A 51,976-nucleotide genomic window follows, 5' to 3' on the forward strand; every position below is an offset into this window, starting at 1 on the left:
TGGGGTTAGCGATAGCAAACTGGTTAGATACAACAACAAACTGGCCGCCAGTCGGCGTGACATTCACGAACCAGCCTGCCTGCTTCCAAGCGTCACCGATACCAAGACGGGCGAAGGCCGAAATCTTTACCGAACTGCCGCCGCTGCCTGCCTGTGCCGTCATGCGCCATGCCGCATTTGCCACTGTGCCGTCTACAGAAGCGTTCACTTCGGTGAGCGCGTTCGAAATGGCAGTTACATCGCCTTCGACGCCATCAACACGGGCCTGCATCAGATCAATGACGCTTGCGCCGTCGTCGGTGAACAGTTGTGCATTGATTTCGGTCAGTTGCTGACCAATTGCGCTGTTCGGCCCGGTGGCGACAAAGATATCCTGCTTCCACTGTGCCTTTGCAGAGCCAAACGTGCTTGTCAGTTGCTGGTTAAGGCGAAGAACGTTTGCAAATCCCTTGAGCGCGTCGTCGGCTGTGCCGGTGGCATTTTCCTGCGCCTGCCGAATAATCTCGCGCCGGTCGTCAGTCATCCAGTTGATAAGGCCGCGAAGGTCGCTGTCGAGCCGTTCATAATCGACCGGGCTTTCGTCGCCGCGAGCGTCCAGCGTAGTGAATGGAGTTGCTGCCGACCATGCCACAGCGCGCCCATTATCGACGCGCAACCGGGTGCGCACAAACCAGTCTGTGAGCGAGGTCAGGCCTTCAGATAGAACAACATTGGTCACGTCTGATGTTACAAACCGCGTAAACACCTGTGACGGATCATTGGCGGGCCAATATTCGATGTTAACGCCGATGACCGAAATATCTTCGATAGTGTTCCAGAGCAACCGGGCTGCCGGGATTTCTCCCTGTCCATCCGCAACCACCTTAAACGGAATGACCCTGAAGTTCTGCACCTCGGCCAGATATTGCGGCGGCGGAACAACGATAATGACAGGAGGGTCAGTTTCGTAAGCCGTCGGGTCAAAAACGCCGTTGCTGATCTGTTGCAACGCGATCGAGATGTCGCGAGCGCCATCCGTATTGATCCCGCCAAGCTGCCGCGTAAGCACCTGATATGTCCGGTCGCCATATTTCGCACTGTTCCAGCGAACCCACCGGCCTTCCTTGATCGTATCCAGGAATTTCGGATGAACGACGATTTCCGCCGATGCCTGATAACGAGCGCCACGAATGGCGATATCGGCCAGCCTGTCCACCTGCCGCACATCGGTGACGGCAGCGTAAGGAATGGCGCTGGCAAGCGTTTCCCGATCTTCTGCCAGCGCCCCTTCATCGATACGGGTTGCCGCGTCCTTGGTCTCGTAGAAATCTTCCGGCGAAACATAAGAGGCCGCGACAGTGTTGATGAGTTCGGTACGCTTGCGTTTGGCACTGAACCGCAACGGTGCACCGCGCTTGATATCGTCGTCTGTGATGGTTGCAACGATGGCCTGCGGAGCACCAGCAATCGGAAACTCGCCGTCAACACGCTCCACCCACGAGCCACACATGGCTTCAAGGATCGGCGTCAGGTTTGCGTCGTGGTTCGCGCCGGGGCCGTCCTTGGCAATCGCATGGGCGCGATATCGCCTCGAGCCGTCCGGCATGGTTTCGTCGCAGATGTTCGCCGCCTGGGTATATTCCGCCAACGGCAGACGGCTTGCACGTACAGCCTTGCCGACCATGCGCTGAGTTCCGTTGAAGAAACCGCGCTCCAGATTGTAGATCTGCACGACCGGATTATCGGAATATTCCCACGTGCTCTGATCGTCCCAGCGATGCGTGCCTGATCCGCCCATTGTGCTGTCTTTGCGCCAGTCGTAGAGCGGCGCACCGACGACTTCGAACAACAGCTTTGCCGGAGAGGTAAGGCCATCGCCGTTCTTGCGAAGCTCGGAAAACACGACGGCATAAGCAACACCTGCACCGCGATGGTTCGCGGTCCAGCGACCGGCAGGGCGGGCATTGTTGATCAGCGTCGGCTCTGCCTGCTGATCCATCGTTCCGTAGAAGAACTTGACGCGGACGTTATCGTGATCGTCGCCACTGGTTCCTTCGTTCGGCACAAGCCAGTAGCCGTTGGCGTCCTGCTGGGTCAGGTTGCGCCATTGGCCATTATAGCGAACACGCGGAACAGCCGTAATGCGGAAGCTCGACAGAACGAACACGTCCTGTATCAGACGCCCACCCGACCCGTAGCTGTTGCGGTAAATGTGATGGCCTTCAGTCGCGCAGGTACCGAGAATGACCGAGCGCGGGATATTTGCACCATACTGGGTTTCCAGTTCCGATGCGCGGCTCTGGGTCTTCGGAGGGAAAAGCGCATTGACCGCATATTTGAGTGCAATGCCGAATGCGGTCTGCGCGATACCGGCGAGGATCGGGCTTGCAGCAGCCCATGCGGCCACGCTCGATACAAGACCGCCAATCGCGGTGAAGATAGGCGCTAAAAATGGCATGCGACAGCCTCAATCGGGCGCAACAAAAAAGGCCCGCTGCTGGCGGACCTTCAAAGGCGCAAATTGTAGTGGTGGGTTAGATGGCTACTTCATCGGACGTTTGAGGCGGAGATACTCACGCTCGCAGTCACTCGGACTTGAGAAAACCAGCAGTTTTGCGTCCTCGCCGTCGCCAATCACGATCAACCTGCTTGATTTTATGATTGTCATGATCACTCCCCTACCTTGTAGGCCTGCACTATATCCGTCACAGGAAAGAACGTGAGGCCATGCGGCTGTTTGACCGCGAAGCCAGAGCCACAGATGAACCCGGCCACGTAATCGTCATTGATGCGGATAACGCCCACATCGCCACGGCGGGCAGAAAGCCGATTGACCGGTTCAAGCTGCAGGTAGGTTTCAAATACGTCCCTGACGTTCTCGCAGCCATTGGCTCGCATCTTGCGAGCAGCCCCGGCTTCGGTCTTGTACTTACCCCGAAATTCCGCAAGCGGGTCTTCGCCGGTTACGGCCTTGATGGCATCGGCGGCCGTCATGAGGCAGTCCGAAACGCCCCATTCCGGCTCGATCGAGACATGAGCCGTCGCGAGGTCTTCCAACGCCCGATCCCAACCGGGAACCCTAACCGAACTTGATTTTGAAGAACTCATTCTTGATCCTCGCGGCATATTCGAAAAGCATGTCACCGGGCGACACAAGCTGCTGGTCCTCATGCGAGGCGTAGCGGTAGCCCTCGCGGAAGTTGTCGACCGCGCCCGTTTCGATGTGGCCTTCTAACCAGACCTCATCGCTTTCTTCGCGGTGGTCGATGTAGTCGACATAGCCGTACCAGGTCGGCTCGGCATGAAGGAAAGCGTTGTTGTCGGGGTCGAAATAAAAGTCGTAGAACGTAACAGGTCGATTTTTATAATCTTCTTGCTCGATCAATCCGAGCTTATCCGGCGTCAGGCCGAAATCGGCGGCAGCGGGCAGGCGCATGGTGACTGGTTGGGCCGCCGTGCCGAGCGCATACATTGGCTCATCGATATCGATGATGGTGTTGCCGTGATAGGTCAGGCCACCATAATCGACACTGCCCTTGCCCGAGAAAAAGCCATAGGTGCCGGTGCCGAACTCGAACTTTACGGCAGATGCTATCTTGCCCCTGCCTTCGTTGAGCAGTTGCTGTAGACGTGCGGGAAAGGCCATGAGTTACCGTCAAACCAATGAAAGGGTGGATTCAACCGCGCCCAACTGATATCTGGCCGGGCATGATTAGAAGCGTTTGCATGTTGATTGTCGGTTTTGGCGCCTTGATCCAAGGAGTCCTTCGCCTTGGAAATCCTGCCCAGGCAGTAGAAAAAACGGGCTGGTTATATCAGCAGTTCGGAGACCAAGGCGTAGCTATCGGCATGATCGCCATGGGTGCCGTCGCATTGATCATAGGGGCCATTATGTTCAACAACACCTGGATTCGTGCTATTCGCGCTCGGCGACAGCGGTGATCTGCCTATCTCGGCACCTCAATGAGCTGAAAAGACGCATCGGGAAACTTGCCTTCACCAATTTCCCATGTCCGCGGCATGAGCCGCATATTCATAACAGGGTCTTTGAATCGCACCGTCGCGCCGACAGTGATGTAGGACGGCAGAAAGGGCTCAACTTTCACCTGCACGCTCGTGCTGGCCGCTGTGGCGTCGGCAACGATGCGGGCGATAAAGTTGAAGTCGCCAATCGTGAAGCCCACCAAGTCGCCGTTCGTCAGCTTCAGCCCCACTGCGACCCCGTTTAATGTAAGTGTATTGCCGTTGATCGCGCCCAGTGAAGCCGTACCGGCAATCGCCGGATTGTTCGCGTCGCCCCAGTAGGCTTGAGGAATGCAAACATGCTTGGGGGTATAGTGCACCGTCACCTGACCGCCGCGGCACCGATCGATGAAGGCCTCGAGCCTCTGGCGGTGCGCGTTCGTCATCGCTTTTATTTTCGCCGTCCACGTCCAGAACGGATCGCCGTTCTCAATCGCGGATATAGCCCTATCCCCGTACTGAGACATGGAAACCGGGCGGTTCAGGACCGGGAAAGTAGGCTGATATCGAAGGCCAGTCGGAAGTAGTTCAGCCATTACTTTGCCAACCCTCTTAAGTTTACCTGCCGCAGATCACGCGCTGTTCGAACGGCTCCCGACTTATCATAGGAAGCCAGTCCCTGTTTGACGTTGCGCTGTGAGATGCGTTCAACCTCGGCCTGCCAGTTTCCGTCGCGATCCACAAAGACCCGAACGTCGGCAATCCCGGCTTGTGCCTGCTGCGACGCAGCAGATGAGCGCAGGATCGGCATGGATGGCGCGCGCAAAGGTGAGCCGCCGTCCTTAAGCCCGATGACACGACCGCTGTTGATGGCTTCCAGCAAAGCACGGTTGCGCTTTGTGGCTGCCGCATTCACGACGAATTCCTCGTCGCTCAGCATCGCCGGGATTTTATCACCACGCGGCCCGCCAGGACCACGAACGATACCGCCGCCTGCGCGCTTTACCGGGCCGCCGTTCTTACGGAATATGCCACCCAAGGCGCCGAATAGGTTGAAACCGCCCTTGTCGGTATCGAAGATGTTCGCAAGGCCGATATCGATTAGTTTTTGTGCAATGCGGCCAAGAGCGTTCGCGAAAATCTCAGCTGACTTTGCACCGTTTAAGAAATCATCAGCAATCCCACCGACGAGGTCTTTTTGGAAAGCCGCCATATCCTCGGCGGTCTCCTTGATACGGTTTTGCGCTTCGGCAAGTTTGTTTGCCTCGGCACTTGCTAGCGCCCACTGGTCTGCGGTCTGGGCAATCTGCGCCCGCAGTTCTGGCGTTAACGCCACGCCCGCCTTTTGAGCAGCGTTGAGCAATTCCTGCTCTGTGCGCGCCTTCTCCATGGCGTAGCCATAGTCGTTGATCAGCGGGTTGATCTGGCGCTGTGCTTCGGTCTCTGCGACAAGGGCGGCTGTGCGGTCGGTGACGCGCTGCATGTTATCGTCGAACCGCTCGGCGGGAGTTTTCTTCGTTCGACCCTTCTTCTTATCGTCTGGTGTAGTGGCGATACCGCCGCCGTAGCCCGATGGGGTTGAGGCGAGGATTTTTTCGGCGCGCTTCTTTTGAGCTTCCAAATCACCTACGGCGCGGCTCAAAATACCAGCTTGGGCTTGGGCTTGGTTTGCTGCGTACTCAAGTGGCTGGAACTCAAAGCCCGTCATCTTTTTGAAAGAGTTTGCTCTACCTAATGCTGTGTAGAAGTCCGCATTGGCTTGTGCTTCAGCGGCCTTAGCCGCTTCGAGCTGAAGACTTATTTGCTTCACTAGTTCGGTTTGATATTGACGAGAAGCCGAAGCTGCGGCTTGCAGCGCGTCCTCATTGCCCTTCACTGCTGTCGAAAACGACTTCGCTGCGGTGTCACCGGAAGACATATTATTATAGAGCAGGTAAACCGCACCGGCGGCAGCGCCTGCTAAAAGTCCAATCGGACCAAGCGACGCAGAGAACGCCATTGCCACACCGGTTCCGGTGCGCAATGCGGTTAAGAATGCACCAAGAGCAACCACAGCGTTGCCAAGACCGACGACCACACCAGCAATTGCCCTGCCGGTGAACGCCGTAATAAGCACGGTGGCGAATGCGGCAACTACGTCAGCTACTTCCTTGAAATTGTCGGCAACGAATTGGAGAGCCTTGACGAGTTGCGCACTTGCTCCTGCCGACTTGTCAGCATTCCCGATATAGGCGGTGAATTCATTGTTCAGCTGCGTGAATGCGTCAGCAATCGTTGCGTTCGTCGCTTTGAACTGCGCCTCGATTGGCTTCTGCGCGTTCAGAATGGCCTTGAACACGCGGTCTGATGTGAGTTTACCCTCCTCACCTAGCTTTTTAAGCCCCGCGATTGAAACATTGAACTCATCAGCAATTGCCTTCGCGATGACCGGTGCGTTTTCACGGATGGAGCGCAGTTCGTCGCCTTGGAGAACGCCAGAACCAAGGGCCTGCCCCAGCTGTAGAATGCCTGCTGCCTGTTCCTGAGCTGATGCTCCTCCGGCCTTGAAAGCCTTGGAGACAAGGCTTGTTGCCAACGCGATTTCTTCTTCCGACTTGGCAACGCCAGACGCTGAACGGATCAAGCGGGCATAAAGGTCGGTGTATGCCTCTAGACTTGTACGCGCTTCATTAGCGCCGTCCTTTAGCTCATTCAGCGAGCGAGCACCGACCCCAGCGGCAGTCGCAGATGAACGAATGAGGTTCCCGGCCTGCGTCCAAGCGTCCGCATACTGCATCAACTCGCGCGTGCCCAATGCGGCAGTAATGCCAGTTAGGGGAGCGGCGAGGTCTCGCATCGTGCCTTTGCCAATGTTTCCAAGTGCCGCATTGATGCGCTGTACGCTGACATCTGCGGACTTCTCCATCTGGCGCATCTGACGCGTAAACTGTCCGCGCTGCCGATTGATGGCGTTTTCCAATCGCTTGAAATCGGCTGAAAATTGAACGACAAGAGATTCAAGGTTAGTGGCCATGGTGGGGCACCTATGAAAATAGAACAGAGATTTAATGGATTGGGATGGTTAGGAATCGCATTCCTATTCGCCGGCCCTCTGGTGTCCGCGTATGGCTACTGGGATTTGCTAGCGACGGTCGCGAAGAACGTGCAATTTGGCGGTTATTACAGTCAAAGTATGCTGATGCCGTACATACTGCTGATTGCGGGCGGAATCGCATCACTGGCGTCGCTGCCGCTGATTATCATAGGACGCGACTTTGAAGGATTTGCCACGGGAGCCGACGGCGCTAGATCAGGATCTCGTGCGAAGGAACCGACGTTCTAGGGGGAGAAGCATGATTTGGTTTGTAATCGGCGTAGCGTGCATCATCACCTTTGTGTTCATCGCATCCAAAAGAGCAGCCGGAATTGGCCGCTCAGACAATATTAAATCGAAATTTGTTATTGCAGGGGATGGAGATTACGATTTCGACATCGTCGGTGAATCCAATTATCAGGACGCGCTCGAACGTATAGCTGGGCGGAGCGATGAATCCGCAGAATATTATTGTACCGCCCAACTAGTTCCAGAACCAAAAAATCCCCACGACAAACGCGCCATCAGAGTAGACATTGACAGTCGGACGGTAGGGTATATCGCGCGCAACGAGACTTCAGACTTCCATTCCGTTCTAGGAGGAAGGTCTGCTAATGTTGATGCGCTAATCGTTGGCGGATGGGAAAGAGGGAAACGCGGACGTGGTCATTTCGGCGTTAAGCTAGATATCGCAGTCCCCGTTCGCCTAGAATGAGCGCCTAAGCGCTCACCCTGTCATCTCTCCATCTTCGCCAATGCGTGACCGTCTGATACGTCGCGCCGGTCACTTGTGCTATCTGGCGGTTTGAAAGATTGGTTTCATCGATGAGTTGCAGGATTTTGTCGCGAAATTTAATTCGCTTGCCGCGATACTGCGGCCCCAGTGCAACTTGTTTGACCGGCTCGTGCTCAATCTGAACTGCCGCTGCGTTCTGTATAGCTGGCTTTTCAGCTCCGATCACCATGCCAATGACGGCAACCGAGTTGCGTGCGGTTCCACCGAATGGTGATTTAAAGCGCTGCCCCAATGCGGTGCGGGCACCAAACGGTTTGAAGTTGATAACTTCCGGCTCGACATCTTGGATGCGAACGCGGCCATCGTGCTCAATAACAACTGCCCGGCCCGCTCCATCGTACTTATTGATGTCAACCCAGACAGGTTCGCCATCAATAATCATAGCGCAGACGTTCTGCGGCTTTGGAGCAATCGTGTCGGCAACCGATTCGAGTCGGTCGATATTGCGCTTGAGCTTGATCGCGTCGTCAATCTTTGTCGATGTGCGACGATCGTGCTCGCGGACGTGGACTGGTTTCTTGGCGACGTACGACCCCGTTTTGCGGATGGCAGGGAGGACTTCGTGGGCCAGCCATCGCTTGAACCGTTCCGCTGCCTCCACCCGACTCGTGAACACTAGGCGGTAGATGCCTGGCTCGTTCACACCCGTTGCATTCTGGCGGTTTTTGCCAAGGGGGTCACTAACGATGACCCCCTTCTTTTCATCTGAATTCAGGCGCGTTAGCGCCTGCTTATGATTGCTCAAGCCAAGGGCGGCGCAAACGTCTTTGCCGACGAACCAAGGCTCGTTGTTCTCCACAACAACGCGCACATGATGATGCTCAAAATTGAATGGCGTGATATAGCTGTTTCTAGCTTGTTCCATAGGGATTCATCCTTTGGTCTGGTTAGGCTTGGTGAACGTGTTCCCGCACATCACCAAGCCGATAAGCATTTAAAGCATATGCCCTATATGGTGGCTAGTCAAGACTGCCCATATGCTCTATGTTGCCTATATGGCCAAAGACACTCAATACCCTGTTCGCAAGCTCGCCTACTTCAGCGAAGATATGGCTGAAGCCATCGCAGATTTTCGTTTTAAAAACCGTATCACTTCTGAGAACGAAGCCATCCGACGTCTCATCCATACCGGCCTTGAAGCGCGGCCAATTTTGCTGGATATCCAGAAGATGCTCGTTAAGCTGCGCCCGCTTGGTGGCGAAAGCGAACTCGACGAGCATATTGAAGCTATTCAGCGGGCATTGAATCCCGACAAAGGCTAGACAACCCTGCCGCGAATCTGCCTTGATGTCACCCGTTAACAACGGGAGCTTGGAATGAGTGACTTTGAAATCCGCTATAATGCTGGTGAACTTGCGCATTTTGCATTGCATCAACAAATCATGAAGGAATTGGCACTCCTAAAGGGTGAGCAGGCCGAAAGCTGGCTAGAGAAATTTACCAGGTCAGCCAATCAAAATGCTGCAAATGTTCGACTTCAAGACGGGTCACAACAGAATGCAGCCATCACAGAAACTGCACAATCTATCATTTCTGCATTGTCGCAGGCCGTCGCCCATCAGTTAAAATAGCTACGTGGAGTTTAAGAATTCCGTCTTCAAAACGAAGCGGCGGGTTCATCCCCGCCTTTTCTTTTTTATGCATCATTTTTCCTCGTTCACCCATATTTCGCCAGCAACCCTACCCCTCGCTCACCCACTCCCAAAGCTCGTCTTTTTCCTTCTGGCTCAAACCGCCATCGTCGGTCGAGTTAGCTTTGACGTAGCCGTCAACGGCAGCCATGAACTGCCACATGGACATTCGTCTTACTTCTTGCGGCGTGAATCCGAGCGCCGCCCCGTTGCCGTAGACCGCGGCAAATCTGACTTTTCCGTTGGGGAGACTGTCAAGTTGCTCTCCGTCTGATTTGCCGCCGCTTGCTCCCCCACCGGCTCTTCCGGTACGCCTTGAATGCCAGCCTGCAGGATGATGGTGGCGAAGACGATATTCTCGGCAGGCGGGCGCTTTTCGATGTAGGTTCGCACGAGTTTCGTGGCGGCAGTCGGTTCCAAGCCTCCACCAATCAGACCCTGCCGGATAACATGAGCAATATCGCCGACGCGGCACTGTTTGGTGAATAACCGCTCCAGAATGACCCAGGGGCCGGCGTCGCAAGCCTCCTGCAAGGCTTCCAATTCACCCCAACCTAGGCGAAAGGTATAAGTACCATCCGCCCAGTCGAGTTCAACTTTCGCGTCCCTGCTCATTACGGGGCCGTCGGAGCAGAGGTGCGGACCATCTCGCCGTCGGATTGCAGCGACACATTGAGTGTAGCCCGCTCGCCGTTGTTGGCGCCGATTTCGAGGCTCTCAGCGTGCATTTTGCCAGTATAGGTGTAGGTCGTGGCAGGAAACTCGATTTCAACCTGTACCGGGATGGAGTCGATGCTCTCACCTGCATCCAGCCAATCCTCAACGGATTCTGAAGCTAGCACGCCTTCGCCGCTAATGCTCATGGAGAGCGACGCCGCGTCACGTCCAATCCAGTCGACCTTGTCAGGATTTTCACAATCCGGGATCGAGACTTCATTGAGGTTCTTGGTTAGCGTAATCGATCGCTGGGTAAAGCCACATGGTGCGGTATAAACGATCGGTGTTGCGTTATTGCCGATCTTGACACGGACCTTGCCGCCTTTGATCGTCGTAGCTTGAGCCATTGCGGCCTCCATACGAAAAAGGCCGCCCTTCGGCAGCCCAATAAAATTGGTTTTCGGGGTGGTCGGCGTGGAGGCCCTAGGGCTGCTCGATGATCGCCGTGTAACGGATCGACGCATGATTGATCGCGCCGTCCTGTATGTAGTCAGTTCGCCAGTAGTCGAACGTCACGAGGGCATTAGATGCCAAAGCAGGCTCCCACCCTCGTGTTGCGAGACGCACTGCGTTTGCGATGTCGCGCATCTGCTTTTTGGCTGGCTCAATCGACCAGACATCCAGTTGGAAAATGATATCGTCAGCGAAAATGCAGTCGGCGTTTGCCTGTTGAGCGCTCGACGCGCCGATGCTGACATACGGAAAGATAGAGGGTGAGACTTGCCCTTGGTCATTCGTCGGCGGGTTATCGTAGCTGCGCTGACCAATCAGCGAGACAAGCGCGGGAAAGCTGCGCAATCGCTGAATAATTGCGCCCTGAAGTTCTAAAACCGGGTCCATTAGCGGTCCGCCGCGATCTGTTTGGCTGCCTTGGTGATTGCGCGCGACACTCGGGCCCGTGCACTTCGCCGCTTAGCTCGCCATGAGACGTAAAAGAAGGGTTGCGCCTTTGACCCAGGGTTGAATGTTCCGGGGAACATGCCGCCGTTCACGTGTGGCGCACTGCCGAATTCGACCAGATGTGCGTAACGCACCTTGGAATTGCCGGCGTAAATCGTGATTGTCAGCTTGCCGTCATTCGACTTAACGCTGCCAATGCGCTGACTGTACTTGGGCGCTTGGCCCCACGTCCAACCGATGCTTTCCATCAGTTCGCCATCATCGACGGGAACAAGGTTTTGCATCATGTTGACGATGTCCTGCGCGCCTTGCTCCATAGCGGCTTTGACAAGTGTTTCAGCAACTTCCGGGAATTTCTTGAGCTTTATCTGCAGGCGATCCAGACCTTTTATCTTAACCGCCATCAGGTTTCCTCGCCTTCAACAACGAGCATTTCCAAATAGGCATTGCGCTCGTCCGGATTGACGATAGTCTTGATGCCAAACACGCGGTTAGGCTTGTCCCCGTTCTTACCCGCTCGAGCATCGTAAGCCCGCCACGATGCCGTAATCATGCGGGCCTGCTCGCTGCTGCGAATGGTCAAATTGTACGGCTGCATGGACTGCATTCTCGCCGCCATGATGCTTTCTGCATTGCTGCCGTAACGCGGTTCCAGCCTTCCCGGCATAGTGAACTGGTCAACCCACGCACCGCGTGTTCCGCCAAAGCCGTCGTCCACTTCCTGCCTGACCTGAAACGTCAAACGGCAATTCAGGCTGCCGGCACCTGCGCGCTTCGCCATGCTTCAGCCTCGTCTTTTGTAGGAGTTGGAAGCCGCTCGGCTTTGCCGGCAGCAACGGCGCGGTTAGCGCAAGGCGTGGTCACTAATCCGACATATCCTGCCGGATAGCGGATCGTCACCGCGGGCTTGGGGATGAAATCATATGTCGCGATAAATCGGAGCCAAGGCATTATTCTTCCACCGCCAACGTGCGCCAAACCCGATATGGAGCGAGTAACGCCCGAACGTGACGTGGCAGAACGGCGTTGCCTTCGGCCTGCATGTCAGGTTCGCGGTTCTCGTACAGATCAGCCGCAACCAACAAGATCGCTGCCGTGATGGGCGACGTAACAATAATGCCGTCCGGCAGGGTTGGCGTCGCACCGGTAGCAACGATCTCACGGTCGACATATTCGATGACGATCGTTTCCGCTGCGGTCAGATAGACTTCCAGCTCGGCATCCTCGTCGTCATGAAACACGCGAAGGTGTTTCTTCAGTAACTCCAGGTCAACCAGTGCCATCGCCACCACCCTCCGGCGGCGTTTCAGTCTCCGGTTCTGGCTCTGGAGCCGGATTTGGATCGACGATTCCCGCCCCGATGTAGCTCGCCACCCGGCGCTTGCGTGTCTTCGTGTCGGCCATCGCCAACCTCCGTAAACTTCTCGACATAACCAAGCGCCAGAAGCGGTCCGGCTTGCCAGTTTGGCAGATCGGCGACCATGCCCTCGTCCAATCGGCCATAATTGCCGACCAACGTTTTAAGCGCTTTGATTTTCATGATTTCCTCGTGAAAGGGGCGCCGAAGCGCCCCATCAACGATTAAGGAGTTACAGGCGGATTGACGTCGCCAGTCACGAATGCCTCTGGACGGTAAACCGCCAGCGCAAGGCGCTCTTCGATACGGATCGTGAACATGTTGTTCTCGAAGTCCTTATCGTTCTCGCTGGACAGAAGCACTTCGACGCCCATTCGGTCGAAGATCTGCGCACCGAGATTGAACGCACCGGTCAGGAACTTGCCCGCAGAAATTGCCTGGGTCTGAACGACCGGCAGATTCCACAGCGAAGGGCCGATCGGGGACTGGGCATTACCGACGATGTAGTTGCCGCCAAGATCTTTGGTCAGCTCGATCTTGGTCCAGTCCGTCGGATGCAGAACGAAGCCGCTCGCCGGGTACTCGGCCAAAATGACCTGCAGGATTGCCAGTCGGAGGCGGTCGATTGCCGTTTCGTTCTCCGGAGTGAACGCCGGAGCGAAGGCAGATGCCTGCGGGAGAATGCCGTGCAGGTTCTGACCAGTACCGTCACCGTTAAGAAGCTGGCCTTCTTCAACGAACTTGAGCCCGTACGTGCCGCGAGCGTTGATATAGCTTGCAAGGCCCGGAGCATCATCGAGGATCTGACGGCTTGCCTTGAAGATATGGGCCAGCGTGCGAACAGGCGTGGTTTCCATATCGAAGGTCAGGTCAGACTTGGGCTTCTGCGTGCCTTCAGCGACCGGCGCAGCGCTGTTCGTAAAGCCCGTTTCCTTGACGAACTCGACACTTGCGGCCGAGGTCTGGCCCGGCGCAATAAGATCGCGGATCGTCAGCTGGCGATTAGGCGGGGCAATGATGCCTGGCACGCGCTGTCCAGGGACAAGCGAGGTTCCAGCCGAACGACCGGCACCGACAGTGGTATTGCCGGAGGTAATGTCAGCGCGCTCCATGCCAACACGGATCGAACCGCGCCAGGCGCCGGACACGTCGGTCGACTTGAACTTTTCGGACGCCACGACGATATCGCCGACGTCCTGCGGCCCCTGCGCAACGTCTTCACGTTCACGAGCGGCGCGCTTTTCCAGTTCGCTAATGCGGGTCGTGGTATCGCCGAGCTCAGACAGCGCCTTGTCGACCTTGCCGGTCAGCTCGGTGGAAACAGTTCCGTGCTGCTGGAGCTGCGCGGTGAAATCGGTCGCGAGATTGCCGACCTTTTCCTTGATAGAAGCCAAAGACTGGCCAAGCTCGCCGATCTTCTCGGCAAGAGAAACTTCGGACATATGTCCTCCTGATACTAAATGGTGAAAGTGCGTGTTTCGGCCAAAAGCCGTTCGAGGGCCGCCGAAACAGCGGCGTTTTCCGCATCAGCATCAGGTTCCCCCTGATGTTCCTTGAAGTAGAGCGATGCGGCTCGCTCCGCTTCCGAGTTCGACAAGCCGATCAGTCCCCTGATCCCGTTTTCGAACTCGCGTTTGGTGATTTCTTCGCCAGATGCCATTTTGTGGGCCAACAGTTGTGCGGCTTCTGCCTTTGCGGCGTTGGCCGCCTTTACGCGGCGGACATATTCCGGCTCGGTGTTCGCGCCCAGTCGGGCCAAGGTCTCGTCAAGTGTGGCAATACGATCAGCCATACCCCGGTCGATCAGCGCTTCAGAGTAGAACACCCTGCCCTGACCAAATCCGTCTTCTACTTTGGATTTCGTGACGCCACGCCCATCGGCAACACTCTGCAAAAACCGGCCATAGGAGCGGTTTACGCTGTCCTGAATGTAGGCCATCGTGTCCTTTCCGAGCGGTTCGGTTTCGTTGCCTTCGACCTTGTGCTTACCCGCCGAAATGTAGGTTCGCTTGACGCCAGCCTTTTCCAACGCGGCAGAAATATCGTCGTGCGCCGTATAGACACCGATCGACCCTGCACGCCCGGACGGCGTGACAACGATTTCGTCAGCCGACGACGCGATCCAGTAGGCAGCGCTCGCAGCGAGCGAGTTGACCTGCGCTATGATCGGCTTTTCACCGCCGCGCAGTTTTCGGATTTCCGTTGCGAGTTCGTCCGTGCCCGGTACCGAGCCGCCAGGACTATCAATATCAAGAACAACGGCCTTCAAATCCTCGTTGGACAGTGCCTTATGCAGTTGGCGCTTGATGCCGGCATAAGACGTGCCACCGCTCATCGCGGAAAACAGGTCCATTCGGTCGGCCAGTACGCCATAAACCGGGATCACTGCGACTTTGCCGTCAATTTCAGCGATTTCCTTCGCACGAGCATCAGAAACAGCCGCTGCAAATTCAGGCGTGACGAGCTTGTCGCCCGCCACACGTGCCGCAAGAACATCAGCCAGTACGGCCAGTTTTTCGCGCTGAATCGCCCACGGTTCGGCCTCGAAGGCCGTCAAAATGTGTTCGAATTTCATGATTTTCCCTTATCCAGCGCTTGGCTGCACATCATTCAACGGCGACCCGCCGTTATGCCCGACCATGGACAGAGGCTGCATGGTGCCGTTGACAATCAATTCGTCGCCGCCACCCATTTTTGGCTTGTTCTCGTAAGCTCTGGCCTCGTTCGGTGTGTAAATGCCGTTCTGGACCATCTTCTGCAGGAATTCTGCTCTCGCCTGACTATCGCCACGCAGCAGGCCTTCCATATTGAACTTCACGACAGTCGTTTTGCGGGTCTTTGCATCAAGCAAGTCGCGGTAGATCGCGGATTCAATGCTTTTCAGCAGTGGCGCCAGGCAGGTCTTGGTGAACTGCAGGATCAATTGTTCGATCCCACTGCCCCACGTCGTCGTGCCATTCGCGGCATGGCCAATCATGACCGGTGGAACGCCGAAGATGCGGCAAATCTGCTCGACGCTGTACTGGCGCGTCTCAAGCATCTGCGCGTCTTTGGGGTTGATGGTGATCTGCGACGGGGTGAGACCCGCCTCCAGCACCGCAATCCCTCCTGCCTTGTCGGCACCGGCAAATGCCTGCAACGATTCCGCAATCTGCTTGCGCTGATCGGGCTTCAGAACCTGATCCGATGACAAGACGACTGAAGCCATCATGCCGTTCTTGAACATACGGCCCGACGTTTTCTCGCCGGCCATTGCATTGCCGATCACATTGCGCTGCGCGGCAATAGGCGAAAGGCCACGATCACAGCCGGGCATGACCAATCCGCGGACATGAAGCATGTCTTCTTCGCGGATTTTGCGGACGCCGCCCTTCTTGCCGTTCTTGTACTGTTCGGTGACTTCGTAGTAGCGGTTGTTCCGGTCATCCCGCTTCACATCAACGCAAAGCGGATTGAACGGGTTTAACGCTACCAGGTGACCGCCATTTTTCTTCTTTTCGGCGAAGAAATTGCCATCAAGACACAGGCAAAGGGCAGCCATACCCCAGAAATCTGACGCACTATCGTCCAAGTTCGGCAAGTCGTGCAGCAGTTCGTACAGCGGATTCTCATAATCAACGTCAACGCCATCGCCCTTGTAGACATTGCAGGGCAGCGTTTTTACGGCATTCGAAATCAGGTTCACGCACGCCCAGACAGCATCAAGCTGCATGGCGTGCTCATAAGTGACCGTCTCGCCGCTTGTCGTCGACATTCCAAAGAATGCGCGCCATGGGCCGGAAAGAAGCCCGAAAGGCTTCCCGACCCAAGTCAAAAGGCCCATGGGCACTCCTACCAGGTTATAGTGATCATGTTGTTGACGAAGTCGTCGATGTCGGCTGGCTCGATCGGTGTATCCATCGCCACGCCAACCGCCATTGCCAGAGCGACAGCAGCGTCGATGCGCACTGATGCCTTCGTCTTGACGAACCATCGGTTATCTTGCGGGTCATGATCGAAGGTGGCGCCCATCAGGGCGGTCATGAGCACCGGATTGCGCCGCATGCGAATGCGACCGTCGATAATCATGTCCTCAAGCGCCAAAACCGAACCCGGCATCCACAAGCCTTGCGGCGGCGGTAAGCCAGCAGCTTTCGCCGCTTCTACCTTTGCTGGCTCGGGACGTGCCCGAACCTTGCCGCCCTGCGGGTGTGCGACATGTTCAATGTCCAACCCGAGCGCTTCGACTTCCTCGCGGAACTTGTCGTAGGCATATCGGTCGTAGGCGATAGCCTTGATATCGAAGGCGTGATCGATTTGCTGCACCCGCGAAGCCACGAAGTCATATCGAATTCGCTTGCCTGGCGGGGCATTCAACCAGCCCTGCTTTACCCAGAGCGCATATGGCGCCTTGTCAGCCTGTTCTCGCGCTTCCAGCGTATCAGCAGGTGTCCAAGCTTCCACCCACGCATCAAACGTCGGCAGATTGACGGTAGACCCATCCTCGCGCTCCATTTCCTTGAATCCAGTAGGCACGACGCATGCAAGCACAGTCATATCCTTGCTGCCCGACAGGTCGACGCCCATGAAAACCGGTTTGTCAAAGTGTTCGACTTCAGGATCGAAGTCATCCATTACGCTTTCGACGGTCTCGCGTGGCATCCATGCCTTGTCGGCATCGGTCCAGCAGCAGAAGTGCAGCCGAAGAATGCCGTTCAGCTTGCCCGGCATCTGCTTTGCCTGCGCGACAACACCGGCCAGATATTCCTGCGTCAGGATAACGCCGAGAAGCGGGTTAGCCTTCTTCCAGCAGGTTTCGTCCTTGAGCGGATCGTCGCCCTTGTCCAGCGCGCAGACATAGGAAAATGTCGTGTCGTCAATCACCTCACCGACGTAGGTAAAATCCTCGTCCGGCGTTTGCGTACCCGCAGCTACCTTGACGGCATGCTCGTGCTCTTCCCAGCAAATGCTGTTTCGGTCGCTGCCCGAGTTCGTAATCATCAGCAGCAGAGGCTGACGGCGAAACTTGAAGCCGCGCTCAAGCATTTCCATCGTCGAGCGGTCGGGATGTTCGTGCACCTCGTCGCAAAGCGCAAAATGCGGTCGCGGGCCTGAGCCAGACTTGCCGGAATCCTTTGAGATCGGGCGAAAGAACGATTGCGACTTGTGATGCGCGATATTGAACTCGCGCCCCATGCCGCCGCTGAACTTCAACCGCTCGACCAGCGCCGGGGCTGCGCGAACCATCTTCACTGCGTCCTGAAACAGGATGCCGGCCTGTTCTTTCTTAGCGGCCGCCGCATAGATCTGCGCCCCAGCCTCCTTGTCCGCGATCAGACCGTACAGACCGACACCGCCGGCAAATGGCGACTTACCGTTGCCTTTGCCCTCTTCAATGTAGGCGCGACGAAAGCGGCGCGAACCGTCGGCACGTTTCCAGCCGAACAGCGACCCCAGCTTGAAAGCCTGCGAGGCATGCAGCTTGAATGGCTTGCCTTCAAACTGACCTTCAGAAAGCTTGAGACGCCCTTCAAAGAACCGAAACACGCGGTCGGCTGCGTCGTCATCCCAATACAGGCCGCGCTCGTGACCGTGTTCGAGATCGTCGAAATGGCGGCGGCAGGCATTACGAACGTGAGGGCCGGCAACTTCTCTGCCATCAATGACGGCTTGCGCATAAGCGCTCACACGCTCAAGCGCAGGCATATCAGTCAAGCAAATCATCCTTTTCCTCGCCCTCGTCAGGTGTCGCCACCTTGGAGGCATCGGCAGGCGTAGCGCCCATCTGGCCAAGCATCTGTCGAAGCAAATTCATCGCCTGCACGCCTACCTCCTGCCCGGCCATGATGCGTCCCTGAATAGTCGAGGCCATTCCGACCAGTGTTCGATGCGATTCATTCAGCCACGGCAGCTCTTTGGCGAAAAGCTTCCAGGCTGACTTCGCTTTGATCTCAGCGCTGTCCTTCAACCAAACGGGAGGAGCCCCAAGAGGGCCGTTTGCGGCCGGTTCGGCGCGGTTTTTGTACCGACCGGCATTGATTTTGTCGCGACCCTCGACCTTCGCTTTGCCGAGGGGATTTCTCGGCTTTGCCATGGAATGAAATCCTTATGGGGTCATGTTTTGAATTGCAGATGCGTGCGCTGTCGGTCCCCGCCGGTCCGGGGCTGCCGCGCCTTGGGACTTTTTGATGCCCCCGGGGTCGATCAACCGACCGGCCATCCATCGGGACCAAACCGAACGACGTCTTGGCCGAGCTCTTCGCGCTGTTTGATGCGGTCATGGCATGGTGCGCAGAGGCTTTGGAGGTTGTCTGGGTCAAAGAACAGCGCCTCATCGCCTTTATGTGGCCTGACATGGTCACACACCGTTGCTGGCGTGACGCCCTCCTGCTGCAAGCAATAGGCGCACAAAGGATGCGCGGTCAGTTGTCGCTCACGTAAGCGTTGCCACCGGGATGTCTTGTAGAGCTTGCGGTAAGCACTGGCTTCTGTGCTGCGCTGATCACGTCTGGCCATGCTTACCTTCGAACTGGTGCCCTAGCGAGGGATCGAACCCCGGACCATCCGCTTACAAGGCGGCTGCTCTCCCATCTGAGCTACACGGGCGATTGGTTGCGGGCATCGGGATCGAACCGATCATATCCGGCTTATGAGACCGGCGAGCACACCAGCGCTCTCGCCCGCTGAAATTGAATGGAACAATTAATCGATGACGCCCGTTCTCTCCTCGTAATCGAAAAGGAGAATGAAATGGCACAGACCACCGAAGGCATGCTTTCCGAACAAATCGACGCACTGCGCAAGGAAATCAGCAGCCTATCGTCCCGATTGTCAGATCATCTCGGGAATCTATCCGGCGCAACCGACGACGCCCTCGCGTCCACGAAGGACGCGGTGAATGTGCTCGCCGAAGGGGCACGTGAACATGGCCAGCGTGCTGTGCAATACGCACGACAAAATCCCGGAACCGCATCGGCGTGGGCATCCGTCGGTCTGGTGGCCTTGGTTGCATTCATGCTCATGAAGGGCCGCGGCAGTCGTTACCGGTAGATTCCGTTGAGCCAGCCAGTTGAAACAGACTATCGCGGGCCTGGCCGCCAGTCGGTATCGATCCTTCCTTCCTCAGCTTTATGGAAATACTGGGAGCAGACCAACCAACCTTTAATTGGTCTCAACAACAGAACACATGCAATCACGATGATCGGCAGGGTCGTGATTGCATGAACCCAGATCGGTGGATCAAAAACTGATTGCAACCAGATACCGAATAGCAGCGCAGGCACCGCGGCGATCGACATCGAAAAGAATGCGGGGCCGTCAGCGGGATCGGCGAACGAATAGTCCAGACCGCAAACCTCGCACTGCTTGGCTAGTGTTAGATAGCCCTTGAACAGGTGTCCTTGTTGGCACCTCGGGCATAGTCCTCGGACACCGGTACGAAACGGACTGTTCGTTGCGGAATACGTCATGTCTGGCTCCTCCAACTATCAATTAGGAGGACCCAACAATCAATCAAGCCAATCGTGCCGGCGGGGAGCAGCACCTGAAACGCCGGCTACTCAACCCGCCGAACCAGCAGCCGGAGGAGAAACGGCGCTGGATTGAATGCAGCAAACGAACGGCCCTGCAGTGGCCTTTTCAGCATCCGGGTGTCCATGGTTATCCCGACCACGATGTGACGGTCGCCGTCCCTGCGCATAATGCAGGCGGGTCGCGTTCATCCGTATAATGATGCTGCGATTGCTGTTGAAATGGCAAGGAACGGCCACGAACGAACCGCAACCTTCTCAGCTCTGCTGCCTTGCCGATAGTTACGCCCGGTTCAGCGGTTGCACCCAACTGCAACATGACCGAGCGTCCGTCGCCTCGCGCACGGAACAGTGCGGGGCAACCGCACAGCGGTTGAACCCCTTCACTATACTCCGCACGAGATCGCGGAATTTAAACACTAAGCAGCATATTTTTTGATTGCGGCTGCCAAGTTATTGTTTGCGGCCAGTAACGCACGCCTTCCTCCGCCGTTGTAAGTGGCGTATTTTGGACTCTGGCCAGCAGCCACGCCAACATCGGTAAATGTCTTGGCCTCCATCGCAGCATCCAGAACGTCGCGATCACTATCCTTCAATTCTTGAAGCGCTTCAAACCAAAGGTCGCGATCGATCATTGCCGAGAGCGTGTCTTCCCAAGCCTCATCTCCACCACCCGCACACGTTGTCTTGCGCATGCCGAGAAAACTGTCAGCCACTTTAGGCGAGCCACACGGTAACCCTTTTGGATATCGTGTGAACGTAACCTTCTCCATGTCGGTATTTGCGTAGGCCTCCGCGAGGACGCGTGCAGATTCTTCAGTGCTGTAATCCGTACCATTTCGGCGCTTGCCGGATGGAATATATCGATGCGGCAGTGTTCCAAGCATATCTTCAAAATAGTGATTGCTCGCCTTGGTATCCTTCGGGTCTGATCCGCCGCCCGACGCTCGGTCGGGTTTATCTTTCATGCCGAGCATTGCGCCAGCTGGCATTCGTATGTCTGCCTGAATAACTTCGCCGTCAATGCCAAGTACATAGCCGACTTCTGTCTGGTTGCCATCGCTGAACCGCAGATTGCCTATGCGGACGATCTGTCCATTCCCGTTCTTCCCGATATCGCCGGTCGCAACGTTTTGCATGATGGCTTGCACGGACGGCGTTTGCCGCCAGTCCCGCTCATAACGCATGTCGACAACTTCCTCCGGGTCATTGTCATTCGCGCCAGGCGCAACAGACCAATTGGTCTGCAATGGTTCTCGCTGACCTTCTGGCCGGTTGCGATACGTCATAAGTGCCTTTAGCTGCTCTGCGAGCGATCCATGTCTCGAGTTCTTCATGCTGCTTTCCCCTTCTCTTGTGCAAGCCACCCCAGAACCGCCGTAACGGCCTGCTCAGCGGCTTCTGTCGTTGTGGTGGCCCGAATGACCAGAACCGTGTAGCCCAGCCGCTGTAGGGCAGCGTGGCGGTCTTTCTGGGCCGGCGACAGTCTTCCCTGCCCGACCTTGTTCTCGATCATCAGCAACCGGCCGTATTCGCCATAGATGCGAAGGTCTGGCTCGCCGCTAGTCATCCCCGTCGCAATTGCCTGAGCCTGTGCTCTTGGCCCACGCTTGCTAGCGTTCATGTCTCCCGCCAGCAGGAACTGGCGCTGGTACTGTGGCAGGCGGCGCAGGCTGGCTACTTGTGCCGCCTGTAATTCCCATTCGAGCGGCAAGGCGGGCTTGGTCGTCACCTTGCCAGGCTTGGTGGTGATCTTGACGCGGGCGCCGTTGATGCGGACGGTTTGTGTTTTGGTGGCGGTCATGGTCGTAGATGAAGGCGCGCGCGTGCGGTTGCGTGGCATGTGAGCTCCTCGTGTTTATTGCGGTGTGCCGTTGGTAGCGGCAAGATGAGTGTGGAATGCCTCGATAAATGTCGTGTTAATGGCCGACGCAGCGCGGCAAATATTTTGGGCCATCCTTGAATCAGGTTGTATTCTGGAATTGGTAAAAATCAGGAAAAGTGCGCACTTCTCAAAACTCGAGAACTGCGCGCCGCGCGCTTTGTGCGTAAGTTTCTATATAAGAACACTTACGCACCAAAAGCAGCGTGCATTTGCGAACTTCTTTTAGGTCTTTTCGAGAAGTGCGCACAAAGAAGTACGCAGTATCAGAAGTTGTATTCCTATTGTGACAGCCGGTTGTATTGAGAGCGAAATACGATACGGTTCGGCCCACATTCGGGGGCAATTACAAATGTGAGGCAGGCCATCGACTCGGCGAGATTTTATCCATTTTGTGATCAAACAAAAAACCGCCCGGCCAAGACCGAGCGGTTCAAGCGACTGGAGATATTCTCGTTATTAGAACTTGTAGTTCAGCCCAACCCGCACAGTGTGAAAATTCACCTTGCTTTCCAGATTGTAGTTGAACAGATCCGCATCCGTATAGTTGATTAGGGTACGTTTACCGAGGTCGGTGTAAAGATACTCAGACTTCAGCGTCCAGTTGTTGTTGATCGCGTATTCAGCACCGGCACCGATCGTCCAACCTGCCTTGGTCTTCGAAGTGGATTCACCAACGCTGTCCACACCGTTTGACAGGCTGTAGCCCGACTTGACCTTGCCGTAAGCCAGACCACCCGTACCGTAAACGAGCAAGCGCTCGGTAGCAGCATAGCCCAGACGAGCACGCACGGTACCGAACCATTCAATCTTGGTTTCGGCGTTCGCGCTAAGTCCGTCGGCATGGGCGGAGACATCACCCTTTACAGTTGAGCCTTGGAAGTCAGCTTCTGCGCCTACAACAAACCGGTTGTCGAATTGCCAGTTGTAGCCAACCTGCACACCGCCAACAAATCCGCTTGCGTTGAAGTTGACCGAACCAGAGACAAGCGTTTCATCAAACAGTTCGTCATAAACAGAGAACGGATGCTTGAATTTGCCGCCGGCATAACCAGCATTGATACCAATATAGCCACCAGTCCACGAAAATGTGTCCACTGCGACCGGTGCCGGCTCTGCTACGATTGCGTCGGCAGCTTTCGCCCCCGAAACAAAGGAAACAGCAATGGTGGATGCAAGAAGAATGGATTTCAAACGCATATTACCCCCTTAGATGGACGAGAAAGATCAAAACTTTCAAGGAGATCTAAATACCCATTTCCCCAACAATGTCTGTAGCCAAAGTGCAACACGCACAGGGAATATCAACCAATGGTTTAGTTAATATCTCAACAGGATAGGGCGATCATGGATCAGAAACCCCGCTCGATGGCGGGGCGTATTGAACACCGTGCGAGCGCGCCGTAAGTTTTTCGCGTGCTTAGCCAAACCAGAAGGAAAGACTTGGCAAGCTGATCAGCTGGGGCTGAAAATCCAGCAGACGGGTTTCTCCCGCCCTCCCGGCACTAACATCAGCTTTCTCTAATAAGTAATGCGTTCCCCTTCTCATTAACCATCGCCTCCAATTCCAGATGCATGATTTATAATTTACGGTATTTCTTACATTATTATCACTTTAAAGTAACGGAGGGCATAATGTTTAAATATATCGCCATAGCGTTAACAGCCATGTTCTTCTCGGGCTCTGCTTTAGCATCCTCTGAGTGCGAGAATGCGCAAGATCAGGCCACAATGAACAAGTGCGCCAACGACGACTTCGCGAAAGCAGATAAGCAGCTTAACGCGCATTACAGAGAGATCGAGAAGCGCCTTGCTGACGACGACGACGCCAAGAAGCTTCTGATCACCTCACAGCGCGCCTGGGTCAAATTCCGCGACGCTGAGTGCAATTTCTCTGCATCGGGGACCGCTGGCGGTAGCGTACATCCGATGACAGTAGCTATATGTCGTGAAAAGCTGACAACGGAAAGAAACAAGCAATTCTCTGAATATCTGAACTGCGAAGAAGGTGATCTTTCTTGCCCGGTTCCCTCCGGGGGGTAAAAGTGGCTCAAATCTGATGCTATTGTCCATTGAAAACACGATAACAAGAAAAGCGGAGCCTAAGCCCCGCTTTCCTTTACCTTGCGCTGCGTTACCGGCGCTGATCTGCGTACCTAAACCGCCCTCACAAACGATGTCGTTTTCCGCTGCACCGGATCGCGCTCCTCGACTTTTGCGAGAAACCCTTCCTTGAACAGCGCCTTGGTAATAAGGCCCGCACGCTTCTTCTGCACCTCGTCGTCGACATCCAGCCCCAGCGCATAAGCGACCGCGTGACCAACCCAGTCTTTGGCCTGCGGCGCCTGCTTATACATGCCGCCGTTCACGGCACCACGGATTGCGTCTTTCTGCTCGTCCGATAGCCCTTCGGCAACTTCCTCGCTGGACGGCCAATGCCATTCGGTCACGACGGGCGCATGGTCCTGCGGCTGGGTCAGGCCGCGCCCGTTACCCAACGCCACGCTTTCGATGTGCCGCCAGTCCAACCGGTGTGAGAGCGGCGTAAGGTTCGACTTGCCGTATGTGATCGAGAAGTAGCCGAACCGATCCATGCCGGGAATGCCTGCCTCGTTAGCTTGCGCTTCTGACATGCGGTTAAGCACGCGCACCGAACGCGCTGCGCCGATCAGAGCCACAGCACCACGAGCATCTTCGACGGTAGCCTCGCGATCGCTGACCTTGCGTAGGTGGTGCACGATGTCGATGGAGCAGTTCGTGTAATCCGCGATCTGCGCCCAGAGCTTCGCGACCTTGTCGATTGCGCCGTTGTCGTTTTCATTGACCTGGTGCGTCGACACAAATGGATCGACGATCATCACGTCAATGCCATTGGCAAGGATGGTTTCGGCAACAGCCTCGACGATCGGCTCTTGGATTTTGACTCCCTTCTTGTCGTCGATAGCAACGACCAGTTCCTGCTCTCGGCCGCTGTCGAGGAACAGGTGTCCATCAATATCTTCAGGCTTGAGATTGAAGTGGATGCACGCCGCCATGATGCGCCGCTCCAACTCGTCGCGCGGATCTTCGACGTTAAACAGCCAGACCTTAAGGCGGCGCGGGGGCTTAACACCGTTCAACGCTTTGCCTGACGCCATGGCCAGCGCTTCCACGATACTGTTGGCAGTCTTGCCAAGCCCGCCGGGCGCAACAGTAACCGAGACGTACTTGCGGATGAAATGCCGACCGAAAGCGAACTCGCGGCGCGGCAGCGTCGACGGGTCTTTCCACTGGAACGGCGTAGCTGCGAGGATGGGTTGTTCGGTGACCTCTTCTTCGATGGGCGGTAACTTCTCTGGATCAATCTGGACGGTCGTCACCAGTTCTTCTGGGTTGACCTCTCCGCCCTCCACCTTCGCCCGCGCATTGTCGAGCATGCGTGTAATGTCCACGAGCTTGGTATTGTCGTTGACGGCTTCTGGTGCCTGACGCGGATGCATCTTGCCAGCCTTCAGCCCATTGTCGATCGTTTTGCAGCAACGGGGGAAGTCCCTGCCCCAGCCGCGCGCCACGTCTTGTAGCAAGGCCCGCGCTTCGGATTCCGCCAAGGCCCCAGCGCCAACGAAGGTCCCCAGTCGGAACGCTGCGTCGTTCAGGCGGTTGTTGCGGTTACCCATCGGTTCCATGGCGAGGTCGTCGAGCTCAGACTGTACCGCGCGCTCGACGTACCGGTCGTTGATCGTGCCCGAGACCGACGGTGCCTGGTACATGGTCGTGCTGTCGTATGACCGTGGCAGGACAAGCTCCAGCAGCCAGTCCGGCGCATCGACGGGATCCATATCGACCAGCCAGCGGTAAGGCTGGCCAACAGCAGGCACGCTGCCAGCCGCTATGACATAGCCGCCGTCGCCACGAACATCGATGCCAGCGCCCAGAGCACCACGATTGCGAACGCCAGCCTTGTGCCTGAAGAAGTAATGACGGCCTCCGCTCGTAGTTTCAGCGGTGAGCGTGGCCGGCAATGCACCGTGCTCAGCCTCCAAGGCGGTGAGCGTATCCGGCCCGCCGTGCTTCGGATCAATATCCAGCACCCACGCGCCGATAGGCGCTCCTGTCGGCACGCCGACCATTGCACCTGGATTGCGGCGCCAGAGTTCACGCACAATTCGCTCATTCAGCGTCGCGCCACGGAACCCGTTTGAGGTCAGCGGAGTTTTGGTAGCGAGGATTTCGATAAGACCATCCTCGTCTACGAACTCCTCATCGGCGGCACGGCACGGAAATACAGGCCAGTTACGCGCTGTGTAGGACAGCGCGACGTCGAGCATGGGGTCGGTATTGAGTTCCTGCGAAATTTGCATAAAGTCTCCCTGAGAAATAGGGGGGATGTATGTTTCTTGACGGATCGCTTCAGCCATTGTCGCATAAGGCTGAGCTTTCACTGGCTTTTTTGAGAAGCAAGCTTATCCAGCACTTCAGCGATATTGATGGTGCATTGGTTGAGCAGCGGATTTTGGTGCATGACAAACCAATCCCACCGCTACCAAGAAGCCAGAAAGCTATTTACTCATTCCACTTACGGGATAGCTTGATTACATTGAAAGTGGGCCAAGCAAGTCAAAGGAACCAGTCGCGTTATAGCTATCACCATTATCACTTAATCCCATCTGTACCTAGTACTCTCGCTAGGAGTATTTGCGCTGCGTCACCACTCGACGGCGCGCCAATCACCCCTGAGAATGTTAAAGATTGGATCTGGACTAACACTGTACGCATTGACTTTTTACTTCCTGACACAACACCCCAAAGAGTAATGAATATCCTCGAAGCGGCACTCATCGGGGAATGGGCACCGCTTTATGAGGGTAAGAAAGGTTCGTAACCGTCACGCCACGCAACTGCTATTTGCATAGTTGTCGTTGGCGGGCACTATCTCGGTTTCTAGGTACGCTTCGATGAACGCTTGCGCTGCGGGCGCAACGATTGCATTGCCGTAACCGCGCAGTCGTCCCACTCGGGCGGCAGCCCCATGAGCCAGCGGGAATGTGATGGGTTCAACAGGCCGCCACTTTCCATCCCGGCAAAAGAGCCAGTCAGCATCTCGCCAGAAGCCGCTAGTCGGGCTGGACCGTCCGACAATGCTGCTGCGTGGTTCAGCGTGATGTTCGGAGTTGTGAAATCCGGAGATGGATGGCGCAGAGCATCCGTCGTCGTTGTTGTCGGCCACCCCGCCAAATTCGCTTGCCTCGGCAACTGGTCGAACCGATCCTTGCCCGTGTCCGAACGTGGACGAATGTCCGCCCCGCTGTCCTTCCAGTCCCGTGAAGCGGGCGTCACCCACGATGCCAAAGCCGCATCCGATGTCAGCGCGCCACCCGCTTGGTTCGGCCCGCTGTTCGTCCCGTCGCTCGCGCGTGGTGTGTTCCACCCTTTTTCCAACCCAGTAGAGCCGTTGTCGGATATGCGGCGCGCCGAAGCCCGCAGCGCAGGTATCGACCGCCCCGCTGGCGTAGCCCGATCCTTCCAGGTCAGCTTGTACAAGGTCGAGCCAGCCAAGTCCGTCCTTGCTCGCAACCTGCTCGCCAAAAACGACTGGAGGGCGGCAGTTTTCAATAAGCCAGTGGAAGTGCGGCCATAGGTGCCGCTCGTCAGTAAACCCTGCTCCTTTGCCTGCCGCGCTGAAAGGCTGACATGGGCAGGAACCGGTCCAGACCGGCCGGTCGTCTGGCCATCCTGCTCGGCGGAGTGCGTAGGACCAGACGCCGATCCCGGCGAAGAAGTGGCATTGTGTGTATCCGATAAGGTCGGAAGGTCGAATATCGACAATTGAACGTTCATCAACATCTCCCGGTGCGATGTGGCCAGCCCCGATTAGCTCGCGCAACCAAGCGGCCGCTTTCGGGTCAAATTCGTTGTAATAGGCTGTCATGGCGACCTCAGAATGGAGCTTCACTTAGAGCCGACCGCATCCCCCGCCCGCAACCTTCCCACGCGGCTTTCACCAGCATGCGTGCTTCGAGCTCGTCCATTTCCTTAAGGTCGGTTTTCTGTATGGACTGCAAGTACTCCCCGACCGCCTCGACGCCGGTATCAAGCGCTTTTAACTCGTAAGGGTCGAGCCTCTTGCGGTGCCGGATATGCTCGGCAATGTCGGCGCATTCCTTGCATAGCCATCGGATCGGCTCGCGGTCTGCTTGCACGCCGAGGCCTACGGCGCGGCGGGCGCAGACGTGGCAGATGTCGGTCATGATGCCACCCTCCCCAGCAAATCCTGATTGTCGTTTGCGGCCACATACTTGCCCGCCTCATTCCCCCAAGCCGACCAACCCGGCCACGCTTGGCGCGCGAATAGTTCAAGATACGGGCCATCGACAAGCCGCTCGATGCGCTCATATTGCTCATCAGGCTTGCGACTATGCTCGCGGCGGGGTGCCTTGATCAGCGAACGCACGCCGTTGCTAAGACGACGCGGCTTGCCACGTTTGAACAGATGGCAGATTTCAACTTCCTGTCGGGTCCAATAGCCCATTCCCATGCGCCCCTTGTCCCAGACAAAAGCCACGCTGACAGGACGGAATCCCCACGATGCAGCAACGTCGAAAGCTTCACGCTGCAGGTGTGAAACGGTCCACATGAACAGCAAACAGTCGCGGGCGCATACCTGTTCAACAGGTAGCGCCTGGATATCATCTAGCGACATCACGCTGTAAGGCTGGCGACCTCTAGCCGGCGCGACATTCTTTTTGCTGTAGGTTCTAAATGCCCATGGCGGGTCCGCAAGGACGCAGCCGAAAGGCCCGCTCGGTAGCGGTTCATTCATCCTCATCTCCTCGTGTTTCGTGGTGGTAACCCGCCAGTTGGTGGCTGGCGGGGTGTTGGTTATAGGCCGGGTGCGTAGTTCACGCCGCCCTCACCGTAAGCGTGGGCTGGCCTTCGCGCAGGACGGCTCCCTTGACGATCTTCCCAGCATCCAGCGCCTCTTTGATAAGTGTCTTGTCAGGCGATTTCACAACCTTCAAAAAACGCGCAGGCACAGCGGATTCGTCCACTATCTCAACCCCGGCGCGCCCTTTACCGACCGACACAGTCGCTTCCGGCAGGCTAACTTTGTTCAGGTCAGCGGCCTTCAACAGGCGCAGCAACAAGGCCCGCATGGCGTCCTTGCGTCTGGTGTATCGATCTTTGCGCGCGGCCAATTCCTTGGCGCGTTCGCCGATGGCCAGTACCATGCTGTTTGCATCGCGCTCGATGGCCACGATCTTACCGAGCACGCGGTATGCGTCCGTCTCGCCTTCGATTGTGTCGGCGCGTAGTTCTTCGTCTTCTGCCAGTTCGGGGTATGCCGCAACCAAGTCCGCAAATTCCCGTTCCAGCACTGTGACGTCATAGGCCAGATAGTTCTGTACTTTCGTGTTGTCGGCGTTGTTCTGCATTGTTGCTCCTCGTGTTTCGGTGGTTGGTTTTGGTAGGTCGTCAAAGCAGCGGTAGGTAAGTTAACACGCCTCGCGGCGCATCCCGTTAACACTACAGGTACATCGCGTCGTTTATTTCATCGTCCGTCAGGACACTGTGCCCCGGCTCATTATCGTTGCTCGCCTCTGGCACGTTGTCATTTGCAGCTCCCGCAATGGCATCGACCACTTCCCAGTATTTGCCGTTCGGCTTGACCACGATCTCGGCGGTCGGCAGCAATTCATTCTGACGCTCCATGAATTCGAGCACAGTTTTCGGGAATGGCGCCTGTCCGCCGTGCTTTCGCCACCACCTGTCCGATTTCGACTTAAAGAAACCGGTGTGCGCGGGGCCTAGCCATTCGTTGATTGGCGACATGCCAACCCAGTAAGACACCTTCACGCTGTCCTGCTTACCGCCCTTGCCTTCATGGTATGCGAAGGTGCGGCGCTCCACCTGGCGGGTGCTGGCGTTGTCCTTCGACAACATCGGCACGTCTTCGGCCTGCGCAGATATCTTCGGCGTTTCATCGACCGGGAATTCATATCCGCAGTCGGGACAGGTATGTAGCGAGGCGTGAATAAGCGAGCCGCAGCCGACTAGACCACGATCGTCAGGCTCTTGCGGGCATTGCTTCACCGGCGCCTCCCCGTCGCCCCTCTTCATCCCCGGAGGCGTGACCGCATCAATCGGACCGTGCTTGCGGACGACGCCTGCAAAGTCGAGAAACAGGCAGTTCTCCTTGCCGGGGTAGAGGCGCAGACCACGACCAGCCATCTGGACATAAAGGCCCGCTGATAAGGTTGGGCGACAGAACGCGACCAGATCGATGATCGGCAGGTTCGTGCCGGTTGTAAGTACCGAGTTATTCGTCAAGGCGCGGATCTTGCCAGCCTTAAAATCAGCCAGAATGCGATCCCGCTCACCGGTCGGGGTGTCGCCAGTCACAGTCTCACAACTAAAGCCCCGACTACGAATTTCGTCTCGCATATGCCGGGCATGTTCGACGCCACTGCAAAAGCACAGCCAAGCCTTGCGCTCCGCACCAGACGCAGTGCCATACGTGACGATCTCATCGACCACGGAAGCCGTGATATCGTCTTTATCGATAGCCGCCTGCAGAGCGTTCTGCTTGTAGTCGCCGCCCTGCTTGCCAACGCCGGACAGGTCGAAGGCAGTCGCCATGCCCTTTGAGATAGGACGGCAGAGATAGCCTTCCTCGATCATCTCGCCAATCGGCTTTTCAAAGCAGATGTCGTCAAAAAGCGCGCCGTCACCTTCCGTCAAAAGCCCCTCGCCCAAACGATAAGGCGTGGCCGTGAGGCCGACCAGCTTCAGGTCTGGATTGATGGCGCGCAGGCCTTCGATCAGCTTGCCATACTGCGTTTCGGAGTTGCGCGGCATCAGGTGGGCTTCATCGACCAGAACGACGTCAATATGTCCGATCTGATCCGCTTTGTTTGCGATGGTCTGCACGCCGCCGAAAACGATCTGCGCCTTCGCGTCACGCCGGCCTACCCCTGCCGAAAAGATACCAGCAGGCGCGAAAGGCCAGATGTTCAGCAGCTCCTGATAGTTCGAGAGAATGAGTTCGCGTACATGCGTCACGACAAGCACGCGCATGTCGGGCCAGCCTTCAATCAATTCCTTGCAGATCGTACCCAGCACGAGGCTCTTGCCGCCGCCCGTAGGAAGCACGATAAGAGGAGAGCCGGGTTGTTCGCGCCAGTAGTCATACAGGCCGTCAACTGAGGCGCGTTGATAATCGCGTAAGGTTAGCATTTGGGGGCGTTACCTTGTCTGATAATGAAAAACTCGAGAAAGAAAACGAGCAGTTTTCTTCGGCTATTTTGTATGTTGCGACGGCTGTGTACGTCGGTGTGTGCGCTATGGTCTTTGGCGCGCTCTATGCCAAGCTGCCTTCATTTGGCGACGCATTTTTAGAGATGATGAAGGATTACGGGACGATCATCACTGGCATACCTGTTCTTGTTGCAGTCGTTGTTGCAAAACAGCAGCTCGATGCTAATCGGAAGCAACATGTCGCGACCATCAAACGTTCACTCAAGACGGAGTTGGATGCATTAGACATTTTATCGGATTTTGCTCAAGCAGTTCTCCAAACCTCCGTTGCATCTGCTTCGATTGTTGCGGCTCTTGCTTCACAAAAAGGGATTTACATTTCTCGACCATCGAAAAAATACATTGATTCCCTCGATGGAGTGCTATCCGACAGCGTAACTTCCTACGCCGCCATCATTTGGTCCCGCGTTGGAAACGCCATGGACGCGTCAACTAAAGGCGAAAAATTCGAAATCATTGAAGACCACCTTAGGGACGCCCAACTAGCGTCAGCGACACTATTAAACATCATAGGATTAGAGCGTCTCCGGCTATCCAAGTACTGGTCCTAACCACTCGCCTCTCATCTCACCCCATCCACCCAAATCTCACCCGTCGCCAAGCGATAAGTAACGGTCTCAGCAACCTCGTCCGCATCGATCTGCTCGCCGTTTATCAGCCCCGGCAGATAGAGGTGCGCAGGGCAGCCGTCGCGCTGCTCGTCGATCGACAATGGCTTGTTCCAGCGCGCGCATGACATGTGGCAGTCACCGCCATGCTGTGGCTGAACATGAAGGCAGGTGCGACAGTTGACGCGCGGCTGCACGCCTTCGTGGCAGACGCCTCGGTGCTTGCAGAACATGCAGCCGAAGAACTCCGGGTCTTCACTGATACGGCTGGGCGGCTCGTCCGAAAACACGATGCGTTCGCAGCGCGCCAGCAGCCGCAAGCAGAACTCGACATCGTATTCGATCCGCTCGGCATAAAGCGTGTCGGTGTTCTTGCACGACGCCAGATACAGACAGCGCGTCAGTCCGAAATCGTGCATTCCAAGCTGGCACTGGGCATAGTGCAAGGGCTTGGCTTTCTGGCAGCCGTGCTTCTGTAGTTCCTTGATGCCCTTCTCGTTGCTCGACTTGAATTCCAGCAGGTGTTCAGTCTTCGGCGCTTCTGGAACACCGATTGCTTTGCCGTCGCACTTCCCGCGCACAAAACCCGAGACCAGCCTGATTTTGTCCTGCTGGCCATAGACGTCGACACCGATGCGTTCGAGGTCGGCTACCAAGCGGTCTTCCTCGATATTGCCGGTGGCGAACAGCCGAAGTTGGCGGCCCGAATGAACCTCGTGCGCCGAGGCCCATCGGAAGCCGTACCAAAGCGCGCGGTCGCATTCGGTGCCCGCCTCACCCACGCTGATGCCCCACGAGTCCCAGGACTTAGCCTGGGCCTCGTAAGCAGCGTAGATGGCGCGGACGGTGCTGGATTCGGCTTTTGGGAGGGCGGCCATTATGTTGCGCTCCATTCCTGCAAATGCTCCACCCACTGTTGCGCCGCTTCCTGCGTGCTAAACGCACCAGATACGATACGTGAACGCATTCCTTCCGAAGTCGGATATGTCTCGATGACGCGATATGGCCGTGCGGTGTCCGGCGATACCTGCTTCATGACCATGAAGATGCTGTTCATGCTGGGTAGTCCTCCACGGTATGGCCGAGGTGCTCCAGAATGTGCCGGTACACGTCATCTTCTTGGTAAGACACACCATCGTAACAGTGGGCGCTTGGCTGCAAATCCAGTACAAGCAGCCCATCGATATAGACGCGCGCGCCTTCAGCCCAGGACGGGCCGCAGGTTTCGCAATCGTGAGTGTCGCCAAGCCACTCGATGCTGATTTTCACGTAATCACCTCCAACTCGCGCAACAGACATTTGACGAACGGCATCAGGTTGGACGCCTCGTGGATTTCGACTTCGTATTCGCCATCTTCTGAAAACGCGATTTCGGTCACACCTTCATGGCGCAGCGCATATTCAATGGCGTTGAAGATTGCGGTTTCGGGGATTGTCGCTGCCATGCTTAGACCCTCATCGGCATAAGCACGCCCGTCCACTCGCCCTCGCCCTTGACGACGGCAGGCGAGCCTGCATCGCCGAGAGCAAAGCGCACGTTTGCTTCATCCAACGCGCCAAGCATGTCGTTGACGTACCGGGCGTTAAAGCCGATTTCCAAAGGCTCGCCCTCGAATTCAATCGAAACTTCATCGCTAGCCTTGTCAGCCAGCATCAGTCGCAGCACATCGCCGACTGCGAATTTCACGGCTCGCGATTTGTCATCCGCAACCGCGGCGACACGCTCGACCGCCTTCATGAGTGCCTGCCGATCAACGGTAAGCACGTTGCTATTGCCGGTTGGAATGACGCGCACGTAGTCGGGGAACGTGCCGTCAATCAGCTTGCTCGTGATCACCGTCGAGCCAGAGGTGACGCGCACCTTGTTCTGGGACAGTTCGACCGTAACCGCACTTTTCGGCAGCAGGCCTACCAGCTTTCGCGGCAGGATCACGCCGTAGTTCAAGCCGCCGGCAGGGCCGACATTGCGCATCAGCCGGTGCCCGTCGGTTGCGACAGCAACCAAGCGGCCGTCAACGGCATGCAGATAAACGCCAGCCAGATAATAACGTGTCTCGTCCGTCGAAATGCAGTGCACACACGGCGCGACAAGCGTAGCCAGATCAAGCTCAAGCGTCGTGTCAAACTTACCGGCGCTGAAGGACGGAAAGTCTTCAGCGGGCAAAACGTCGAGTTTATACCGGCTGCGACCCGACGCGACCGTAAGGCGGCCTCCATCTAAGGCAAGGGTAATGTCGCCAGTCGCGCGCTTTGCGATATCCGCAAGCATCTTGCCGGGAACGGTTACGCTGCCCGGTTGGCAGTCGAGCACCGGTAAACTGGTCGTAATCTCCACGTCCAGATCGGTACCGGTCAGGCGCAGCTTGCCGTCCTCGACTGCCAAGAGCACGTTGGCAAGAATAGGAATCGTGTTGCGGCTTTCGATGGCACGGTTGACAGTTGCCAAGGCGTGCGCGAGCTGTGAGCGGTCAATGCTGACTCTCATCAAAGTCTCCTCGTGTTCGGTGGTAGAAGGCGCGGCTGGCAACCGCGCCTGTTGTTTAGCTTAGCCCCAAGGCCGCTTCTTGCCTGCCGCAGCAGCCGCCGGTGCCGGCTTATTGCTGTTCGCTGCAGCCGGTCGGTTGTCATTCGCTGGACGGGCCTGCGCTACCGGCTGGTTGGCGTCGATCGAAGGCTGGGGAACGTTGCCTTCATCGGGGAAGTAGTATTTTTTGATCTCCGCGCGCGCCGGGTATTGGCCGTCCTTGGAAGGCTTTCCGAGACCAATCTTTGCCGTAAACGCCTTGAAGTGCAGTTCTTCGGAATCCTCGACTTCCGAGACGCCGATCGCTCGGCAAAGGCTCGCGAACTGACGCTGGCCGATCTCTTGCGCCTGCGCGTTCTTGTGTTCCAGATTGTAGAAATTGAAGACCTTGCGGCCCTTGTATTCCTCGGGGCGAAGAACCGTCATTGTTGTCTTGAGGCCGGTACCGTTTGCGCCTTCCTTGACCTCCGACGCCTCGATTTCCAGCTCATAGTCGCCGTTCGGCAGTTCCTCGTAGTCGCGCTGCTCTGTATCGTGAGCAGTCGCATCAAATCTGCTGGCTAGTTTTGCCATTTGTCATTTCCTCGTGTTGTTGGGGTGTGGTGACGGCGAGATTTAAGCCTTCGCCCGATGAATAGCCGGGCGGAAGAATCCACCGATGAAACCAAGCGAAGCGCCGATCTGCCACATCGCAAGGTCCGCCGCGTTGATGCCAACGGCGGCAAGGAACGCATGGATCGTTTCTGCGAAAAACAGGCCCACGACCCAGCCGACGAACGCGCCACCGAGAACACCCAAGAGCGGTGCGAAAAAAAGGATGGCCGCAATTGCTACAAGGCCAGCTAGAGCTTTTTCCATTAGGCCGCCTCCCTCTGGCCATTGTCATTGGCAAGAGACCAGTACCGCGCCAAGTCATCGAAACCCTGTCCTTTTTTGTAGGAAACGGTATCCGGCATGCTGAACCGGTTCTTCGCAACGAACCCCGCACCTTCGTTCAGGTGTATCTGTCGCTCTTTGCCACCTTCGGCATGAGCGACCTTCGTTTGACGGGCGACCTCTTTTTCTTTGATCGAAACGCGGTAGTTCAAGAACGCAACGATATCGACTTTTTCGCGAACCAGTGCGTTTGCTCTTTTATGTAGTTTGACCGAATATCTCGAATATGGATCCGTGATAGGGCTGTCAAAGCGGACAATCTCCGGGTGCGCGAGCATCACCACATATATTCCAGCCCTCGCCAGAGCCGAGACTGCGCTCATCAGCTCATTCCATTCGGTGTCGGCCTCAACATACCCGCGGCCGAATCCAGGTTCTTCAATACTCGCCACGCCCAAGCGCGCGCATGTCGCACGCCAAACAAGCGGTTCCAGCCCATCGAGGCTGTCGATAATCACGGTGCGCCGGTCGTGCTCTTCGGTCAGCAGTTCGCCGATGACGTTCAGCAGATCGTCGAAGGATTCAATCGTGCCAGGGGTTGCCATTTCGATGTCAGACGGCGGGCGCTCGCCTTCGGTTGCCAGATAGATCGGGTCCGGGAATTCTGCCGCGAGCGACGTCTTTCCGATGCCGTCGACGCCGTAGAGAAGGATCACGGGCGGATCGTTTCTCTTCGTCGACTTGAGGCTTGAAAGAGATAGAGCCATAGGTCTCCTCGTGTTCAGTAGGTGTGGTGGGTAACAGCGATTGCGGCGATGACAGCCGCAAGTATGAGCCAGCCGACAAGCCATGCTGGCGGGCTTGTGAGGGCGGTCATTTATAGGCCGCCTCGTGGGCGTAGCTCACCGCGGCCAACGCAATGAAATACGTGGCGACGTCCAGTCGGCTGTAGAATAGAGCTATGCAAGCAGCGACCTGCAGGAACAGGCCCCAAATTCTCATGAACATGTCATCCTCCCCACAGATAAAGCAGCCCGTAGAACGGCAGCAGCAGGTTCCAGAACAGGAAGGCCGCAATTGTCGTGGCGATTGCCAGCGCGAACGCTGCAAGCGCCAAGGACTGCCCGATGCGTCCGACACCGGGCTTGCGCCCGGGATCGATGAACGGCATGTCAGCCGTGGCTTTTGTGGCGAAGGAAATCATGCCAACACCCATGCGTAAAAGCCGACGGTCAGAGCGAGCGCAGCTACAACTGCCAAGCCCCATAGAAAGCGGTCACCAAGTCCGAGCGTGGTTTCCGGCTCATATAAGGTGTCGCCGTCCGCGTAGTCTTTGGGCGCATAGTTGCGCGTGTGGCTGTACGTGGTGGAGGTCATGCGGCCTCCTTAATTTCGTTGATATGCGCAACGACGGGTTGCTTCTTGCCGGTATCAACCCAGACGTAATCGCCGTATCGGGCCAACTCGAAACCATAGCCTTGGTTGATTTTAACAAGCCGTCCTTTTGCTAAGTGCAGTTGTGAAGGGCCAGCCTTGGACACGTCGATAAAAACGCTTCCCTCCTGTTGCTCCGCAACCGGCTGGTTGTCATTGCTGGATGGCTCGTCGACCCATTCGGCGATGAGGTCTTCCCCCTTCGCTTCACCGTGACCAATGCCGTCCACTGTCCAGTAACGTCCATCTCCGGCGCGCTCGCGAAACTGGTCCGATGTCCACCCATCCATAGGCCCAACCTTCCGTCCATCGCGGGTACGATAGAATTTGCCGGTCTCGATGGTGAGGGGTGATGACAACCGCTTAAGCTCGTCCGTCTTGAACGATAGGCTGCCACCATAGTTATCTAACTGGACTTCCCACTCGCCGCGTCGTCCGTTATTTCCGCCGATAATCTTGCCGGTCGTGTTGTTGTTGGAAAGAATATAAGGGTGGTCGCCGCCGACCTTCACCCGATCCCCAACCTTGAAGGCAGGTTTGCCGGTTGCGTCAGCAACGGGCAGGAGTTCGAATTCATCATCAGGACGTAGGCGACTATTGCCGTAGTTATCGACGAACATAATAAAATCGCCGTCTACTGCGGTGATCGTAAAGATATCACCAGTCTTAAACCCACCAAATGGACAGTCTCGATGCGATCGTACCTCGTCGCCTTTTTTCAATCTCATATTTTCTCTCCTTTTTGCTTTATGCAGGCAGCGAATCCCCTCTGGGCTTCGTAGCGTGATTGGCCGCCCGGTTTGCCGTGGGCTGCTTAAGCGGCTCCCCTCGTCTTGGTGTTTTTCGTAAGCTTCACCTTCTTGGTGAAATCGACCGGGATGACGTTGTCCTCTTCAGGCTTGTCAGCCTCGAAGCCGCCGTCGTCCTGCTCAAAGTCTGGCTCGACTTCGAAGCGCGAGACCTCAAGCTGCACAAGGCCGGTGCCGGGGATCATGAATCGCACGGTCAGCCAGCGAAAGCTGTCGCGCTCCTCGATGATGATGCCCTTCCATTTCCACAGCTTGTGGACGACGATTTCGCCGGGCAAATCCCAGCATTCACCGCAATCACAGGTCATGCGGCACCTCTTTTCGGTGCGCGGTGGTAAGTGACAGGCGCGCTGGAAACGTAACGGCCGTCAATAAGGCGAGCCGAAGCACGTGCTTCTGCTTTTTGCGCAGCTGTCCGGTAAGGCTTGCGGTTTGTCATGTCCCGCTCGCCCGTTCGTGTATATTTCGTTTTCAAGATTGCCTCCTCGTCGGGAGGTTAATCGTCGGCCCCGTCATCCTCGCGGTCGGCCCGCCTCGTAAGGCTAGTGGACTGTGCCTGTATATGGACCGTCCAGAATGGTTATGCGGGGCAGCGAGACATAGATGTCCATGCAACCTCCCGAATAACCGCCATTATATGTTGTGCGGCGCACAACGGTCTTCTCTGTTGGCTCTGGCGGCGGTAGCGTGGGCGATCTTTCCGAAAGCAGCGACCAGGCGTGGCCTCTGGTAATGCCCATCAATTCCGCAATCTTCCCGAACGACGCGCCATTTTTACGGTGCGCGGCGGCAGTTGCCTGCAGTTCGTGCCTTGATGAATGCTGCATGTCTCCTCGTGTGTGGTTGGTGACTGTTGACAAGTGCCGTGTCTAACGGCATCTGTCTGGTCGCGCGGGGTGGTACCTGCGAAGGAAATCGCGGCGTAGAAGCGGCTTCGGCCCTCCTCGTGTTAACCGCGACGTACGGGCAGGCTGGGGTAACGGGTGGTGCCGACCCATAACAGCCTGCTTTTAATTGGCCGTCTTATACTGCGACCAGATAATCGCGGCGAATTCCTGCCGATCAGTTTCGTCTAGCGCGGCCCATGCATCCCAGAACGCTTGACGCTTTCTGTCTTTGTTTGATGCCACTGCTTTTGCGGCGCCCTCGGCAATAATCTCAAGTGCCTTATCGGCGGTTATTGGCTTGGGCTCCGGCGCTGGGCGTGCGCTGACCTTTTCGCCCCGCTCTGCTCGGCTGATAAGGTTTTCGCGTTCGTCGTCAGGCAGGCCAATTAGCGCGTCCATTTCGACGCCCTTGTCTAGGCTAGTGCCAACGATGCGTTGAATGTCATGGCCGAGTTTTTCGGCGCGAGATATCTTGAGATTGACGTCGCGCTTTACCGATTCCGGATTGCGTCCAGCCCCCACAACCGCGGCGACCTCGGCTGCAAATTCCTTTTGACGGTGTCCGCGCCCATCTTCGCGCTTGCTTTCAATCGGGAGAATTTCTCCCGATTGAATACGACCAGACCTTATATCCTCCCAAACCACCTTACGCCGCGCGATATGTGCCGCTTCCTCGGCAGGCGACAGTTCCGAGCGGGCCAGGTTCTCGTCGATCTCCATGAGCTCGGCATGAAGATCGTCAACGTCATGAACGACGCATTCTACATATTCCTCGCCGTTCATTTTGAGTGCCGCTAAGCGGTGGCGGCCATAAATCAAAACTGCCACCCCATCGCACAACTCTCCATCGTCCATGACGATTTCGTCACGGATACAGACCGCCGGCGGGTTCATTAGTCCGACTTCGGCAATGCTCTTCGCAATCTCTGCAACTTTAGCTCCATCAGCATTACGATGGCGATTGCCGATAAATATGTCGTCAATGAATAACCGCCGACGTTCCATGGTCAGATCACCTCAGGCAAAGATGCAGGGGAAGTAGCAACCGCGAGCGACCGCCCAGCGCGCCAGATCAGAAAGTGGTGCACAATCCCACGCGCCCATTGCTGGCGTGTCCACTTGACTGTCTTTTCGCGCAAAGCCTCGCGAAGAGTGTAAATCGGGTTACGACGCTTGAGCATTTCACCAGTGCGGAATGCGGTGAAGAAATGGCGAATATCGTCTTCGTTCGCACCCAAGGAAAGAAGGTGGAGCGCGGCGACACCAGGTGCAGCAGCCCCAAGTCCCCTCTGGGGATTTCCAATAAGGGAATTGGCAAGAACGATATGCTCTTGGTTCTCGAAATAATAGTCCTGCGCCTCTGCAGGCGTAGCAGCGCGGCCGTTGTACATCTCGAACGCAAGGTTGGAGATAGCGGACATATGCACAGCGTTGGGAATGCTTGCGATATTCAACCGATCAACGCCGGTGCGCTTGCGACCGATATTAACGGTGCGCATGGATTCCTTGGTGACGCCGTACGAGACGACCGATTCAATTGGCTGGCCAGTCAGCAAGACGCCGAAAGTGCGATGCTGTCCATCGTTCACTGTGCCGTCCTGACAGACAACGATTGACTCGCCGTTCAAATCAAAGCGATGGGTTGCGATATCTCGCATAATAGCGGCAAGGTTGCCGGCATTAACGCGGCGGTTGCCGATGTTGTGCATGAGTAGGATCTGTGCTCGTTCTGGCGAAATGATATGCACATTGGCGCGAGCATCGCCATCGCGAACAAGGCGCTGATGCCATTCCGATGCCTTGGTGAATTCTGGCGATTTGCCATAGATGAAGAAACCAGTTACCTGCCCCACGTTGATCAGGCGAGCAGCAAGGCGGGCAGCGTCTTCAAACTTTCCTTCACGTACCAGGCGGAACACCTTGTCGTGTTCAGTTTCTTCGTGACCGGGAGCGCGGACAGCGACACTGGCCTTCGGCGCATCTTCCAAAATACGCGGCTTCGCAATGGCGGCCGGCTTATTAAACAGCGCTTCGGCACGAGCGCGCTCTGGCGTGTATCTCTTGCTTCGGGTCGTCACCGGGATTTCCCGGCCTCTGGCTTGTACTATTTGCATGTCATTCTCCTCATAGTTGTGTTTCAATTTTTGGCATGCTTATGTGTAGACGTCGGTGGGGAGCAAATAGCCACTCTGCAGCTTCGGCTGTTCTCATGTAGGGCAAGCGGCGCATCACTGCGTTCGCTGAGAGGGGACTTTAACCGTCAGAGCGTGGAGGTATTGGCTTATGCTGAAACCTAAGTTGATCGCAGTTCGTGCTTACGTGCGTCTGCGATTTGGCCGACTTGAGCATGTGTGTGCTCATTGGCGGTCATGGCCGGGACAACTGGCCTTCGATTTCTAGGCTGGCGTTACAAACCAGCTCAATCCCCACCGACGCCCGCTGATAAGCATGCGTCGCGCGCCACTAGCCATCTCAGGCTAGCAGCGTCCCTATTGCCCTACGGTGGCATATACTCGACGTTGGCGAAATTCTGTCTTTCGTAAGTGCTCATCGTAATCTCCTCGTGTTTCCTGGTCGGTCAGTCTTGGGTTGGTACTATCTGTCCGGTCGCGGAAGCTCCGGCTTCTCCTTGTGCAACTCATTCTCCTTTTCTGGGTCCGCTCTTCTTTGGGGCGGTTGATGATTGGAATATGCGATAAACAAATAAACAAGTCAACAAAAATTATTTGATAATCGCAAATGATTTTTTGAGCGGATTATGCGAAAAGGCCATATGAAGAAAATTGACTGGTCAGACTGGATGGAAAAGGCGCGAAAATTCGCGCATATGACGCAGGTGGAGCTGGCCGATAAAATCGGTCTGAGCCAAGATAAGATCAGCAATGTTAAGCGCGGCACTCGCAAGCTATCCAGCGATGAATCGACGCTTATATCTCAGGTGACGGGGTACCCGCTGCCCGGAGAAAACGCGTCATTGAACGTGCTCGGTTATGTGGGCGCCGGAGCTGCAGTTCATCCCATAGACGACGGCGACCCTTTATATTCATTGAATATCGAATACCCACTCCCCCCAGGTACGGTTGGAGCCATTGTCCGCGGCGATAGTATGTTCCCCATCTTCGAGGATGGGGATCTGGTCGCCTACTCTGGCGAAACCGTATTACCGGAAGACGCGCTTGGGGAGACCTGCATCGTGCAGGTTTCAGACGGGCGGCTATTGATCAAAACAATTCGCCGAGGGTCAGAAGATGGCCTCTATACCCTTACCAGCTACAATGCTCCGGATATCGTTGATGTGCCGGTAGATTGGGCGCGAATGTTCTACAGCCGTATTTCTCGACGAGTTTGGCGTAAGTTCGCGCGATAATCCTTGCCCTTATGGATGCAACTTGCCAATCTGGCGCCGTTACAACCATAAGGGGTTATAGGAATGGGGAATTTTCCTGATCTGCCGCCACTGGATAGAATACCGGCAATTATCGGTGTGCATCGGCTGTTATTGCAACACCTTTACGCTAATGCGATCCATCGCGGACTACTGAATCAATCAGACATTGATAAAATAATTGGGTCCATTAAAGACGACGCGATTCGGCAGCTTGCCGAGGGGTTCTTTGATCCATTTAAAAAAGTCGACAAGTGACTCATTCATCTCGTCGATATTGAGAGGATAAGCATCCGGCCCGCGAAAGTGGGCCGTTTTTTTATTGTCAATTCTCTGCATGTCATTTCTCTTTCTATAGCGCCCGCACCATTGCGTGGCATGATGCTATTATGCGGTATTCAAAACTGGCCGCAACAATTTTTATTTGATTTTCGCATTTTTAACGCTTGACGCCTTTATTCGATTATCGCATATTCTTCCTCACAAGCAGCACGAAGAAGCGACCGACGCCGATCTGCTGACCACCAACCAAAAACACGAGGAGCAACCCATTATGAGTCAGAGAAGAAGCTCGAAGCCTCGCCTGAATGAAATCATCGGCGGCGGATTCTTTGTATTCCGCCGCGGCAAGAAGACTGGCCGGGTTGGTGTCTTCACCACCATGCCGTACGAGCACGGCTCGTTTGAGCAAGCCTTAGCCGAGGCGACACGCTTGGCTGCCCTGTGCCCCGGCGAGACCTTCGAAGTCTTCCAGACGAGCGGCGCCGTAGCTTGCTGCACGCCGGTAGTGCTGGCGGAGGCTGCTTAAAATGGAGCGGAACCCCACCACCGAGCTCGAAGCCGCGCCTCTCCCACGCGGACAGAAAAACATAGTCGACGCGCTGGCAGCGATTTATCCGCGCCGTATTTACATCAACGACCTCGTCGACAACGTCTATGCTTTCGATCCGAACGGCGGGCCGGACAACGCGCACAATACAGTGCGAGTGCAAATCAGCCATCTTCGCAAGCGCCTGCCTTCCTATGGCTGGACGATCCCGATGAACCATCGGGGCGCGGGCAATCACGGGTATTATTGCCTTGAACCCATCGCAAACGACAACGTAGTGGCGGCGGAGCGGGCCGCAACAAACCGGAGGGCAGCAGCATGAACCGCGCGCTCCTGGAAATGCTCGCCGACGATGAGTTCGAAACGGAAACCGACGCACCGAAGGCCGGCAATGTCGAGCCTATGCGCCGCCCTGACTACAAGGCTAGGAAACATGGCCGCCCACAGCCGTGGCTACGCTATGCGGCACGAGAAGCGGTCGAGATGACCGTCGTTGTAGCCTTTTGCGTTGCTGTATGCGGCGTTGGATTGGGGCTTGTAGCATGAGGCGCGAAAGATAGCGACGGGGCGCTTAAGCCCCCGAACCTCAAAGAATGACAGCCTTGCGCGTTTTTGCGCCACGGCATTTTTGCACCCACCAAACACGAGGAGACCCCATGTCCAGATCCATCACGCACGCCGTTACGGCGCCCATCCTGACCGCCACTGAATTTCAGCAACAGGGCACGACCGCCGCGCAGGTCTTATCGATTTCGAAGGCCGTGCGCGCTCTTGGTTATCACACTGAAGCTGAGACGCTGCGCGACACTGCTTTCGAATTGGCGCGCATTACTGGCGTTCGGTTCCGCTACGGCGCTCCCCGCCAGCGTCGCAATCCAGCCAATGACAACCGCCGCCGGATGCGGAGGGCAGTGTGATGACGCCGAAGCAAAAGTACGACGAACGTAAGAGGCTGCGAACCGAGCGCCTATTGCGCGATGAACAGCGCGCCAAAGATGCTCGTGATCGTGACGACGATGTGGAAGAGCGTATGACACGTTTGCTGGTTGCCTTTGAACGTATCGCTGACGTCATGGAGTTGTGGGCAGACCTTCAAGAACATGGGACGCGCCCATGACAGTCATCATATCGGACGAGGCCGTGAATATCGCCCTCAACACTTGGCTCGGTGGTATTCCTGCGTGGCGCAACGATGCCACGGAGCGTCTCAGAACAGAGATGCGCGCCGCCCTCACCGCAGCTCTCCCCTTCCTCCCCGTGCAAGTAGCTGTGAAGAAGCTGGAGTGGGGAGAGCTGCGCTATACGGAAGACTATAGCTTTGCGCAGGACGCGGAAACCTCCATTGGCCGTTACATCGCGACTGACAACGGTTGGTTCTTGCAGGGGCAATCCGGCTGGAAAAGCGAAGACGATATCGAAGCCGCCAAAGCCGCCGCACAGGCCGACTATGAGGCTCGCATCCTCTCCGCGCTTGAGCCAACAGCAGCGCGTGAGCTGGCGTTGGATGTAGAATTCGCCACGATCCGGGCGATGATATATTGCTACGAGGGTGATAGCGCACAAGCGTTTGAGGCTCAGAAGGCACTCGCCAAGATAGAGGACGCCATCCGCGCCCTATCCTCCCCGGACCATGCCGACGCCGGTAAGGTCGAGGGGGGTGGGTGCGAACGATGCGGCGGCAAAGGCGAAATTGTTGTTGGCAAAGGTCGCCACGGCGACACGATCATTGAAGACTGTCCATCCTGCAATACGCCGCAGGACGTAATAAATCTGGTCATTGCGGCGCGGGAGGCTTGCGACACATGGCTACTGCCGGAGTGTGAGTTTAAGCTGCTCGACAAAGCGCTGGAAGCCTTTTCCGAACGCGTTCCGTACGAGAATGAACCAGATGCGCTCCCCTCTGCACCATCGGAGGGCGCGGAATGAGACCGGTCACGGAGGAAGAGTTCTACGCTGCTGTTGGTCCATTGAACCTGCATCCACAGATTAAGGGGCAATGGCCTTACACTTGTCATTGGGTCTACCTCGACAACCCTCATGGTCACTTGTTTGGAAAGACTGTCGACCGCGTGGAAGGCGGATTGACCGTCACGGACTATTTCATGAACGACACCCACCCATCAGGAGGCGACCGTCATGGCGAGTGAACACTACATAAACTCATATCGCGATCTGGCGTTAAACGCGATTGAGGACTTGAAGAACTACGCCAACGATGAGCGCCCGGAACGTCGCATAGTTTCATCCCGGGAATACACGAAGGATTTGGAACGCCTCGACAGCACCCGCCCCGCGCCAGCCGCTACAGATACGGGACTGGAGACGTTAAGCGTGGAATTAACGCCGTCTGGTCACCCTTATATGAAATCTGATCCAGAAGGCGATTACGTCACCCGCTCGCAGGCTGAAGAACTATTGGCGGGACGCGATACCGTCATAGAAATGCAGGCCGACAGCATCGATAATCTGGAACGGAAAGTTCGGCACTGGCAAGATCGTGCCGAGAAGGCTGATGAGCTATTGGCGGAGAAAGATGCCATCATCGAGAGGCACCGAGAAGCCCAAGTGATTTTAGGAAAACAGCTTGATGAAGTGATAGCCGACAACGCGGCGCAGGCCGCGCGGATTGAGGAGTTGGAGGAAGATGTTGAATGGGCGCAAAACGCAGTCCTAGCGCGTCAACGTCACGCAGAAGCACGGTGTGAAGCCCTAGAAGCCAAGCTCGCGGCTGCTCAAAAGGCGCTGGAGCCATTTGCTAAAATACCGGTGTCGACAGTTCCAGAAGGTCGCCTGGGACACGTTCCAGATAAACACCCTTATATGGTTGATCTAGATGGGAATGTTCTGTTCACCGCCAGTGACATTCGCGAAGCCCGCGCCGTGCTGGGAGGGAAGCCGTCATGAACAAACTTCTCCCCACTGTCTGGATCATGCGTACCGCTGACGGCTGGTATCCGATCCAACCGAGCGAGAAATGCCGCCCCGAAGATCACGGCAATCTCAACAACCACGTTATTTCAATCGAGGACGCCAGCGGCAATGTGCTTTGGCGCAGGGTGAAGCAATGAGCACCGTAATTGACCGCCTCTCCAAGCTAGACGCGCCTGATATCGTCGCAATCTTCCATGAGGCCGTGAAAAAGGGATGGCCTGATTTTACCCGACGCAATGCCAGCGACTTTCTACGGAGCTATTTCGGCAAAGAATATCGAAGCATCAGTCCAGAGCGGGCAAAGCTCGTCGCTCAAGAATACCTTGATGAATATGGCGTTGCAGCCGATTACCCGCAGGAGGCCAACCATGCCGAGTAAGGAACTCATCGAGAAGGTGGCGCGGGCCATAATCGAAAACCCGCCGAAGATTAATCGTCTCAAAGATATGGAGACATTGAATTTCAGCAAAGTCGTGGACCACACTCCGACAGCTGAAGCCGCCATCTCCACCATCCTCGCCGAGATAGCGGAGGCTGACATTGCGATGATCAATGCCGCCGAAGCCTACACCTATCGCGGCAGCAAGGGTTACACCGGCCTATGGCGCGCCATGCTCGCCGCCTCCGCACTTGGGGAGCAGAGCGAATGAAGCTGACGACCTCACAATTCTCGATGCAATGCGCGTTCATCGCCAAGAACGCCGCCGCGTGGGCTGGCGATGCTCTGACGCTGCCTGAGCGCTTGAACGAAGAAGCAGACGTTACTGCTGTTGCCCGTTTCACCGATGAAATGCGCGAACGGCTGGACCGTCTGGATAAATGGGCCGGTCGCCAAGCCCTGAAAGGCGGTGAGTAGATGACGCCGTACATGCTGGAAATACTCATGCACCACCATTGCAGTAGGTCAGCCTTCCCACGCGATACGGCACCCGCATACAAAAGCACAGTCGATGAGTTGGTGAAGCTTGGGCTACTGGAAAGAATAGAGTTTGGCTTTGTTCATTCCACAGAACGCGGTCGAGCCTACCTAGATATGGTTCTCGCTACTCCGCTTCCTGAGCCGGGATTTTATGACCCACGAACCGGCCACTTAGCAGGCCGCGCCGCACTGCGGGAAAGGGAGTGAGGATGAAGCAATCCAAAAATGAGGGAATCAATATGCACCACGAAAACGACAACGAAGCGGACCTGTTAATGGGCGTCGAGCCAATCGCAAAGTATCTGGGCGTCACCAGGCGCCAAGCTTATCGGCTCGTCTACGATAAGATTATGCCTAGCTTCAAACTTGGCGGCACAGTCGCCGCTCGCAGGTCCAGTCTGAAAAAATGGATGGAAGGCTTGGAGGCAGAGCACGCAGCGTAAACCGTGTGCCATGTGTCAAATCATGTGCCGTCGATTCCCCGCGCAATCCTGAAAATGCCTGATTTTCTTGGAAATTCCTGAACATCTACGGCACATGGTCAATTGAACCACATCACCCATAAACGTCTGATATCATTGTATGATTTTGGTGAGCGCGCAGGGATTCGAACCCTGGACCTACTGATTAAAAGTCAGTTGCTCTACCGGCTGAGCTACGCGCTCCCTGGTGGAGCAAATCGCCCCCGGAAGTGCGGCGGAACATAAGGGCGGCTTGCGGATTGGTCAACACCATAAAATCACGTTTCTCCAACATAAATTCAAAAAAATAACAGGTTGGAGATAGTCCGTGTCACACAAAGGCTTCCAGATGCCCGCAATAGGTCATTTCCATGCGCTTCGGGACACTTCCCAAGCCTTAACGGAACAGTGATTCTGCGCCATATGGCGATAGAAACAAGATTGCCCAGCCTCCGGTCGGGACCTTGCTGCACGGACATACTACGGCTAGGGTCAGGACCAATCAATTTGATGGAAACGGCGTCCGGGATGACACGAGCTGCTGCAGAGGAGCAAGGGGCGAGATGTATCCTGCCGGATTGTCTCACGCCATCTTCGTTAACAGGTCCAGAACCTCGCTTCGTCAGAATGAACTAGAGCGGTTCCTGCTTTACGGAATCGTTGGAACCGCTCAATCCATTTTCTCGCATTTCCAGACTCAGAACCGTCTCACATTTTTGCTGGAAATGCTCTAACGGCACGGTATTTCATGTCTCTGGCCACCAAGGCATTTTTCCATTTTCGGTGCTCCTTATCCGGCGTGGGCATAGCACTGGGCACCTTGTTTTTTGCTGCTGCGCTCACGCCCAGTCTCGTTCCGCGCACCTATGTCATGCAGGGCATTCTCGGCGGCGTTGCGTTCGGAGCAGGTTATGGCATTGGCGTGCTGTGGCGCTGGCTTTGGCATTATCTCGAATTGCCGGAACCCAAAGACCGCCTGCGCAGCCAAGCCAATCTTGCCGTCGGTATCATCTGTTTCGCAGTGGCTGTCGTGGCGCTTTATTTTGCCGCGAGCTGGCAGAATTCAGTTCGTGCTGGCATGAACATGGAGCCGGTGCCAAGTGCCTATCCGACGAGCGTGTCAGCTTTGGCCGTACTGACATTCCTCGTTCTGTTGGTGCTGGTCCGCCTTCTCATCCGGCTTGGGCGTTTCGTCTCCGAGAAAGTGCATCTCGTCATGCCTCGCCGAGTAGCCAACGTTCTTGGCGTCACGATTACGGTCGTGCTTGTCTGGACGATTGCCAACGGGCTGCTCATCCAGTCAGCTTTCAAGGTTCTGGACCGTTCATTTCGCGAATATGACGCTCTGATCGAGCCGGACCGCCCCCAACCGACGGCAGCAAACAAAACAGGCAGCGCTGCGTCGCTTCTGCACTGGAACGAGCTGGGGCGAGCCGGACGTGAATTTGTCTCCTCCGGCCCTGCAGCTGCCGACATCACGGCAGTGACGGGAGAAAAGGCAATCGACCCCATACGGGTCTATGCGGGCCTGCAAGTCGCCGAAACGCCGGAACAACGCGCTGCGCTTGCATTGGAAGAACTGAAACGGCAACACGGCTTTGACCGGTCGGTACTGGTCGTCATTACGCCCACCGGCACGGGATGGGTTGACCCTGCTGCAATTGACGGGCTTGAATTTCTGCATCATGGGGATGTGGCCAGTGTCGCCGTGCAGTATTCTTATCTTTCCAGCCCTTTGTCGTTGCTCTTTCAGCCCGAATATGGAGCGGAAGCGTCGCGGGCGCTGTTCATCGCCGTCTACAATTATTGGAAAAGCCTGCCGCGTGAGCGGCGCCCTCGCCTGTATCTCTATGGCTTGAGCCTCGGTGCCATGAACTCGGAAATTTCGTCAGAGCTTTTCGAAATGCTCGATGATCCGATCAACGGCGCCCTATGGAGCGGTCCTCCTTTCTCGAGCCGCGACTGGAAAGCCATGACGAGGCGAAGAAATCCCGGTACGCCGGAATGGTTGCCCGTATTCCGGGACGGCTCCTTTGCGCGTTTCATGAATCAGAATGGCGAAGCCCCCGGAAATGGAACACGTTGGGGCCCAATGCGGGTGGTTTATCTGCAATATGCCAGTGACCCGGTAACTTTCTTCGACACACTGTCCTTCTACCGTCAGCCCGACTGGATGCACGCACCGCGCGGCCCCGACGTGTCACCGGACTTGCGATGGTATCCTGTCGTAACCATGCTTCAACTCGCCCTTGATATGGCCTTTGGAACAACCACGCCGATAGGTTACGGGCATGTGTATGCTCCCGAGCACTATGTCGACGCATGGCTGCAGGTTACAGACGTAACCGGCTGGAAGCCGGACAATATCGCTAGGCTCAAGCAGTATCTGCGCCAGAAAATGGATAGGGCGAACGTCGAGGGCTATGAACAGCGCGGCGGCTAGAGCATTTTCGAGCCAAGAGTGTGTGAGCCCGGCCTGCCCTCAAACCGGACGAGCAGGCCGCGCTGTCCTTTATTCTCCGATCAGTAATCAGGCGATTTCTGCGGCGTCGGGGAACTGTTCAAGTTCAGCATCGGAATTGCCCCGTTCGGCAGCATGGTGGTCGGCAGTTGCCCGTCCCACTTCTCGGCCTGCGTCAACGCAACAAGACCCGGATTATCGCGAAGTGCATCGCCACGCGCCTTGATCGCTGTTGCTTCCGCCTCGCCCTTCAGCCTTATCGCGTCAGCCTCGGCCTCTGCCTGGAGACGAACGGCATCCGCTTGGGCCTCCGCTTCGGCGCGGCGAGCATCTGCCTGCGCTTTTGCCTGCGTTACGGTAATTTCAGCCTGCACCTTTTCCCGCTCTGCATTCTGACGGAGACGCTGCACTTCAACTTCAGCCAACATGCGCTGTTCGATGGACTGCTCATAGGAGTCCGAAAAATCAATATTCTCGATCTGCACCGTATCGATGATCACCGGACCACGCACACTGTTCTGGATCGCCTGCGCGATCTCCTGATTGAGACGGCTTCGCTCCTGAATGGCCTCGACGGCGTTAAATTTGCCGAATACAGTCTTGCTTTCTTCGAAAACGCGCCGCTCCACAAGACGGGACAACAACCCCTCTTCGCCGCCATAGGTCGCGTAGACCTCTTCCACGCGGTCCGGCGGAATGCGATAGTTGACCGACAGGTTCATCGTGGCTGGCTGCTGGTCGCGGCTATAGGCTTCCATGCTGTTATAAATTGCAGCTTTGGATTGCACCGATATTCGCACGATCGAGTCGATCACCGGAATTTTGAAACCGAGGCCGGGCTGCGCAACGCCGGAAACAGCACCGTAGCGCAAAACAACGCCACGCTCACCTTCGTCAACTGTATACCAGGAGCCAAGTACTACGCTCAATATGCCGAGTACAATTACACCGGCTAATGCTTTGGGTAAAATCTCGCGCATCCCGTCTCCTTTGGCGCTCGGTTGTAACAGGGGAAACGAAAGCCTTTGCTGCCGGAACTTGCCCCGACCGCCTTTTAGGGTGCACTTCCGTGAATGACAATTACTGGTGGTGAGATGATAGACCTAGTCCACAAAACAAAGCCGCCCCTGAGGAGCGGCTTCATTGTGTTCAGCAGGTTTAAACGATCAGTATGGCGAATAACACTGCTGTCGAGGGCCGTTATACGGCTGAAAAGTATTATCCGAGGCCCTGTATGACCGATAACGGTTATAGCACCATTGGATGTGTGCATTGCTGTAACCGTAAGCCGGTGCGCGATAGACCGGCTGAGGCGGCGGAGCGGCAATCGCACCGCCAATGATCGCACCCGCGCCGAATGCTGCGAGCGGATACCACCAGCCGTCATTATGCCGGCGATAGCCGTGGCGGTAATAGCGATAACCACGATGGCCGTTCCAGTAACCCGGGCCCGGACGATAAGGACGCCCGTGCCAACCCGGACGAGGCCCCGGTCGGTATCCGCCCCAATGTCCATGTCGCGGCCCGCCACGCCAGCGGTCATCCCGAACCTGCTGAACATTCTCGTTGCTCGCCGCAGGCGCAGCAGGCATGACGGGCGCAGCCGAGACCGGGACTACCGCGCCGATCAGAAAGCTCGCACCGACAAGGCCAACCATCATCTTTTTGAAGGTGTTCATCCTGTGCTTCTCCATTTCAATGATGCCATCATTGCCGTCTGTTTATGAATGCTCGCTGAATATTGCCGGAAAATATGCCATCTCCCAATTTTATCCTCGCAACATGGCATGGTTTTATGAGGCTTTTAACGAAGAAGACGATGATTGGTTCTCGCTATTCCATTATTTTCGTTAGCAAATTGCAAGACAATCGGATAACTTGCGTGAAGTAGGGCTGCTTGTAAGCGTTTTCAGCGAGTGGGGTTTGCATTGGCAACAAAAGCAGGGCCGTCCGTAAAAATTTGGGGAACATCTTTCTCCCGGGAAGCCGATCCTTTCACGGCGGCAGTTCAACTGACGCCCATGCCGATGCTCATCACCAATCCACGCCTGCCCGATAACCCAATCGTCTTTGCCAACAAGGCCTTTCAGAATCTGACCGGCTATGAGGCCGATGAAATCATTGGGAAGAATTGCCGCTTCCTGCAAGGCATCGGCACTGACCCGAAACATGTCGAGGTGATCCGGGCGGCGATAGAAGCCCAGCGGTCAATTGATATCGATATTCTCAATTACAAGAAATCAGGCGAACCATTCTGGAATCGCCTTCATATTTCCCCCGTCAAAACCGAAACAGGCGAACTTCATCATTTCGTTTCATCACAACTCGACGTGACGCTTGAGCTCGGCAGGCTGGTTGAGCTGGAAAAAGAACGCGAAACGCTTTCGCTTGAAAAGCAGCGCAGCCACGATCAGCTGCAATATATTATTGAAGCGGCGAATGTTGGCTTCTGGACACGGGATTATCATACCGGCGAAATCAGCTGTTCGTCGGAATACAGGCGTATTTTCGGTCTGACCCCGGATGAACCGGTCAACTACGACAAGATCATCGAGATGGTGGTGCTAGAAGACCGGATTTCACTGATCCAGCGGTCGCAGGAATCTTTCGCAACCGGCAAGTCTTTCCGGATGGAATATCGCATCACAAACAGGCTGGATCAGGTGCGCTGGGTAGAAACCCGCGCCAAGGCGCTGACGGGCAAGTCGCCGACGCTTCTGGGCATCGTCATTGATGTCACCGAGCGCAAGAA

General features: G+C 56.1%; 72 protein-coding genes and 2 tRNA genes (1 of these 74 cut by a window edge). 26 read left to right on the plus strand and 48 right to left on the minus strand.

Going from position 1 to position 51,976, the window contains the following annotated elements; all coding sequences use genetic code 11:
- The 3 genes from F9K78_RS19000 to F9K78_RS19010 form a co-directional block, all read right to left on the minus strand.
- Window positions 1-2,437: phage tail protein (locus tag F9K78_RS19000; protein ID WP_151682553.1), on the minus strand; the 2,437-nt coding region annotated here is incomplete at its 3' end.
- Window positions 2,438-2,649: 212 nt separating this feature from the next.
- Window positions 2,650-3,087, minus strand: a complete 438-nt coding sequence (locus F9K78_RS19005; RefSeq protein ID WP_151682554.1) for a DUF6950 family protein — start codon at window positions 3,085-3,087, stop codon at window positions 2,650-2,652.
- Window positions 3,059-3,625 carry a hypothetical protein gene (locus F9K78_RS19010; RefSeq protein WP_006469214.1) on the minus strand — a complete coding sequence of 189 codons (567 nt, stop codon included), beginning with the start codon at window positions 3,623-3,625 and terminating at the stop codon, window positions 3,059-3,061. Before F9K78_RS19010 ends, F9K78_RS19005 begins: the two co-directional genes overlap by 29 nt.
- Window positions 3,626-3,705: 80 nt before the next feature.
- Between F9K78_RS19010 and F9K78_RS19015 the strand changes: the two genes are divergently transcribed.
- The gene (locus F9K78_RS19015; protein ID WP_151658911.1) at window positions 3,706-3,921 is read left to right on the plus strand and encodes a hypothetical protein; all 216 of its coding nucleotides are present in this window, start codon (window positions 3,706-3,708) and stop codon (window positions 3,919-3,921) included.
- Window positions 3,922-3,926: 5 nt separating this feature from the next.
- On the opposite strand, the gene F9K78_RS19020 is transcribed toward F9K78_RS19015, so the two are convergent.
- Both F9K78_RS19020 and F9K78_RS19025 read right to left on the minus strand, forming a co-directional pair.
- Window positions 3,927-4,538 carry a hypothetical protein gene (locus F9K78_RS19020; RefSeq protein WP_151658910.1) on the minus strand — a complete coding sequence of 204 codons (612 nt, stop codon included), beginning with the start codon at window positions 4,536-4,538 and terminating at the stop codon, window positions 3,927-3,929.
- Window positions 4,538-6,955: a tape measure protein gene (locus F9K78_RS19025; RefSeq protein WP_151682555.1), complete on the minus strand. Its 2,418-nt coding sequence runs from the start codon at window positions 6,953-6,955 to the stop codon at window positions 4,538-4,540. The genes F9K78_RS19020 and F9K78_RS19025 overlap by 1 nt, the downstream gene beginning before the upstream one ends.
- A 12-nt stretch (window positions 6,956-6,967) precedes the next feature.
- On the opposite strand from F9K78_RS19025, the gene F9K78_RS19030 reads away from it, so the two are divergent.
- Window positions 6,968-7,264 (plus strand): hypothetical protein, encoded by a 297-nt coding sequence (locus F9K78_RS19030; RefSeq protein ID WP_063882873.1) that lies wholly within the window; start codon window positions 6,968-6,970, stop codon window positions 7,262-7,264.
- Window positions 7,265-7,274: 10 nt separating this feature from the next.
- A complete protein-coding gene (locus F9K78_RS19035; RefSeq protein WP_151682556.1) occupies window positions 7,275-7,730 on the plus strand; it encodes an HIRAN domain-containing protein in 456 nt (151 codons plus the stop codon).
- A gap of 4 nt (window positions 7,731-7,734) precedes the next feature.
- On the opposite strand, the gene F9K78_RS19040 is transcribed toward F9K78_RS19035, so the two are convergent.
- Window positions 7,735-8,676: a BRO-N domain-containing protein gene (locus F9K78_RS19040; protein WP_151682557.1), complete on the minus strand. Its 942-nt coding sequence runs from the start codon at window positions 8,674-8,676 to the stop codon at window positions 7,735-7,737.
- A gap of 112 nt (window positions 8,677-8,788) precedes the next feature.
- Here F9K78_RS19040 and F9K78_RS19045 point away from each other — a divergent pair, with 112 nt between their 5' ends.
- Both F9K78_RS19045 and F9K78_RS19050 read left to right on the plus strand, forming a co-directional pair.
- A complete protein-coding gene (locus F9K78_RS19045) occupies window positions 8,789-9,073 on the plus strand; it encodes a hypothetical protein (RefSeq protein WP_151682558.1) in 285 nt (94 codons plus the stop codon).
- A gap of 54 nt (window positions 9,074-9,127) precedes the next feature.
- Window positions 9,128-9,382, plus strand: a complete 255-nt coding sequence (locus F9K78_RS19050; protein WP_151682559.1) for a hypothetical protein — start codon at window positions 9,128-9,130, stop codon at window positions 9,380-9,382.
- A 234-nt stretch (window positions 9,383-9,616) separates the two neighbouring features.
- On the opposite strand, the gene F9K78_RS19055 is transcribed toward F9K78_RS19050, so the two are convergent.
- The 7 genes from F9K78_RS19055 to F9K78_RS22260 form a co-directional block, all read right to left on the minus strand.
- Window positions 9,617-10,057: a gene transfer agent family protein gene (locus F9K78_RS19055; RefSeq protein WP_151682560.1), complete on the minus strand. Its 441-nt coding sequence runs from the start codon at window positions 10,055-10,057 to the stop codon at window positions 9,617-9,619.
- Window positions 10,057-10,506, minus strand: a complete 450-nt coding sequence (locus F9K78_RS19060) for a phage tail tube protein (protein WP_144897283.1) — start codon at window positions 10,504-10,506, stop codon at window positions 10,057-10,059. Before F9K78_RS19060 ends, F9K78_RS19055 begins: the two co-directional genes overlap by 1 nt.
- Before the next feature lie 76 nt (window positions 10,507-10,582).
- The gene (locus tag F9K78_RS19065) at window positions 10,583-10,999 is read right to left on the minus strand and encodes a DUF3168 domain-containing protein (RefSeq protein WP_100652363.1); all 417 of its coding nucleotides are present in this window, start codon (window positions 10,997-10,999) and stop codon (window positions 10,583-10,585) included.
- A complete protein-coding gene (locus tag F9K78_RS19070; RefSeq protein ID WP_025091078.1) occupies window positions 10,999-11,463 on the minus strand; it encodes an HK97 gp10 family phage protein in 465 nt (154 codons plus the stop codon). The genes F9K78_RS19065 and F9K78_RS19070 overlap by 1 nt, the downstream gene beginning before the upstream one ends.
- Window positions 11,463-11,840 (minus strand): head-tail adaptor protein, encoded by a 378-nt coding sequence (locus F9K78_RS19075; RefSeq protein WP_151682561.1) that lies wholly within the window; start codon window positions 11,838-11,840, stop codon window positions 11,463-11,465. The genes F9K78_RS19070 and F9K78_RS19075 overlap by 1 nt, the downstream gene beginning before the upstream one ends.
- Before the next feature lie 169 nt (window positions 11,841-12,009).
- A complete protein-coding gene (locus F9K78_RS19085) occupies window positions 12,010-12,342 on the minus strand; it encodes a head-tail connector protein (RefSeq protein ID WP_151682563.1) in 333 nt (110 codons plus the stop codon).
- On the minus strand, window positions 12,329-12,463 hold the full coding sequence (locus F9K78_RS22260) for a hypothetical protein (protein ID WP_268903006.1): 135 nt from the start codon (window positions 12,461-12,463) through the stop codon (window positions 12,329-12,331). Before F9K78_RS22260 ends, F9K78_RS19085 begins: the two co-directional genes overlap by 14 nt.
- On the opposite strand from F9K78_RS22260, the gene F9K78_RS19090 reads away from it, so the two are divergent.
- Window positions 12,453-12,644, plus strand: a complete 192-nt coding sequence (locus F9K78_RS19090) for a hypothetical protein (RefSeq protein ID WP_151682564.1) — start codon at window positions 12,453-12,455, stop codon at window positions 12,642-12,644. The genes F9K78_RS22260 and F9K78_RS19090 overlap by 11 nt on opposite strands.
- Here the strand turns inward: F9K78_RS19090 and F9K78_RS19095 are convergent.
- The 7 genes from F9K78_RS19095 to F9K78_RS19125 form a co-directional block, all read right to left on the minus strand.
- Window positions 12,641-13,858, minus strand: coding sequence for a phage major capsid protein (locus tag F9K78_RS19095; RefSeq protein ID WP_151682565.1), 1,218 nt, complete (start codon window positions 13,856-13,858; stop codon window positions 12,641-12,643). The two genes, F9K78_RS19090 and F9K78_RS19095, sit on opposite strands and share 4 nt — an antisense overlap.
- Before the next feature lie 14 nt (window positions 13,859-13,872).
- Complete coding sequence (locus tag F9K78_RS19100; RefSeq protein ID WP_151682566.1) at window positions 13,873-14,991, minus strand: S49 family peptidase; 1,119 nt, start codon at window positions 14,989-14,991, stop codon at window positions 13,873-13,875.
- 9 nt (window positions 14,992-15,000) lie between these two features.
- The gene (locus F9K78_RS19105; RefSeq protein ID WP_151682567.1) at window positions 15,001-16,239 is read right to left on the minus strand and encodes a phage portal protein; all 1,239 of its coding nucleotides are present in this window, start codon (window positions 16,237-16,239) and stop codon (window positions 15,001-15,003) included.
- 8 nt (window positions 16,240-16,247) lie between these two features.
- Window positions 16,248-18,101 (minus strand): terminase large subunit, encoded by a 1,854-nt coding sequence (locus tag F9K78_RS19110; protein WP_151682599.1) that lies wholly within the window; start codon window positions 18,099-18,101, stop codon window positions 16,248-16,250.
- Window position 18,102: 1 nt separating this feature from the next.
- Window positions 18,103-18,489 carry a hypothetical protein gene (locus F9K78_RS19115; RefSeq protein ID WP_021587343.1) on the minus strand — a complete coding sequence of 129 codons (387 nt, stop codon included), beginning with the start codon at window positions 18,487-18,489 and terminating at the stop codon, window positions 18,103-18,105.
- Between the two features lie 110 nt (window positions 18,490-18,599).
- Entirely contained in the window at window positions 18,600-18,911 is a 312-nt protein-coding gene (locus F9K78_RS19120; protein WP_151682568.1) for an HNH endonuclease, read from the minus strand.
- Between the two features lie 93 nt (window positions 18,912-19,004).
- A tRNA-Met gene (locus F9K78_RS19125) sits at window positions 19,005-19,080 on the minus strand.
- 65 nt (window positions 19,081-19,145) lie between these two features.
- Between F9K78_RS19125 and F9K78_RS19130 the strand changes: the two genes are divergently transcribed.
- Window positions 19,146-19,445 (plus strand): hypothetical protein, encoded by a 300-nt coding sequence (locus F9K78_RS19130; protein WP_235925479.1) that lies wholly within the window; start codon window positions 19,146-19,148, stop codon window positions 19,443-19,445.
- 29 nt (window positions 19,446-19,474) lie between these two features.
- On the opposite strand, the gene F9K78_RS19135 is transcribed toward F9K78_RS19130, so the two are convergent.
- The 4 genes from F9K78_RS19135 to F9K78_RS19150 form a co-directional block, all read right to left on the minus strand.
- A complete protein-coding gene (locus F9K78_RS19135; protein WP_063882858.1) occupies window positions 19,475-19,864 on the minus strand; it encodes a DUF983 domain-containing protein in 390 nt (129 codons plus the stop codon).
- 479 nt (window positions 19,865-20,343) lie between these two features.
- Entirely contained in the window at window positions 20,344-21,261 is a 918-nt protein-coding gene (locus tag F9K78_RS19140) for a hypothetical protein (RefSeq protein WP_122066494.1), read from the minus strand.
- Window positions 21,258-21,767 (minus strand): VRR-NUC domain-containing protein, encoded by a 510-nt coding sequence (locus F9K78_RS19145; protein WP_151682570.1) that lies wholly within the window; start codon window positions 21,765-21,767, stop codon window positions 21,258-21,260. Before F9K78_RS19145 ends, F9K78_RS19140 begins: the two co-directional genes overlap by 4 nt.
- Window positions 21,768-22,265: 498 nt before the next feature.
- Window positions 22,266-23,000, minus strand: coding sequence for an outer membrane protein (locus tag F9K78_RS19150; RefSeq protein ID WP_122066545.1), 735 nt, complete (start codon window positions 22,998-23,000; stop codon window positions 22,266-22,268).
- A 441-nt stretch (window positions 23,001-23,441) separates the two neighbouring features.
- Here F9K78_RS19150 and F9K78_RS19155 point away from each other — a divergent pair, with 441 nt between their 5' ends.
- Window positions 23,442-23,849 (plus strand): lysozyme inhibitor LprI family protein, encoded by a 408-nt coding sequence (locus tag F9K78_RS19155; RefSeq protein WP_151682571.1) that lies wholly within the window; start codon window positions 23,442-23,444, stop codon window positions 23,847-23,849.
- A gap of 113 nt (window positions 23,850-23,962) precedes the next feature.
- Here the strand turns inward: F9K78_RS19155 and F9K78_RS19160 are convergent, their stop codons facing one another.
- The gene (locus F9K78_RS19160; RefSeq protein WP_151682600.1) at window positions 23,963-26,113 is read right to left on the minus strand and encodes a bifunctional DNA primase/polymerase; all 2,151 of its coding nucleotides are present in this window, start codon (window positions 26,111-26,113) and stop codon (window positions 23,963-23,965) included.
- A 62-nt stretch (window positions 26,114-26,175) separates the two neighbouring features.
- Between F9K78_RS19160 and F9K78_RS19165 the strand changes: the two genes are divergently transcribed.
- On the plus strand, window positions 26,176-26,667 hold the full coding sequence (locus F9K78_RS19165; RefSeq protein WP_151682572.1) for a hypothetical protein: 492 nt from the start codon (window positions 26,176-26,178) through the stop codon (window positions 26,665-26,667).
- 3 nt (window positions 26,668-26,670) lie between these two features.
- Here the strand turns inward: F9K78_RS19165 and F9K78_RS19170 are convergent, their stop codons facing one another.
- From F9K78_RS19170 to F9K78_RS19190, 5 genes are all read right to left on the minus strand, one after another.
- The gene (locus F9K78_RS19170) at window positions 26,671-27,714 is read right to left on the minus strand and encodes a DNA cytosine methyltransferase (RefSeq protein WP_151682573.1); all 1,044 of its coding nucleotides are present in this window, start codon (window positions 27,712-27,714) and stop codon (window positions 26,671-26,673) included.
- Between the two features lie 7 nt (window positions 27,715-27,721).
- A complete protein-coding gene (locus tag F9K78_RS19175) occupies window positions 27,722-28,033 on the minus strand; it encodes a DUF6511 domain-containing protein (RefSeq protein ID WP_151682574.1) in 312 nt (103 codons plus the stop codon).
- The gene (locus F9K78_RS19180) at window positions 28,030-28,605 is read right to left on the minus strand and encodes an MT-A70 family methyltransferase (RefSeq protein WP_151682575.1); all 576 of its coding nucleotides are present in this window, start codon (window positions 28,603-28,605) and stop codon (window positions 28,030-28,032) included. Before F9K78_RS19180 ends, F9K78_RS19175 begins: the two co-directional genes overlap by 4 nt.
- A 79-nt stretch (window positions 28,606-28,684) precedes the next feature.
- Window positions 28,685-29,218 (minus strand): siphovirus Gp157 family protein, encoded by a 534-nt coding sequence (locus F9K78_RS19185; protein WP_151682576.1) that lies wholly within the window; start codon window positions 29,216-29,218, stop codon window positions 28,685-28,687.
- A gap of 91 nt (window positions 29,219-29,309) precedes the next feature.
- A complete protein-coding gene (locus tag F9K78_RS19190; protein WP_151682577.1) occupies window positions 29,310-31,019 on the minus strand; it encodes a DEAD/DEAH box helicase in 1,710 nt (569 codons plus the stop codon).
- Window positions 31,020-31,033: 14 nt separating this feature from the next.
- Between F9K78_RS19190 and F9K78_RS19195 the strand changes: the two genes are divergently transcribed.
- Entirely contained in the window at window positions 31,034-31,651 is a 618-nt protein-coding gene (locus F9K78_RS19195) for a hypothetical protein (RefSeq protein WP_151682578.1), read from the plus strand.
- 11 nt (window positions 31,652-31,662) lie between these two features.
- Here F9K78_RS19195 and F9K78_RS19200 read toward each other — a convergent pair whose 3' ends face one another.
- From F9K78_RS19200 to F9K78_RS19265, 14 genes are all read right to left on the minus strand, one after another.
- Window positions 31,663-32,586, minus strand: coding sequence for a PDDEXK family nuclease (locus tag F9K78_RS19200; protein WP_151682579.1), 924 nt, complete (start codon window positions 32,584-32,586; stop codon window positions 31,663-31,665).
- A complete protein-coding gene (locus F9K78_RS19205) occupies window positions 32,586-32,765 on the minus strand; it encodes a hypothetical protein (protein WP_151682580.1) in 180 nt (59 codons plus the stop codon). Before F9K78_RS19205 ends, F9K78_RS19200 begins: the two co-directional genes overlap by 1 nt.
- Window positions 32,762-32,977, minus strand: coding sequence for a hypothetical protein (locus F9K78_RS19210; RefSeq protein WP_100648939.1), 216 nt, complete (start codon window positions 32,975-32,977; stop codon window positions 32,762-32,764). The genes F9K78_RS19205 and F9K78_RS19210 overlap by 4 nt, the downstream gene beginning before the upstream one ends.
- Window positions 32,974-33,153 (minus strand): hypothetical protein, encoded by a 180-nt coding sequence (locus tag F9K78_RS19215; RefSeq protein ID WP_021587367.1) that lies wholly within the window; start codon window positions 33,151-33,153, stop codon window positions 32,974-32,976. Before F9K78_RS19215 ends, F9K78_RS19210 begins: the two co-directional genes overlap by 4 nt.
- Window positions 33,154-33,155: 2 nt before the next feature.
- Window positions 33,156-34,193: a DNA polymerase III subunit beta gene (gene dnaN, locus F9K78_RS19220; RefSeq protein ID WP_151682581.1), complete on the minus strand. Its 1,038-nt coding sequence runs from the start codon at window positions 34,191-34,193 to the stop codon at window positions 33,156-33,158.
- A 60-nt stretch (window positions 34,194-34,253) separates the two neighbouring features.
- Window positions 34,254-34,805, minus strand: coding sequence for a DUF669 domain-containing protein (locus tag F9K78_RS19225; protein ID WP_021587369.1), 552 nt, complete (start codon window positions 34,803-34,805; stop codon window positions 34,254-34,256).
- A 42-nt stretch (window positions 34,806-34,847) separates the two neighbouring features.
- A complete protein-coding gene (locus tag F9K78_RS19230; RefSeq protein WP_151682582.1) occupies window positions 34,848-35,090 on the minus strand; it encodes a hypothetical protein in 243 nt (80 codons plus the stop codon).
- Window positions 35,090-35,875, minus strand: a complete 786-nt coding sequence (locus F9K78_RS19235) for an ATP-binding protein (protein ID WP_122066510.1) — start codon at window positions 35,873-35,875, stop codon at window positions 35,090-35,092. Before F9K78_RS19235 ends, F9K78_RS19230 begins: the two co-directional genes overlap by 1 nt.
- A gap of 242 nt (window positions 35,876-36,117) precedes the next feature.
- Window positions 36,118-36,324, minus strand: coding sequence for a hypothetical protein (locus F9K78_RS19240; RefSeq protein ID WP_122066511.1), 207 nt, complete (start codon window positions 36,322-36,324; stop codon window positions 36,118-36,120).
- The gene (locus F9K78_RS21965; RefSeq protein ID WP_157808254.1) at window positions 36,309-36,485 is read right to left on the minus strand and encodes a hypothetical protein; all 177 of its coding nucleotides are present in this window, start codon (window positions 36,483-36,485) and stop codon (window positions 36,309-36,311) included. Before F9K78_RS21965 ends, F9K78_RS19240 begins: the two co-directional genes overlap by 16 nt.
- On the minus strand, window positions 36,482-37,270 hold the full coding sequence (locus F9K78_RS19245; RefSeq protein WP_151682583.1) for a hypothetical protein: 789 nt from the start codon (window positions 37,268-37,270) through the stop codon (window positions 36,482-36,484). Before F9K78_RS19245 ends, F9K78_RS21965 begins: the two co-directional genes overlap by 4 nt.
- 86 nt (window positions 37,271-37,356) lie before the next feature.
- A complete protein-coding gene (locus F9K78_RS19250; protein ID WP_151682584.1) occupies window positions 37,357-37,659 on the minus strand; it encodes a hypothetical protein in 303 nt (100 codons plus the stop codon).
- Between the two features lie 702 nt (window positions 37,660-38,361).
- Window positions 38,362-39,243, minus strand: coding sequence for a ParB/RepB/Spo0J family partition protein (locus F9K78_RS19260; protein ID WP_151682586.1), 882 nt, complete (start codon window positions 39,241-39,243; stop codon window positions 38,362-38,364).
- A 2-nt stretch (window positions 39,244-39,245) separates the two neighbouring features.
- Window positions 39,246-40,352: a hypothetical protein gene (locus F9K78_RS19265; protein ID WP_151682587.1), complete on the minus strand. Its 1,107-nt coding sequence runs from the start codon at window positions 40,350-40,352 to the stop codon at window positions 39,246-39,248.
- 659 nt (window positions 40,353-41,011) lie between these two features.
- Here F9K78_RS19265 and F9K78_RS19270 point away from each other — a divergent pair.
- The gene (locus F9K78_RS19270; protein ID WP_167518134.1) at window positions 41,012-41,605 is read left to right on the plus strand and encodes a LexA family transcriptional regulator; all 594 of its coding nucleotides are present in this window, start codon (window positions 41,012-41,014) and stop codon (window positions 41,603-41,605) included.
- Window positions 41,606-41,785: 180 nt separating this feature from the next.
- Here F9K78_RS19270 and F9K78_RS21970 read toward each other — a convergent pair whose 3' ends face one another.
- Complete coding sequence (locus tag F9K78_RS21970) at window positions 41,786-41,962, minus strand: hypothetical protein (RefSeq protein ID WP_167518135.1); 177 nt, start codon at window positions 41,960-41,962, stop codon at window positions 41,786-41,788.
- 85 nt (window positions 41,963-42,047) lie between these two features.
- On the opposite strand from F9K78_RS21970, the gene F9K78_RS19275 reads away from it, so the two are divergent.
- From F9K78_RS19275 to F9K78_RS19330, 13 genes are all read left to right on the plus strand, one after another.
- A complete protein-coding gene (locus tag F9K78_RS19275; RefSeq protein ID WP_235925481.1) occupies window positions 42,048-42,431 on the plus strand; it encodes a hypothetical protein in 384 nt (127 codons plus the stop codon).
- Between the two features lies 1 nt (window position 42,432).
- The gene (locus tag F9K78_RS19280) at window positions 42,433-42,774 is read left to right on the plus strand and encodes a helix-turn-helix domain-containing protein (protein ID WP_151682589.1); all 342 of its coding nucleotides are present in this window, start codon (window positions 42,433-42,435) and stop codon (window positions 42,772-42,774) included.
- Entirely contained in the window at window positions 42,771-42,998 is a 228-nt protein-coding gene (locus tag F9K78_RS19285) for a hypothetical protein (RefSeq protein WP_151682590.1), read from the plus strand. Before F9K78_RS19280 ends, F9K78_RS19285 begins: the two co-directional genes overlap by 4 nt.
- Window positions 42,999-43,108: 110 nt before the next feature.
- The gene (locus F9K78_RS19290) at window positions 43,109-43,369 is read left to right on the plus strand and encodes a hypothetical protein (protein WP_151682591.1); all 261 of its coding nucleotides are present in this window, start codon (window positions 43,109-43,111) and stop codon (window positions 43,367-43,369) included.
- Window positions 43,369-43,569 (plus strand): hypothetical protein, encoded by a 201-nt coding sequence (locus F9K78_RS19295; RefSeq protein WP_167518136.1) that lies wholly within the window; start codon window positions 43,369-43,371, stop codon window positions 43,567-43,569. The genes F9K78_RS19290 and F9K78_RS19295 overlap by 1 nt, the downstream gene beginning before the upstream one ends.
- Entirely contained in the window at window positions 43,566-44,378 is an 813-nt protein-coding gene (locus F9K78_RS19300; protein WP_151682593.1) for a hypothetical protein, read from the plus strand. The genes F9K78_RS19295 and F9K78_RS19300 overlap by 4 nt, the downstream gene beginning before the upstream one ends.
- Window positions 44,375-44,599 (plus strand): hypothetical protein, encoded by a 225-nt coding sequence (locus tag F9K78_RS19305; protein ID WP_151682594.1) that lies wholly within the window; start codon window positions 44,375-44,377, stop codon window positions 44,597-44,599. The genes F9K78_RS19300 and F9K78_RS19305 overlap by 4 nt, the downstream gene beginning before the upstream one ends.
- Window positions 44,589-45,356 carry a hypothetical protein gene (locus F9K78_RS19310; RefSeq protein WP_151682595.1) on the plus strand — a complete coding sequence of 256 codons (768 nt, stop codon included), beginning with the start codon at window positions 44,589-44,591 and terminating at the stop codon, window positions 45,354-45,356. Before F9K78_RS19305 ends, F9K78_RS19310 begins: the two co-directional genes overlap by 11 nt.
- Window positions 45,353-45,520 carry a hypothetical protein gene (locus F9K78_RS21975; RefSeq protein ID WP_167518137.1) on the plus strand — a complete coding sequence of 56 codons (168 nt, stop codon included), beginning with the start codon at window positions 45,353-45,355 and terminating at the stop codon, window positions 45,518-45,520. The genes F9K78_RS19310 and F9K78_RS21975 overlap by 4 nt, the downstream gene beginning before the upstream one ends.
- Entirely contained in the window at window positions 45,517-45,762 is a 246-nt protein-coding gene (locus tag F9K78_RS19315) for a hypothetical protein (RefSeq protein WP_151682596.1), read from the plus strand. The genes F9K78_RS21975 and F9K78_RS19315 overlap by 4 nt, the downstream gene beginning before the upstream one ends.
- Window positions 45,752-46,033, plus strand: coding sequence for a hypothetical protein (locus F9K78_RS19320; protein WP_112590980.1), 282 nt, complete (start codon window positions 45,752-45,754; stop codon window positions 46,031-46,033). The genes F9K78_RS19315 and F9K78_RS19320 overlap by 11 nt, the downstream gene beginning before the upstream one ends.
- On the plus strand, window positions 46,030-46,239 hold the full coding sequence (locus tag F9K78_RS19325; protein ID WP_151682597.1) for a hypothetical protein: 210 nt from the start codon (window positions 46,030-46,032) through the stop codon (window positions 46,237-46,239). Before F9K78_RS19320 ends, F9K78_RS19325 begins: the two co-directional genes overlap by 4 nt.
- 272 nt (window positions 46,240-46,511) lie before the next feature.
- Window positions 46,512-46,745, plus strand: coding sequence for a helix-turn-helix domain-containing protein (locus tag F9K78_RS19330; protein ID WP_235925482.1), 234 nt, complete (start codon window positions 46,512-46,514; stop codon window positions 46,743-46,745).
- Window positions 46,746-46,891: 146 nt separating this feature from the next.
- Here the strand turns inward: F9K78_RS19330 and F9K78_RS19335 are convergent.
- Window positions 46,892-46,967, minus strand: a tRNA-Lys gene (locus F9K78_RS19335).
- A 544-nt stretch (window positions 46,968-47,511) separates the two neighbouring features.
- Here F9K78_RS19335 and F9K78_RS19340 point away from each other — a divergent pair.
- Window positions 47,512-49,206 carry an alpha/beta hydrolase gene (locus tag F9K78_RS19340; protein WP_151682598.1) on the plus strand — a complete coding sequence of 565 codons (1,695 nt, stop codon included), beginning with the start codon at window positions 47,512-47,514 and terminating at the stop codon, window positions 49,204-49,206.
- 80 nt (window positions 49,207-49,286) lie between these two features.
- On the opposite strand, the gene F9K78_RS19345 is transcribed toward F9K78_RS19340, so the two are convergent.
- Together F9K78_RS19345 and F9K78_RS19350 are read right to left on the minus strand one after the other, a co-directional pair.
- Window positions 49,287-50,204: a prohibitin family protein gene (locus F9K78_RS19345; RefSeq protein WP_121986493.1), complete on the minus strand. Its 918-nt coding sequence runs from the start codon at window positions 50,202-50,204 to the stop codon at window positions 49,287-49,289.
- 186 nt (window positions 50,205-50,390) lie between these two features.
- Complete coding sequence (locus F9K78_RS19350; RefSeq protein ID WP_121981847.1) at window positions 50,391-50,903, minus strand: BA14K family protein; 513 nt, start codon at window positions 50,901-50,903, stop codon at window positions 50,391-50,393.
- Between the two features lie 279 nt (window positions 50,904-51,182).
- Between F9K78_RS19350 and F9K78_RS19360 the strand changes: the two genes are divergently transcribed.
- Window positions 51,183-51,976 carry the 5' portion of an HWE histidine kinase domain-containing protein gene (locus F9K78_RS19360; RefSeq protein ID WP_268903007.1) on the plus strand. Its footprint extends 652 nt past the window's final position, so the window shows 794 of its 1,446 coding nt (coding positions 1-794); the start codon lies at window positions 51,183-51,185; the stop codon falls past the right edge of the window.

The organism is Brucella pseudintermedia (assembly GCF_008932435.1).
In the GTDB taxonomy this organism is placed as follows: domain Bacteria; phylum Pseudomonadota; class Alphaproteobacteria; order Rhizobiales; family Rhizobiaceae; genus Brucella; species Brucella pseudintermedia.

Bases quoted from the DNA above. Each gene is read 5' to 3' on its own strand.
- F9K78_RS19005 (WP_151682554.1), bottom strand. From the start codon at position 3,087: ATGAGTTCTTCAAAATCAAGTTCGGTTAGGGTTCCCGGTTGGGATCGG.
- F9K78_RS19010 (WP_006469214.1), bottom strand. From the start codon at position 3,625: ATGGCCTTTCCCGCACGTCTACAGCAACTGCTCAACGAAGGCAGGGGC.
- F9K78_RS19015 (WP_151658911.1), top strand. From the start codon at position 3,706: ATGTTGATTGTCGGTTTTGGCGCCTTGATCCAAGGAGTCCTTCGCCTT.
- F9K78_RS19020 (WP_151658910.1), bottom strand. From the start codon at position 4,538: ATGGCTGAACTACTTCCGACTGGCCTTCGATATCAGCCTACTTTCCCG.
- F9K78_RS19025 (WP_151682555.1), bottom strand. From the start codon at position 6,955: ATGGCCACTAACCTTGAATCTCTTGTCGTTCAATTTTCAGCCGATTTC.
- F9K78_RS19030 (WP_063882873.1), top strand. From the start codon at position 6,968: ATGAAAATAGAACAGAGATTTAATGGATTGGGATGGTTAGGAATCGCA.
- F9K78_RS19035 (WP_151682556.1), top strand. From the start codon at position 7,275: ATGATTTGGTTTGTAATCGGCGTAGCGTGCATCATCACCTTTGTGTTC.
- F9K78_RS19040 (WP_151682557.1), bottom strand. From the start codon at position 8,676: ATGGAACAAGCTAGAAACAGCTATATCACGCCATTCAATTTTGAGCAT.
- F9K78_RS19045 (WP_151682558.1), top strand. From the start codon at position 8,789: ATGCTCTATGTTGCCTATATGGCCAAAGACACTCAATACCCTGTTCGC.
- F9K78_RS19050 (WP_151682559.1), top strand. From the start codon at position 9,128: ATGAGTGACTTTGAAATCCGCTATAATGCTGGTGAACTTGCGCATTTT.
- F9K78_RS19055 (WP_151682560.1), bottom strand. From the start codon at position 10,057: ATGAGCAGGGACGCGAAAGTTGAACTCGACTGGGCGGATGGTACTTAT.
- F9K78_RS19060 (WP_144897283.1), bottom strand. From the start codon at position 10,506: ATGGCTCAAGCTACGACGATCAAAGGCGGCAAGGTCCGTGTCAAGATC.
- F9K78_RS19065 (WP_100652363.1), bottom strand. From the start codon at position 10,999: ATGGACCCGGTTTTAGAACTTCAGGGCGCAATTATTCAGCGATTGCGC.
- F9K78_RS19070 (WP_025091078.1), bottom strand. From the start codon at position 11,463: ATGGCGGTTAAGATAAAAGGTCTGGATCGCCTGCAGATAAAGCTCAAG.
- F9K78_RS19075 (WP_151682561.1), bottom strand. From the start codon at position 11,840: ATGGCGAAGCGCGCAGGTGCCGGCAGCCTGAATTGCCGTTTGACGTTT.
- F9K78_RS19085 (WP_151682563.1), bottom strand. From the start codon at position 12,342: ATGGCACTGGTTGACCTGGAGTTACTGAAGAAACACCTTCGCGTGTTT.
- F9K78_RS22260 (WP_268903006.1), bottom strand. From the start codon at position 12,463: ATGGCCGACACGAAGACACGCAAGCGCCGGGTGGCGAGCTACATCGGG.
- F9K78_RS19095 (WP_151682565.1), bottom strand. From the start codon at position 13,858: ATGTCCGAAGTTTCTCTTGCCGAGAAGATCGGCGAGCTTGGCCAGTCT.
- F9K78_RS19100 (WP_151682566.1), bottom strand. From the start codon at position 14,991: ATGAAATTCGAACACATTTTGACGGCCTTCGAGGCCGAACCGTGGGCG.
- F9K78_RS19105 (WP_151682567.1), bottom strand. From the start codon at position 16,239: ATGGGCCTTTTGACTTGGGTCGGGAAGCCTTTCGGGCTTCTTTCCGGC.
- F9K78_RS19110 (WP_151682599.1), bottom strand. From the start codon at position 18,101: ATGCCTGCGCTTGAGCGTGTGAGCGCTTATGCGCAAGCCGTCATTGAT.
- F9K78_RS19115 (WP_021587343.1), bottom strand. From the start codon at position 18,489: ATGGCAAAGCCGAGAAATCCCCTCGGCAAAGCGAAGGTCGAGGGTCGC.
- F9K78_RS19120 (WP_151682568.1), bottom strand. From the start codon at position 18,911: ATGGCCAGACGTGATCAGCGCAGCACAGAAGCCAGTGCTTACCGCAAG.
- F9K78_RS19130 (WP_235925479.1), top strand. From the start codon at position 19,146: ATGGCACAGACCACCGAAGGCATGCTTTCCGAACAAATCGACGCACTG.
- F9K78_RS19135 (WP_063882858.1), bottom strand. From the start codon at position 19,864: ATGACGTATTCCGCAACGAACAGTCCGTTTCGTACCGGTGTCCGAGGA.
- F9K78_RS19140 (WP_122066494.1), bottom strand. From the start codon at position 21,261: ATGAAGAACTCGAGACATGGATCGCTCGCAGAGCAGCTAAAGGCACTT.
- F9K78_RS19145 (WP_151682570.1), bottom strand. From the start codon at position 21,767: ATGCCACGCAACCGCACGCGCGCGCCTTCATCTACGACCATGACCGCC.
- F9K78_RS19155 (WP_151682571.1), top strand. From the start codon at position 23,442: ATGTTTAAATATATCGCCATAGCGTTAACAGCCATGTTCTTCTCGGGC.
- F9K78_RS19160 (WP_151682600.1), bottom strand. From the start codon at position 26,113: ATGCTCGACGTCGCGCTGTCCTACACAGCGCGTAACTGGCCTGTATTT.
- F9K78_RS19165 (WP_151682572.1), top strand. From the start codon at position 26,176: ATGTTTCTTGACGGATCGCTTCAGCCATTGTCGCATAAGGCTGAGCTT.
- F9K78_RS19170 (WP_151682573.1), bottom strand. From the start codon at position 27,714: ATGACAGCCTATTACAACGAATTTGACCCGAAAGCGGCCGCTTGGTTG.
- F9K78_RS19175 (WP_151682574.1), bottom strand. From the start codon at position 28,033: ATGACCGACATCTGCCACGTCTGCGCCCGCCGCGCCGTAGGCCTCGGC.
- F9K78_RS19180 (WP_151682575.1), bottom strand. From the start codon at position 28,605: ATGAATGAACCGCTACCGAGCGGGCCTTTCGGCTGCGTCCTTGCGGAC.
- F9K78_RS19185 (WP_151682576.1), bottom strand. From the start codon at position 29,218: ATGCAGAACAACGCCGACAACACGAAAGTACAGAACTATCTGGCCTAT.
- F9K78_RS19190 (WP_151682577.1), bottom strand. From the start codon at position 31,019: ATGCTAACCTTACGCGATTATCAACGCGCCTCAGTTGACGGCCTGTAT.
- F9K78_RS19200 (WP_151682579.1), bottom strand. From the start codon at position 32,586: ATGGCCGCCCTCCCAAAAGCCGAATCCAGCACCGTCCGCGCCATCTAC.
- F9K78_RS19205 (WP_151682580.1), bottom strand. From the start codon at position 32,765: ATGAACAGCATCTTCATGGTCATGAAGCAGGTATCGCCGGACACCGCA.
- F9K78_RS19215 (WP_021587367.1), bottom strand. From the start codon at position 33,153: ATGGCAGCGACAATCCCCGAAACCGCAATCTTCAACGCCATTGAATAT.
- dnaN (WP_151682581.1), bottom strand. From the start codon at position 34,193: ATGAGAGTCAGCATTGACCGCTCACAGCTCGCGCACGCCTTGGCAACT.
- F9K78_RS19225 (WP_021587369.1), bottom strand. From the start codon at position 34,805: ATGGCAAAACTAGCCAGCAGATTTGATGCGACTGCTCACGATACAGAG.
- F9K78_RS19230 (WP_151682582.1), bottom strand. From the start codon at position 35,090: ATGGAAAAAGCTCTAGCTGGCCTTGTAGCAATTGCGGCCATCCTTTTT.
- F9K78_RS19235 (WP_122066510.1), bottom strand. From the start codon at position 35,875: ATGGCTCTATCTCTTTCAAGCCTCAAGTCGACGAAGAGAAACGATCCG.
- F9K78_RS19240 (WP_122066511.1), bottom strand. From the start codon at position 36,324: ATGGGTGTTGGCATGATTTCCTTCGCCACAAAAGCCACGGCTGACATG.
- F9K78_RS21965 (WP_157808254.1), bottom strand. From the start codon at position 36,485: ATGACCTCCACCACGTACAGCCACACGCGCAACTATGCGCCCAAAGAC.
- F9K78_RS19245 (WP_151682583.1), bottom strand. From the start codon at position 37,270: ATGAGATTGAAAAAAGGCGACGAGGTACGATCGCATCGAGACTGTCCA.
- F9K78_RS19250 (WP_151682584.1), bottom strand. From the start codon at position 37,659: ATGACCTGTGATTGCGGTGAATGCTGGGATTTGCCCGGCGAAATCGTC.
- F9K78_RS19260 (WP_151682586.1), bottom strand. From the start codon at position 39,243: ATGGAACGTCGGCGGTTATTCATTGACGACATATTTATCGGCAATCGC.
- F9K78_RS19265 (WP_151682587.1), bottom strand. From the start codon at position 40,352: ATGCAAATAGTACAAGCCAGAGGCCGGGAAATCCCGGTGACGACCCGA.
- F9K78_RS19270 (WP_167518134.1), top strand. From the start codon at position 41,012: ATGAAGAAAATTGACTGGTCAGACTGGATGGAAAAGGCGCGAAAATTC.
- F9K78_RS21970 (WP_167518135.1), bottom strand. From the start codon at position 41,962: ATGCAGAGAATTGACAATAAAAAAACGGCCCACTTTCGCGGGCCGGAT.
- F9K78_RS19280 (WP_151682589.1), top strand. From the start codon at position 42,433: ATGGAGCGGAACCCCACCACCGAGCTCGAAGCCGCGCCTCTCCCACGC.
- F9K78_RS19285 (WP_151682590.1), top strand. From the start codon at position 42,771: ATGAACCGCGCGCTCCTGGAAATGCTCGCCGACGATGAGTTCGAAACG.
- F9K78_RS19290 (WP_151682591.1), top strand. From the start codon at position 43,109: ATGTCCAGATCCATCACGCACGCCGTTACGGCGCCCATCCTGACCGCC.
- F9K78_RS19295 (WP_167518136.1), top strand. From the start codon at position 43,369: ATGACGCCGAAGCAAAAGTACGACGAACGTAAGAGGCTGCGAACCGAG.
- F9K78_RS19300 (WP_151682593.1), top strand. From the start codon at position 43,566: ATGACAGTCATCATATCGGACGAGGCCGTGAATATCGCCCTCAACACT.
- F9K78_RS19305 (WP_151682594.1), top strand. From the start codon at position 44,375: ATGAGACCGGTCACGGAGGAAGAGTTCTACGCTGCTGTTGGTCCATTG.
- F9K78_RS19310 (WP_151682595.1), top strand. From the start codon at position 44,589: ATGGCGAGTGAACACTACATAAACTCATATCGCGATCTGGCGTTAAAC.
- F9K78_RS21975 (WP_167518137.1), top strand. From the start codon at position 45,353: ATGAACAAACTTCTCCCCACTGTCTGGATCATGCGTACCGCTGACGGC.
- F9K78_RS19315 (WP_151682596.1), top strand. From the start codon at position 45,517: ATGAGCACCGTAATTGACCGCCTCTCCAAGCTAGACGCGCCTGATATC.
- F9K78_RS19320 (WP_112590980.1), top strand. From the start codon at position 45,752: ATGCCGAGTAAGGAACTCATCGAGAAGGTGGCGCGGGCCATAATCGAA.
- F9K78_RS19325 (WP_151682597.1), top strand. From the start codon at position 46,030: ATGAAGCTGACGACCTCACAATTCTCGATGCAATGCGCGTTCATCGCC.
- F9K78_RS19330 (WP_235925482.1), top strand. From the start codon at position 46,512: ATGAAGCAATCCAAAAATGAGGGAATCAATATGCACCACGAAAACGAC.
- F9K78_RS19340 (WP_151682598.1), top strand. From the start codon at position 47,512: ATGTCTCTGGCCACCAAGGCATTTTTCCATTTTCGGTGCTCCTTATCC.
- F9K78_RS19345 (WP_121986493.1), bottom strand. From the start codon at position 50,204: ATGCGCGAGATTTTACCCAAAGCATTAGCCGGTGTAATTGTACTCGGC.
- F9K78_RS19350 (WP_121981847.1), bottom strand. From the start codon at position 50,903: ATGAACACCTTCAAAAAGATGATGGTTGGCCTTGTCGGTGCGAGCTTT.